Below are 57,671 nucleotides of genomic sequence, written 5' to 3'. Positions count from 1 at the left end.
TTTCCGTTGAGTTTTAATAAACCGAGGCCCAAGCTGAAGATGCCCAGCAAGAGGCTGACACGCATATGATATACAACTAACGCTTCGCTGGAGCCACTTCCATAGGCGAGAATAAGTCCCGTTGATATCGCTAACAGTGTGGCTATTATACTAAGAAAGAGCACAAGCGGTGTTGAATCTTTGAGTTTCGAAACCCCGGGAATCATCGATCCGAATTCCAGAACTCCCAATACAATAAAAAAGCCAATTGGCAGGTGAAGTACTACTGGGTGAAAGCGTCCAAAGAATTGTAATTGTTCTGATTCTCCTAGCCCGGTCAGTGGATTGCTTATAAAAAGCACCAGCATGACCAATGCCAGGAATGCGCTGAGAATGGTAATCAGTTTTTTTATCATTATCAAAGATTCATCGTAAGTTATCTGCGGAATTTCTGAAGACTAATTCCCTGATAGCTTGCTACTCCAAAAGGAAGATATGGGGTTTAACAGGACGATTATGTTTTAAGTTAAGATCTCTTTTACAACGCGAGCTTCCTCTACGCCGGTAAGGCTTAGATCGAGTCCTTGATGCCTGAAGTTTAACCGTTCGTGATTAATGCCGAATTGATTCAGGATAGTTGCGTTTAGATCGCGAATATGCACAGGGTTCTCCGTGATATTATAGCCAAACTCGTCAGTGTTTCCATAAACCGTGCCTCCCTTCACTCCTGCACCGGCAATCCATTTGGTGAAACAACGAGGGTGGTGGTCTCGCCCGTAAGTGGACTCACTGAGCGTTCCCTGGCAATAAATGGTGCGACCGAACTCTCCGCCCCAAATTACCATGGTGTCGTCAAACATGCCGCGCTGCTTTAAGTCTGTAATTAATGCATAAGTGGCTTGGTCGATATCCTTACATTGGTTGGGGAGATCTTTAGGAAGCGAGTTGTGTTGGTCCCAGCCACGATGGAAGATTTGAGAGAAACGGACGCCTTTTTCTGCGAGACGACGAGCCATCAGGCAGTTGTAGGCGAAGGTTCCAGGCACCTTCGCATCCGGACCATACAAATCAAAAATGTAATCCGGTTCGTCGGAGAGGTCGGTGAGTTCTGGCACCGAACTTTGCATGCGGAATGCCATCTCATATTGAGAGATGCGGGCGTGAGTTTCCGGGTCCCCGAATTCCTGATAGAGGTCTTCGTTTATTTCATTAACGCCGTCCAGCATATCTCTTCGAAGATCGCGGCTGACGCCATGAGGATCACTTAAGTAAAGGACGGGATCACCCTTGGAACGCAGGCTCACACCTTGGTGTTCGGAAGGTAGAGGACCGGCACCCCACAATCTGGAATAGAGTGCTTGCGCTTCCTGGCGTCCCGTCCAGGTGGAATTTAAAATTACAAAGGTGGGTAGGTTTTCATTCAAGCTTCCCAGACCATAACTCAACCAGGCACCCATGCTGGGGCGACCTGGAATTTGGTTCCCGGTTTGGATGTAGGTAATGGCGGGGTCGTGGTTTATGGCCTCCGTATACATCGACTTGATGATAGCGAGGTCGTCTACCACTTTCTTCGTGTATGGGAGGAGTTCGCTCATCCAGGCCCCTGCCTGACCAACTTGTTCGAATTCATACATGGACGGCACCACAGGGAAGCGGACCTGTCCCGATGTCATAGTGGTGAGCCGTTGTCCGCGTCGAATAGAGTCCGGCAGATCTTTGTCATACATCGCCTTCATTTCCGGCTTGTAGTCATACATGTCCAGTTGAGAGGGAGCACCCGACATAAACAGGTAGATGCCTCGCTTTGCCTTTGCTGGAAAATGGGGTGATCCCAGGAATCCCACACCCAAACCGGATGGAAGCGTGGATGCTCCCCGAAGCTGAGGTCCCAGGATTGAGGATAAGGCTGCAATCCCGAGTCCTTTGGCGGCCTTACCAAGAAATTGTCTTCGAGATTCTAAAGTGACGTATTGTTCGAGTGGGTTCATGATGGAAAATAGTTGTAGAGGGGCCTTATGCCCCGATTTCATTTAGATGTGTGAAGAATAAAAATTATTAGGAAGTCGTAGTTATTGTTCGATGCTGGGAGATGCACGAAAAGGCCTTCGAGGATGGATCACCTTCTGTAGGAGTTAGCTTGCTGACGAATTGTATTTCTCTCAAAGGCATCTGGCGTGGACCTGAATTTAATATTTATTAATAAACGAATCCAGGTTCATGATCTGGTTGGCCACCATGGTTAGGGACGCCAGTTCAACGGGATCGAGATCTTGATTCGGGAAAGAATCTCCCACCTCAATCAAGCTGCGCGCATCCTTTGGACTCTCTTTGAAGGCGTCATGAAACTTATCGTAAGAGCGCGTTAGAATGTCGTGGTGTTTTTCGATGGGGCCGCTACCAAATGCGTAGGTATACATTTGCCCGATCTTTTCCGAAGTCGAACCGCTGTGGCTTGCCAACGTTCGTTCGGCCAACTGTCGGGCAGCCTCTACAAATTGCGGGTCGTTCATGAGTGTGAGCGCTTGAAGAGGTGTGTTGGTTCTTTCGCGCCGCACGTTGCAGTTCTCACGCGAAGGAACATCGAAGACCACCATATTGGGGGGTGGCGCTGTTCGTTTCCAGAAAGTGTATAAACTTCTCCGATAGAGGGCTTCTCCCTGGTCTTGACTAAAGTGAGCGGTATTAGAATCGGAGTAGGCGACCGCGTTCCATATCCCTTCGGGTTGATAGGGTTTCACTGGAGGTCCTCCGACTTTTGGATTCAGACTACCACTCACGTAGAGGGCTTTGTCACGCAGGACTTCTCCGTCCAGACGATAACGGGGACCACGAGCGAGATAGAGATTTTCGCGATCAATAGAAAGTTCAGAAGGCTGAATGGTGGAGGTCTGACGGTAGGTAGCAGACATCACCAAGGTTTTTATGAAGGCCTTAACGTTCCAATCGGTTTCCTGGAAATGGATAGCAAGCCAATCGAGGAGTTCAGGGTGGCTCGGGTTTTCACCCATAAGGCCAAAGTCTTCTGATGTGGCAACCAAGCCAGCGCCGAAGATGTTTTGCCAGAAGCGATTTACGGTCACGCGTGCGGTTAGAGGATTGGAATCGTCTACCAACCAGTTGGCTAACCCAAGACGGTTTTTGGGCGCGTCGCTTGGTAGGCCTCCGAGAGATTCAGGAATATCTGCAAAGACTTCATCACCGGGTTTGTCGTATTCTCCGCGCTCCAGCATGAAAGCAGATGGAAGTGAGTCTTTTTCTTCCATAACGAGCGAGACTATCGCTTGATCGTAGATGTGATTGTAGAGTCTGTCATTAATCGCTTCGGCAAGCTTTAGCTCAGTGTATTCAGGGACATGCAGGCTATAGTAATAAGCCTCCAAGGAGCTGGCATCGCCTCCTCGTCTGCGTTCCTTGGGAATCGACAGGAGCTCAGCCAGTTTATTGGCGGTCATGTTTCCCAGCTCGAAAGGATAGATAGTGCGGTTATAGAACTTAATGTTTGTTATGTCCCCGGTCAGGGAATCTTCCGAGGCATCGACATCGTCATTCGCGTTGTAACGGGAGACTGCTTGTTCCTTGCTGATGATGCCTGTGCTCATCAATCCTGCCTGTAGTGGTGCATCGGTGGCGACGGTACCTGATAGGTTGTCTATGACCTTCTCGTAATCGAAGGGTTGTCTCGATCCTGCATTGATAGTGAGTCCGGCTACGGAACGTGATCCATCATAGGTAATTCGAATGTTTGTCGATCTGACCTCACGTGGATTGAAACGATCTGCTTGAGCAGTTGCTGAGATCAAGTCGTTGTTTTTTAAGGAATGAATCAGTTCGAAAGTAATCTGATAACGGTTAGGCAGGGCGGCACTGGTATTGGCTATGGATAATCGCCAACCCCGATCTCCATCAAATTGTTCAATGACTGGTATTCTTTCCAGCTTGTCCGATTTTTCACCCGGGAGTTTAACCTGGCAATCCAAGGTAAAGGGTTTGTCTGGATCGAAATCAAATCCTGCCTCCGATAGATTAACCAAATCTCCAAGAGAGGCTTGTTTCACTATATGGTCCGTGATCTTTTGTGCTGCCGGAGACTCTTTATCTTTCTTTCCCAGCTTTAATTCAAAGGCGAGTTGCAAGTCTTTTTCAACGGGTACAAAGGGTACTTCCTCCTGTTCCTGCCAAGCCTCATAGGCTGTTTTATTGGATTTTTCCAGCTTACTCAAAGCTTTGCTAATCTCTGTACCTTTGGCTTTTACCTGCTTCCACTCCTCTGTGTGATCCGCTTTGGGAATGGCGATGACCGGGCGTGTGTCATACGCGTTACCGTCCATAATTGGGCCATCGAAATTATTGAAGAACGCTGAGAATTTATAAAAATCCTTGGTGGTAAACGGGTCGAACTTGTGGTCGTGGCAGGATGCGCACCCCATGGTCAGTCCCATGAAAACGGTGGCGGTGGTTTCGACCCGGTCCTTGGCGTAAATAGCCCGGTACTCTTCATCGATGGCGCCTCCTTCACTGGTGGTGGGGTTGCATCGATTGAAGCCAGTCGCCAAGCGTTGTTCTATTGTTGGTTGAGGAAGTAAATCTCCGGCAATCTGTTCTATGGTAAACTGATCGAATGGTTTATTTTCGTTGAAGGACTTTACCACCCAGTCACGGTACGGCCATATCTCACGGTAGTTGTCGAGGTGAAGGCCGTGAGTGTCAGCGTAACGCGCGGCGTCGAGCCAGAAGCGGGCCTGATGCTCACCGTATGTCGACGAGGTGAGTAATTTATCCACGAGCGTTTCGTAGGCAGTGGCCGACTTATCAGCCACAAAATCGGACACCAATTCCGGTGTAGGTGGCAGGCCCGTCAGATCGAGCGCCAGTCGGCGAGCCAGGGTTGGACGGTCCGCTTCTTCGTTCGGACTAAGACCTTTTTCCTGCATGGCCGCATAGGTAAATTTATCAATTTCATTGTTGCCCCAGGAGACCTCAGGCGGGGTTGGCTTGGTTGGTCTGATAAACGCCCAGTGACCCTCCCATTTGGCCCCTTCCGCGATCCATTGGCCGATTAGTTGCTTTTGGCTAGGTGTCAGCACCTTGTGTGAATCCTGCGGAGGCATGATTTCGCTCTTCAGGGGATTGGTAATTCGTTGGTAGACAGGGCTATTGTCCGGATCTCCTCGAACGATGGCTGGCGGGCCTTTCTTCCTCTCCCGGAATGCCCATTCCTCTACGTCGAGTCTCAGATCGGCTTCTCGAGCTTCAGCATCTGGACCATGGCAGGCGTAACAGTTTTCCGAAAGGATGGGGCGGATATCGTTATTGAAGCTGACCGGTGTTTTACGCTGATCTGCCGATGCGTTTACGAAAGGTGTGGGTGGGCGCTGCAAAGAGCCTGATTCACTGAAAAGGGTCTGGTTGTATAATTCCTGTGGCGTGGTAGTTTTGGCGACGATCAGATTCTCCTCAGTCACTTGCGACTCTTGGGTGTCTTTCAACGACTGGTAAACGATAACGACTGTCAAAGTAATCGCGACCGAAGCTGCCACCATAGAAGCAAATGGAATCCAGCTTGATTTTCGGCCCGTGGCAGAGTCCGTCGCAAATGCAGGCAACTCCTCATCGATGGGTGGGGCAGCTGGCAAAGAATTACGCAGCACATCGTTTAGCAATAGTTCTGCATGCAATTGGCATTGCTGAGCGTAGTACGCCTGAAACTCAGGATTGTTCTTCAAAAGGGAAGAGAGTTTCGCATGGTCGCCGGAACTGAGTTTCCCGTCGAGCATCCGTTGAATTAGGATTTCCAGTTCTTTCATGATTAAATGGGATTAGAATTTGCTTCCGATTGGATGCATTCAAAAAGTGCTTTGCGTGCACGAAATAATATTTGGGCTACGTGGTTGGTTTTTAGATTTCTGTCTGCAGCGATTTCCTCAATGGATAAACTCTCGTAATAGTAATCAGAAACAATGGCTCGGGACTTGGGCTGAAGCCGCTCCAGGCAAGTGGATAGCAAAGGCAAATTCCTTTCAGCGACTTCATCGACCGGTTTCGCTTCTTCAGCTAATTCGTCCAATAGATCTGAATCAAAACTTAGTTTATTCCGCTCGTGCTTTTTCCGGAACGCAAGGCATTGGAAATAAGCGAACTTATGAGCCCAGGCACTGAAGCTGCCAGGGTGCTGAAATTCATCCAACTTTGAAAGTATGGCCTTGTTGGTTTCTTGAAGCACATCCTTAGCGTCGCTCGGGCTGGCCAGTAATCCTATGATATAGCCATAGAGCCTGGGCTGTAATTGCACCAGCAACTCTTCATGAAAAGGGATAGGTTGTGCGTTTTCGTTCAAAAGGTAGCAAATCTGTATAGGGTATATAGCAGAATTGTGGATATAATTACAGGATTAGCAAAAAAAAGAAAAATTTCTTTTGCCCATAGGGGTATCGTGTAGCCCAGGGTCCCGCCTGGGTGTGGTAAAAGCGAGCATCGTGGTCGTCCTCGTAACACAATTAAGTAGGAGGACGAGTAAGGGGAGGAAGACGATTTTTCTTCTGATACCTGAACGCTGACACCTTTTTCTACTCTATCTTATCCAATCTGGCCTGGTGTCGACCACCTTCGTAGCTCGCATTCAACCAGGTATCGACGATCGCTTTGGCCGTTTCAGGTGTCACCATGCGAGCCCCAATGGAAATCACATTGGCGTTATTGTGTTCTTTGGTCAGTCGGGCACTGGCCTCATTCCAGCAAAGGCCGCAGCGGATACCGGCCACCTTGTTGGCGACAATTGCTTCACCATTTCCACTTCCACCCAGAACGATACCCAAATCATTTTTCCCGGACGCCACGCTTTCAGCAGCCGGACGGATAAAATCCGGATAATCAACCGATGCGGGGCTATTGGTCCCAAAGTCATCAACCTCATAGCCATTTTCTTCCAGATGAGCTTTTAGTACTTCCTTTAGTTGGAATCCGGCATGATCCGTACCAATCGCAATTCTTTCCATACGATTACCAAAGAGGATCTCCATTCGGTTGACCAACTGAATCTTTAATTGCTTCCTCAATATTTTCTGTGTCAGTTTTCTTTTTCTACTCCTATGAAAAAGATACTTTCCTTGATTTTAATTTTGGGCGCCGTTGACAAAGTCACTGTGCCTGTTATTGCCGCGCCTCCGAATATTATAGTTATTTACACGGACGACCAGGGTTACGGCGATGCCAGTAATCTGAATCCGGACGCCAAATTTATAACACCCGCTCTGGATAGACTAGCTGCGGGGGGACTCACGTTTACCGATGGGCATTGCTCGGATACCGTGTGCACGCCCTCACGGTACGGATTGCTGACCGGACGGTATAGCTGGCGGACACATTTGAAGAAGGGCGTGTTTCAAGCTGAAGTTCCTTGTTTGATTGAAGACAGTCGTATGACCCTGGCATCCCTGCTACGGGACAATGGCTACGCCACTGCCATGGTGGGTAAATGGCACCTTGGTATGGACTTTCCTGGCACGCCTGAATCCCGCGACTGGAGTCAGCCGGTCAAAGATATGCCTTTGGATAAGGGTTTTGATTACTTTTATGGAATTCCCGCCTCATTGAATTATGGGATATTGGCCTGGTTTGAAGGTCGATTTGCAAGAGTGCCGCCCACGGTTTATACGGCCAAAAAACCTAACGAGCGGCACATGGATTATCGTATTATGCCGCCCTATGAGAACACACCGGATGAAACCAAAGCAGTGCTGGGAATTAAAGGCATGGAAGTGGCACCCGATTTCGTCGATAGCGAATGCCTGAGCCGGTTTACGGATAAAGCGATCAACTGGATTGGACAACATGTGCAGGAAAAAGGGCCTCAACCCTTTTTTGTCTACCTGCCTTTCACGTCGCCGCATTACCCGGTAGCTCCGCAACCGCGCTTCTGGGGCCAGGGTGAAGCGGGTGGTTATGGCGAATTCGTCATTGAAACCGATTTCCATGTAGGACGCATTTTGGACTTTCTCGACGACAAAGGGCTTGCGGAAAATACCCTGGTTGTTTTTTCCAGCGACAACGGTCCGGAAAGTTCCTGGAAGGAACGCATCGAGGAATTCGGCCACGATAGTTCAGGTATTTACAAAGAAGGGAAACGATCCATTTACGAAGGGGGCCACCGGGTTCCCTTTTTTATTCGCTGGCCAGCAAAAATCCCGGCAGGAAAAACCTATGACGGAGTAGCAAGCCAGACGGATCTACTCGCGACTTTTGCCGACATCCTCGATGTAGAATTGGCAGCCAATGCAGGTGAAGACAGTGTTAGTTTATTACCCGTATTGGAGAATCCATCTGCGAAATTGAATCGCTCAGCTATTATCAGTCATGGTTCGAATGGACGCTTTGCCATCAGCGATGGAGAGTGGAAACTGATCATGCCGCATGGAAAATTAAAGTATGAGCTTTATAATCTGAAAAAGGATCCTGGCGAAGAAACCGATCTTTACGGCAAGCATGAGAAAATCCAGGATCGCCTGGAAAAACGAATTACCGCCATGGTACAAAACGGCAGAACAAGCCCAGGGAAGCCTCAAAAAAATGACGTACCCTGGTGGTCAGATCTGGCCTGGATTCCAAATTAACTGACTTTCTAAAATTAATCTCTCAATTGTAGGAGGGGCTTTATGCCCCGATTTTCAAACAACTTTAGAGCGATCGGGGCATAAAGCCCCTCCTACAGTGTTCAATTTCCATATCTAAATGCTCACAAATAACACCCTTAACATTCTACTCGGCTTCCTTCTTTTTTTGTCTGTGTCTTTATCTGCGGATGACCGACCGAATATCGTCCTCGTCATGGCCGACGACCAGGGTTGGGGCCAAATGGGTTATTACAATCATCCTTACCTGAAGACGCCAAATCTCGATGCCATGGCCAGCCATGGTTTGCGCTTTGATCGTTTCTATGCGGGCGGTCCGGTTTGCTCTCCTACACGTGCCAGTGTTCTGACTGGACGGACTCATAATAGAACGGGTGTTTGGAATCATGGAGCCCCGTTGCGTTTACAGGAAAAAACGATCGCACAGGCCTTGGGGGATGTCGGTTATGCAACTGCTCATTTTGGTAAATGGCACTTGAATGGTATTCGTGGGCCAGGAGTCCCGGTACTTGGAGATGACATGACAAGCCCAGGTGAGGTTGGTTTTCAAACCTGGTTAACTGTCACCAACTTTTTCGATATCAATCCGGTGATGAGCCGGATGGGAAAATTTGAAGAATTTGAAGGAGATTCTTCCGAAATAATCGTTGGCGAAGCGCTCAAATACATGAAGAAGCAAAAGGACGATCCATTCTTAACCGTTATTTGGTATGGGTCACCTCACGATCCATTTGTTGCGAGCGAAGAAGATCGGGAACCTTTTAAACATCTTCCTGAGGACTTTCAGCATCATCATGGCGAATTGGTTGCACTGGACCGGAGTATGGGGACGTTGAGACAAGGTCTTCGCGATCTCGGGATAGCTGATAACACTCTGGTCTGGTACTGCAGCGACAACGGTGGTTTGCCTGCTTTCAGTCCTCTCGCAGTGGGCGGACTTCGAGGACATAAGACAACTATCTGGGAGGGCGGGTTGCGTGTTCCTGGAATCATTGAATGGCCCCGTGTCATCAAGGAAGGCCGTGTCATTAAACATCCCGCCGGTGTGGTCGATATGTTTCCTACGATTTTGGATATCCTCGGTGTGGATATCTCATCCATGCTTCGGCCCAATGATGGCATGAGCATTCTTCATCTCATCGAAGGAGATGCATCCGAAGTGCGGCCGAAACCGCTCGGCTTTCATTCGGAAGGAAGGTCGGCCATAGTCGACAACGACTATAAGCTGGTCATCGAGAATATCGATAATGGCGTCTTTCAATTATTCGACCTCGTTCTTGATCCCAAGGAATCGAAAAACATTTTCTATGAGAAGCCGGATGTAGCTTCGGATATGGTTCAGAAGTATGTAGTCTTTGATGCCTCCGTCCAGGCCAGTATCAGAGGTGAAGATTACCCTGAAGGAAAAGTGAATCCAAACCAGCCACCGCGGGTATTCTGGTGGGAAATGGAGAGCTACGAACCCTATTTTGAGGAATGGGCGAAAAGACCCGAATATGCTCCACGCCTTAAGTCTTATATAAATTCGAAGAAATAGTTTTGGTCTTCAATTCGGCATTGCGAGGACGCAATGGCCCAACCATCGTGAGGAATAAGGGCAAGAGCTTCCAGCTCTGCCGCCTCATTTAGTTTAAGTCTATGCAAGTTTCCAACGTTCAACTTTACTTCCTCCCTGTCACGTTACGTGTGCCGCTCAAGTTCGGTGCACAAGTTCTTGAAAATGTAACCTGCGCCAGGGCGAAGGTTACTCTCGAAGCTGCCGATGGTTCAAAATCAGAAGGGTGGGGCGAAACGCCGCTTTCAGTTCCCTGGGTGTGGCCTTCAGCAATTAGTTATTCCGAACGTGAGGAAGTTCTTAAGAACTTTTGTATTCAATTAGCCAAAACGCTTCCTGAGTCTAAGTTGTCCGGGCATCCGATGGAGCTGGGTTATGACTTCATAGAAGGTCCGCTAAACTTAATGCTCAATTCCGTCAATGCGGATAGGGAAGAGCTTGCTCACATGCCTCACCTGGCAGCGCTGGTTTGTTTTTCATTATTCGACATCGCAATACATGACGCTTACGCCAAAGCTAAGGGGGTTGGCGTCTACGATTTGTATACCTCCGAATATATGACGCGCGATCTGTCACAGTTTTTCGGAGACAATAAGTTTGCCGGACAATATCCAGCAGACTTCCTTGTGAAGCCGGAGACGAAACAACTTCCTGTTTGGCATCTGGTTGGAGGGCTCGATCCGATTTCAGAAGTCGAACTTACAGGCAAAGAGCCTGACGATGGGTATCCCGTTTTATTGCGCGACTGGATCCGTTCGGACGGCCTTAATTGCCTCAAGGTTAAACTGAGAGGAAACGATGCAGTTTGGGATTACGATCGTTTGGTAGCAATCGGAGAAATCTGCGAAGAGGAAAACGTCGATTGGTTAACCACGGACTTCAATTGCACGGTCACAAATGTAGATTACGTAAACTCTATATTGGACAATCTCCGTGACGAGCATCCGCGCACCTACCAACGCATATTATATGTTGAACAGCCCTTTCCCTACGATCTGGAAGCCAATCCGATCGATGTTCACGGTCTCAGTGCCCGCAAGCCACTCTTCATGGATGAAAGCGCCCACGATTGGCGTTTTGTCAAGATGGGCCGAGAACTTGGATGGACTGGTGTCGCTCTCAAAACCTGTAAAACTCAAACCGGCGCCATTCTAAGTCTTTGCTGGGCCAAGGCGCATGGAATGACACTCATGGTTCAGGACCTGACAAACCCCATGCTCGCACAAATTCCACATGTCCTGTTGGCTGCTCACGCCGGCACTATCATGGGGGTCGAAAGCAACGGCATGCAGTTTTACCCTGAGGCTTCCGCGCCTGAATCGGCGATTCATCCTGGCTTATTTAAGCGCACTGACGGGTTGCTTGATTGGTCTACTTTAGGTTCAACAGGCTATGGGTATGGTGAGGATAAGATTGTCAGGACATTGCCTCAGCCTGTGGTGGGCTAACTGTGATTCTGGCGTCTTTTTGAGAAATAAAAACTAAGCTTATTGGGCCGAAGATGGCGGGCCACAGTTGGAGGATTATAGTATTCACAAGCTTCGAGATATTTTAAAATGGACTTTCTTGGTTGTTTTTTCTGGGGGATTTAGCTCAATTGGAGGATTATGCATTTATTACGTTACCTTAGACTTGGAATGGTTGCTTGGTTGCTTTCGGACCTTGCGATATCTCTTCAAGCCGATGATTCATTGAATTTCGATGGTGAAACTTATGAGCTCGAAGCCTTCGTCATTTATGAAACTCCGATTGAAATCATTGATGGATTGACGGGTGAGAAATATATCGGGACGAATCCTGTTGTTTTAGATTTTGCAGACACGTTTAACGATCTGCTCCTGGGATTTCATAAAAAATTGCTCATCCATGAAATTGGTCACCTGAATTTTCGATTGGAAGACGGTTTGGCTTTTGAGGAGGAATTGGCTGAACTCTCAGATTCATTCGGAATTAAAGGTTTCGATATCGATCATTCCAAGTGGATGATCAAAGAGAAATCTATCCTCTACCGTTTGAACACTGAGCCCTTTTATAAAATAGAGGCTATGATATATTGGGATGTCGATGAGCTGAATCGAATGCTACCGAATAAGCCGCAGGGAAAATATACCAAAGACATTCATTTCAATAAGGCGAAGGGGATTTGGGAACGACGGGTTACCACTCATTGGAAGGTGTCATTCGTACGGCCACCCACCGGAAAGAACCGATTTGGGAATCCGTTTAATATCGAGAAATTTCAGGGACTCAATCTCGATACCAATGAAGGTTACCACTTTATTGATCATGGCCTGGCTAACGATGTTCCTCCGAGTGCTTTTAAAGATGTTAAGCTGACTTACCCGGTTCTAATCAACTCCACCGAGCCCAGAGAGGAGCAAGTCTTAAGGTTGCAGCAAACGTTCGTTAAAAATCTGGTTCATATTTATGATCCATTTAGTTGGGTCGCTCGACGCGATACACGATTCCGCGGTGGATTTTATCGTGAGATTTCAGAAGCGGTTTCTAAGCAGCGTTTCAATGTTAAGGATCGGGACTGGTTTAACCAAGTTTTTGCTCGATTCTTATCAGATGTGATCACCGTAAATCGTCATGGAGCCAAGGAGGTTTATTCGCTTTACGCACTGCAACGTTTCCACCTTTCGGAGAACATACTCGGTGAAGACCTGGACTTGTTGAATTGGAATCCCGGAGAAAATCGGAAGGGTGTTCATGGCAAGAAAGACGCAAAAGTCTGGATCAATTACAAAAGTCCTAACGGTGCCCGCTTCATTGCCCTCGACGCCTACATGCGTTATACCGATAAGTTTGTGGATGCCCTAAGGTCGAACCTGGCAAATTTGAAAGGAAAGGAATCGGGTCAGGATATCTTCAGACGTACTATCGAGGAAGTATCTGGTGTTCCTTTCAACAAGTATGAAAAGAATGCGATCAAAGCTCAAAAAGAGTTGATTGAGAAGTATCGTTAAGGAGGCCAATCTGGCCAATTACTCCGATTAGTTTGGTGTCAGGCCCACTGTAGATTTGACATGACTTGAGCAACGTGGACGCTATGATTTCTAAAATCTCAATTAACTGAATGTCGGAAAAACCCAACGTACTCCTCATTTCCACCGATCACTGGCCAGCTTCCTTTATGGGGTGTGCAGGGCATCGTGCAATTCAAACGCCAACCCTCGATCAACTGGCGGCAAACGGTACCAGGTTTACCAATACCTATGCGGAATGTCCCGTGTGTATTCCGGCTCGGCGAACGCTGATGACGGGCACTACTCCCAAAACACATGGCGACCGCGTTTTTCATGAAACCATGCCGATGCCCAATCTTCCTACTATGGCAGGGACATTCAGGGATGCCGGATATCAGGCTTACGCAGTTGGGAAATTGCATGTTTATCCTCAACGTAACCGAATTGGATTCGATGATGTGATTCTCGATGAAGAGGGTCGGCAGATTTATGGAGTGGTGGATGACTATGAGTTGTTTCTGGGAGATCAAGGTTATGCAGGTCGGTTCTTTGAGCATGGCATGAGTAACAATGAATACAGTTATCGACCCTGGTTTTTCCCCGAAGAGACACATGCAACCAATTGGGCAGCCAATCAGATGTGTCGTGTGATTAAGCGTAAGGACCCAAATCGGCCTGCATTCTGGTATTTATCGTTCCGTCATCCTCATCCGCCCTTGTTACCGGTACAAAGCTACTTGGACATGTACCGTGATATGGGAATTGAAATCGATTTACCCTATATCGGTGATTGGACTAGGATGAATGATCCTTGTTTCAGTTTGCAGGTGGATTTCGACCGAGGCAGAAAATTTTCTGAAGAACAGATTCGAGGAGCCCGGCTAGCCTTTTATGCGCTTTGTACTCAGATTGACCACCAATTACGTGTAGTGATTGGTACCCTCCGGGAAGAGGGATTGTTGGATAACACAATTATATGTTTCACATCGGATCATGGGGATATGTTGGGGAATCACAATATGTGGGCCAAGCGGACATTTTACGAAAACTCGGCAAATATCCCTATGCTGCTTATGGGCGTGAAAGGTGATAAACGAGTAGGGCACCATCGCGAAGATAACCGTTTGGTTGGTTGGCAGGACGTGATGCCTACCTTACTTGATCTTGCGGGTATCGATATTCCAGATACTGTTGACGGTGTCTCCATGGTAGGTGAGGTGAAACGTGACTATTTCTATGGTGAGTGCGATGAAGGACTTCGGGCAACCCGCATGATCCGCAATGATCGTTATAAACTGATTTATTATAGCGTTGGAAACTTCAGTCTTCTTTTTGATTTGGACGAGGATCCAAAAGAAATGAACAACCTTGCTGACTCTCTTGAACACGCCGATGTACTGAAAGATTTGAAAGAAAAGTTGATCACCGAGCTTTATGGTGAGGATGAATCCTGGGTGAAAGATGGCGAGCTGGTTGGGCTTCCCAACCGGAACTATACCCCTGGTCCCAACCGTGGATTGACTAGTCAACGCGGTGCTCATTGGCCGCCTCCGCCTGCCTCCAATATACCGCAAATGGAATGGTATCATGCCGACGAAAAATAGAATTCGTGTCAGAATAAAGGTATGACGCCCTCACTTTCAGCTTAATCAGAAACGATTTATGGGCCTAAGAATAACAAAGCTGAACGATTTATTTGCCGCCGAGGTTGAAGGCATTGATTTGGCACGGCCTATCGACGATGACGTTTTCGATCAGTTGGAAAGCGCCTTCTATGAACATTCTGTTCTCATTTTCCGCGATCAGAATCTCACGGAACAGCAACACATAGAATTTAGTAAAAAATTTGGTCCATTGGAGCCAACCATGGTAAACGACCCGAGTGGCGGCGGTGGTTGGATAAACAGAATTTCCAACGTCGATACCAAAGGAAACATCATTCCTCCATCAGACAAGTCCATGCTCTATCTCAAAGGAAATCTCCTTTGGCATTCCGATAGTTCATATAAGAAGGTGCCTTCCAGGGGTGCGCTTTTGTATGCCCTTGAGATTCCATCACAAGGCGGCGAAACGGAATACGCTTCGATGAAGGCTGGATATTCTGCCCTGCCGGAAGAGAAAAAGAAGCTATTTCAAGACTTGGTCGCAGAACACAGCTTACTCTATTCGCGTAATAAGATTTCTCCAGGATTAATGGACACAGATTTCCAAAATGAAGTGCCGCCCGTACCGCAGAAATTGATTCGGGATATTCCGGAGACAGGCGAGAAAACTCTCTTTCTAGGTGCTCATGCTTCTCATATTCTAGGATGGTCGATCGAAGAAGGCAGGGCTTTGTTAAACGAGCTACTTGAATGGACGACTCAATCACGATTTGTTTATCGGCATTCCTGGAAGCCTGGAGATTTAGTGATGTGGGATAATCGTTGCTCTTTACATCGTGGCCGGCCCTGGGATGCTGAAAATGCTCGACGGGTGTTGCGAAGAACAACACTCCTTGGTGATGGGCCAACCGTATAAGGCGGACATGCTTTGAATGAAATCCCCACCCATATATAAAATTTCTCAGGTCACTTTGTTGAGTGGTTTTCTTTTAGGATCTACTCTTGTTTCTGATGGCCAGCCGGTTGATTTTGCCGGTCAATTAGCTCCAATTCTTGAGGCCAAGTGCCTGAGTTGTCACAATCCCAACATACTCAAGGGCGATTTCTCCATGGCCACGAAAGTGGACATCCAGGCTGCTGGAGATGATTTCCTGATTCCTGGAAACGCTTCCGATAGTATGTTGCATTGGATTACCCTTCCGGAATATGAGGACGAACCACCTGAGATGCCCCAGGACGGAGATCCGCTTACTCAGGAGGAAGCAGCACTGCTCGCACGTTGGATTGATGAAGGTGCCGAATGGCCCGAGGACCTGATATTGAAGGAAGCTTCCAAATCGGATAAATCCTGGTGGGCCTATCAGCCTATTGCCATTGGAGGGCTGGATTCGATAGACGCTTTTATTGAGGAGGCGCTCTCTGAAAAAGGTCTGACAATGAATCCGGAGGCCGATCGACGTGCTTTGATTCGTCGTGTCACTTACGATTTGATTGGCTTGCCGCCGACGCAATTGGAGGTGGATGCTTTTGTGAATGACCCAGATCCGCTTGTTTACGAAAAGTTGATTGATCGCTTATTGGCTTCTCCTCATTACGGGGAACGTTGGGGGCGACATTGGTTGGATGTGGTTCGATTTGGTGAGAGTGTTGGGTTTGAGCAAAACTGGATCATTGACGATCTGTGGCCGTTTCGGGACTATGTCATTCGCTCCATTAACGAAGACAAACCTTTTGATCTTTTCATCCAGGAGCATCTGGCTGGGGACATTATCGGAGAGGGAAATCCGGACGTGGAAATTGGAAGCGCCTTTCTGGTGGCAGGACCCTACGATACGGTGAACAATCAGGATCCAGTACAAGCAGCACAAATCCGTGCCAATACGCTCGATGAAATAATCAATGCCACCGGCGAAGCCTTTCTTGGTATGACATTGAGTTGCGCGCGATGCCACGACCATAAGTTCGATCCCATTCTGCAGGCGGACTACTATCGTGTGTATACCACCTTTGCGGGTGTTCAGCACGGTTCTGTTCCTTGGGCAACCACGGAAGCGAAACAGGAGCGTACCGGCTTGTTGAAGCCGCTGACTCAGAGAAAGGCAAAACTTGAAAACGAACTTGAAGATTTGGACGAAAAAGTTCGCCAACGATCATTGGATCACCTGGAAGAGTTCGAAGTTCAGTGGACACGCCCATCCGTTCAACGAACCGGAACCGAGGAAACCTTTGCCTCAATTAATGCAAAATTCGTTCGGTTGGTGTGTGACGCGCAGGATTTAAACTTGTCCACGGATAATGGGTTTAAAATTGATGAATTCGAGGTTTGGTCTTCTGAAGAAAATTCACGTAATGTAGCCTTGGCGTCTAATGGAGGAATCGCCCACGGAGAGGCTCGAATAAACGAAGATTTCCCTGAGACCTACGGAACTCATCACGTGAATGATGGCGAGATCGGAGATCGATTCATCTCAACCTCTAATTACCTGACGATAGAATTGGCTGAACCTGCTAAAGTAAATCGCGTATATTTTTCCAGTGCTCAAGGTGAGCTGGCACCAGAGCTTTTTAAATTTGTATTCGTCGCCGATTATAGAATCGAGGTGTCTTTGGATGGAGCGAACTGGACCGAGGTTGCCAATGGATACGATCGCCAACCCGTCAGTCTACAACCACCCAATCCAGCACGACCTCCTTTGGTTCAAGCGCCCTCGCACCTGGATCATCGCTTGATTCAATTGGGAATGACTGAGGAGGAAAAGGCTCATAAACGCTATCTGGAAAAGGAAATCACCGGGCTTAATCGAGAAATCAAAAAGGTGCCATCTCTTCCGAGTGCGTGGTTGGGAAAACGAAGCGACGAGGATGCCGCAGGACCTTTTCGTATCTTTATCGGAGGTAGTCCTCAGAAACCAGGCGCAGAAGTTGTGGCTGCTAGTTTGTCGACTCTCAGTGAAGTTGCTCCGACATTCGAACTTCCTTCTGATTCATCAGAGGCTGATCGCCGTTTGGAATTGGCGAATTGGATCACTCATCCGGATAATCCTTTAACCGCCCGTGTGCTTGCGAATCGATTGTGGCACTACCACTTTGGTACGGGTATTGTTGATACGCCCAACGACCTGGGTTATATGGGAGGGCGACCAACGCATCCTGAGCTCCTTGATTTTCTGGCCAATGAATTAAAAAAGAATAGCTGGCAGCTCAAGGCGATGCATCGATTGATTATGACTTCGAAGGTATATCGCCAATCGTCCCAGTGGCGAACGGATGGTGGAGAGCTCGATTCCGATAGTCGCCTCCTGTGGCGCTTCCCTCCGCGGCGACTGTCCGCAGAGGAAATTCGCGATACCATGCTCAGTGTCTCTGGAAATCTGGATAAAAGCATGGGAGGTCCTGGCTACCGATTGTATCATTTTATGCGCGACAATGTTTCAACCTACGAACCGCTCGATCACCATAACTCAGAAACCTATCGACGAGCCGTTTATCATCAAAATGCGCGTGCGTCTGTTGTGGATCTCATGACGGACTTCGATCAAGCGGATTGTACGTTGTCTACGCCTCGCCGTGTTCAAACAACAACTCCCTTGCAGGCACTCACCATGATGAACCATCAATTTACCCTGGATATGGCAGAAAGCATGGCCCAGATGGTGCAAGCTGATGGTGAAAAGGCGGCAACTGCCCGGGTCATTAAAGTGTTTATGGCTGCCTACCAGCGGCTTCCCACTCAGGATGAAATCGATGTTAGCTTGGATCTTATGCAAAATCATGGACTCCGGGCTCTCTGTCGTGCCATTCTAAACTCCAGCGAATTTATTTATTTAGACTAATGGAAGGTTCCCTGAATGAATACTCCCGTCGACGTTTCCTTGGAAACGTCACCTCAGGTCTTATGGGAGTTGGCTTAAGTCATTTGTTAGGCGCTGACTCTTTGAAAGGACAATCACCTGCTGGCCGGGCTTGGAAGGCAGGTAACGGGATGACTCATTTGAAACCGAGAGCTAAACGGGTTCTACAGATATTTTGTCCTGGTGCAGCGTCTCACATGGACTTGTGGGAGCATAAGCCGATGCTCGATAAATACGATGGCCAGTCCCTTCCGGGGGAGGAAAACTTTGTTTCCTTTCAAGGTAAGAATGGACCGTTGATGCGGAGTCCATGGGATTTCAAACCAGCGGGAAAAAGTGGTAAGATGATAACCTCCATGCTGCCTCACATGGCAAAGCATGTGGATGATATCGCGTTCTTTCACGGTATGCAGTCGAAGACCAATACCCATGGGCCCGGTTGTGTATTTGTAAATACGGGACATCCCACAGAAGGTTTTCCGAGTGCCGGGGCGTGGGTCAGTTACGCTTTGGGAAGTATGGCAGACGATTTGCCTACCTACGTGGCCATTCCCGATATTCGTGGAGAACCTCCGAATGGGAAGGCTAATTGGAGTAATGGCTTTTTACCGGCCAAGCATCAGGCAATCACTATGGCCGCGCATCGGCCTATTCGAAACTTACGACAACCGGATTCCATCAGTATCGCTGAGGAAGAAAAAACACGGGAAGCCCTCCGGTTTTTCAATGAACAGCATTTCTCGCTACGTCCGGAGGAAAGTGAACTTCAAGCCCGCATGGGCTCCTATGAATTGGCGGCAAAAATGCAGCTCTCTGCCCCTGAAGTCAGCGATTTCAAAAGTGAACCTGAACATATCCACAAACTGTACGGCACCGACTCGGAAAATAAGCTAAAGTCCTCCTACGCCAGAAATTGTATTTTGGCTCGACGCTTATTGGAACGAGGAGTTCGTTATGTGAATCTCTATTGCGCCTCCCGTGCGAGCGGAGTGGATGGATTGTTAAATTGGGACGCTCACAAAACGCTTCAGGACGATTACAAGCGGCATTTGCCAGTGTTCGATCAACCAACTGCGGCCTTGCTGAGTGACTTGAAGCAACGAGGACTTATGGAGGATACCCTCGTTCTGTGGACCACGGAATTCGGGCGTATGCCTACCCGGCAAAACGGCACCCTTGGTCGCGACCACAATCCGGATGGATTCACGCTCTGGATGATGGGCGGCGGAGTTAAAGGTGGAACCAGTTATGGGGCGACCGACGACTTTGGCCGCCGGGCTGAAGTTAACCCGACAACGATTTGGGAATTCTACTCAACGGTTCTTCATATCCTGGGACTCGATTATAAGCAACTTTCCTGGTACCATAATGGTCTGGACCGGCGCTTAACCGATGTTCATGGCCACGTAATAAAGCAGGTGTTGGCCTGATTCGCTTATCCGACCGGCATGTCGGACGCCAGCAACAATGCTTCCTGCGTGTTCAGATCATGTGAGTATGACCAGGCAAGTTTCTTAACTCCCCGAATTACTTTACTGAGATCAGCAAACTCCTCATCGTAACGGCCGCCTGTAATAGGTAGTTTAACCTCCTGAACACCCTGTTTGTAAATACCTCTTGGTTCATCCAGGTAGAGTGTCAGATTTCCAGATTCAAGTTGTTGGATTTCGATACTTCCTTTGTCACCAGATATCTGAAAACGGCGGCGCGGACTTCCGAATGGATCGTTGTGATTAATGCGGACGGTTGCGGTGGCTTTCCCAAATTCGAGAACTGCCAATTGATTGTCAGCGACTCCATCTGATTTCGTTTTCCTCGTGTAGGGTGTTACGGAATCGGGTTTCCCCAGCATATGAATAATAGAATCGATTACATGTCCGCCCAGTTCAAACATTCCTCCTCCGGGAAATTGACCGATGTCTATACGCGTTTGGGTAGAAGCTAGTTTTCCCATCATGCAATCTACTTCCATTATTTCACCTAACCAACCGTCTTTTACTGCTCTGTACATGAATTGGAAAGCAGGATTATAGCGAAGCATGTAACCCATTTGCACAATACGATTTCCCCTTTCTGCTTGTTTAAGCAATTCCCGGAATTCTGGAAAAGAGTCTCCGCCCGGTTTGTCGTGATGAATGTGAAATCCGGCAGAAATTGCGCGAGCCGCAGTGGAGACAAGATCGGCTACTTCAGTTTCTATTGCGACGGCTTGCAGCCCCGGTGAATTCAATAGCTGCTCTTCGGACAGCCAGGTGACATCACGGTAGGCATTGTTTTTGGACATTTCTACTCTGCGCACTTCATCGGGTTCAACTACGCCGACCACATCGAAGTTTTCAGGTTGTGAAAGCACGGCCTGGATCTTTCCGGATGCATGGGCGTGTTTGGTGCCGATTTGACCGATCCGGATTTTTGATTTCTTCGAAACCGTTTGACTAACCAGAGGTGTGGCGAGGACCGCTCCGGCGGTTGAAATGATAAAGTCGCGGCGATTCATTGTTTCATACTATAATACAAAATGAGTAGGGAGGAAGGATGAATTTCGGAGAGATGAAAAGTATGGTCCGATTCTTTCTACGGGGTAAATCCCTGACGGCGGTTTTGGCAAAACCGCCCTACCCAAGTTAGACAAATCCAGGGTAGGGACCGATCGCCGAGCGGTTCGCTTCAGATGAGTCTGAACAAAAAGAGGCAAAAATACCTCGGATCTCCCGCACATTTAATTACACCCCCAAATGCTTCGGGTTTTAGATTCTGGCCTTATTTCCCTTGGTAGAAGGCTTGTGCTGCAGTGGATACTGTATTTTCCTAAAGAAACTATGATTCGTTTATCTTTTAAATTTCTTGTGACCTGTTTTTTTCTGATATTCTCAATTCAGTTATGGTCGGCTGATCAACCGAACATCATTTTCTTTTTAGCAGATGATTTGGGTTATGGTGATCTTGGTTGTTATAGTTCAGAATCTAAAATCCCGACTCCAAACCTGGACAAACTTGCGCAAGAAGGAATGCGATTTACCGATGCGCATACGCCTTCCGGAGTGTGCTCTCCGACACGCTATGCCGTTTTAACCGGACGCTATTGCTGGCGGACGGAATTGAAGAAAGGCGTTTTAAATGAAAGCTCTCCGCCGCTCATCGAGCAGTAGCGGCTCACCGTTGGTGAATTGCTTCAACAGAACGGCTACCACACTGCCCATATCGGCAAGTGGCATTTGGGGCATACCTGGAATCTGAAGGATCCTTCGGGAAAAGTGGAAGCAGCAAACATTGATTGGTCGCGACCTAAGAAGATAGGGGCGTTGCAGCAAGGTTTCGATTATTCCTACGGGTTGGCTAAGCCGGCATGGACCTTCTCGGAAAATGACAAAGCCTTGATCGAACCCACTGAGAAATTTGATCTCGGTGATGAGTCTGCTTATCTGATGGGTGGAAACAACAATCGGGGGTACCGGACACCTGGGTACGAACACAAGCATATGTTGCCACGCTTCGGGGAACAGGGAGTAGAGTTTATTAAACGTGCTGCCAAGGGAAATAAACCGTTCTTCCTCTATTGGGCTCCGATAGCCCCGCACAAACCTGTTGTTCCAAACGACGAATTTCTAGGAAAGAGTGGGGCGGGTCTGTATGGCGACTTCGTGGTCGAGTTGGATCATCACATCGGTCAGATGCTCGATGCACTCGATGAAGCCGGAGTCGCGGATAATACGCTTATCATATTTACCGCGGACAATGGCCCTGAGAATATTGCCTATGATCGCATTCAGGAAACCGGTCATTACAGTATGTCGGATTGGAGAGGAGTTAAGCGTGATCTTTGGGAAGGTGGTAACCGCGTGCCTTTTATCGTTCGCTGGCCTGGAAAGATTGAGGCTGGTTCTGTAAGCAATGAAACCATCTCCCTGGTTGACTTCATGGCAACTGCTGCAGCGATTGTTGATGCGGAACTACCCAATGAAGCTGCGGAAGACAGTTACAGTATTCTACCTGTTTTCCTCGGAGAGGCTCTCGAGAAACCGGTTCGCCAAGCTACGGTTTACCATGGTTCCAATGGTGTACTTGCATTGCGAAGAGGGAATTGGGTTTTGATTGATTCAAAAACCGGAATGGTAAGCCCTGAGCCGGAGTGGTTTCGAAAAGAACGCGGAGTTGAACCTCATGAGGAGACTCGTGAGTTATTCAATCTCAAGAAAGATTCTCAACAAAAAGTTAATGTGCTGTCCGACCATCCCAAACTGGTTGCGAGTATGAGCAAACAATTGACCCGGTATGTGGAGTCAGGACGGAGTGCTCCAAAGAGGTAGTTCGCCCCGAGAATTAGTTGTTAGTAGAATACTTTCGCTTCAATTCATTTATCACTGCGATACGAACATCTCCGTTCGTTTCAATAAGAGTGATTCCTGAATCAGGTTGGTTGATATTCAAATAATTGAGAGGAGATAGTCTGCCATTTGCGATGAAGTCGTTAGTGGCTGCTCGGTAGATTTTATTCGTTTCGATCGGATTCCCATTAATCGTCCACGTATTGTTTTCGAAATTCACATTCGCTGTGGTTTGAAGAAATGCACCGTTGCCAACACTTCCTCTAAGTTGATCCAACGCTTTCTCTACTATGTTTCCTTGAATGCCCACGGTTACAACTTTTCCAGGAAAAGGTAATACGCGAATGATATCGTACTGGGTAACAGGACCGGCCATTAGCTTATCATCAATACGAATCGATCCGCCGTTGAAGAACGCGAAATCAACTTCATTAGCTTCATGAAGCATCGCGTCGGCAATAAGACGGGTAAGGTTCGTCGGTTGGGATCGAACGCTTGATTCCCGGCCATCGAAATCAAAGTTAATCGTAGCCACCGTTTCACTTGGATTAAATCCTAACTTTCGAAATCCATTAAATCCTCTTTGCACCCATTCCTCGACGACTTCTTTTGTCGGAGGATCTTCTTCGATTGAGTCGTCTATTTGCACCAATGTTGAAGTAATCTCCAATGCATCCGTTTGAGGGTCGAAGGTGAGTTTATGCACAAAAGCTGTTTTAGCATTAAGATCCGCTTTCGTTATCGGTGTATAATTTTCACCACTCTTAAAATACATGTTTTCGTGATCGTGCCCGCCAATGATTAAGTCGATCTCAGGCACATTTTTCGCAATGAACATGTCATCTCTAAAATCCAGGTGTGTGATCGCCACAATGGCGTCCGTGGCTTTTTCTATTTTGTGAACCGCTGTTAGGACGCTTTTAAACGAATCTTCGAAAGTAACGTAATCAGGCTTATTTTCTTCAATAGTTACGCCAACAACACCTAGTCTGAAGTTGCTTCCGTTCGATCCGGGAATGGTTAATATCTCGTGTGATTTTACTCCCTCGAATGGTTTACCATCTTCTCCAAATACATTGTTGGAAATCCAGGTGAATCTGGACTCCGCCATGCGTTCAAAAAAGGCTTCTTCCTTTATATCAAACTCGTGGTTGCCGAAGGTCGCGTAATCCATGCCCATCGCGTTGAGCACGGCTACCATTTGTTGTCCGTCGAGTGCCTTGCCTTCAACCTGTGCTGTTCCCAGTGCTGAGGGACTCAAAAAATCTCCGGCAATAAATGTAAAGGTATTTGGATTTTCTTTAAGAAGCTCTTTGCGAAGGGTTGCTACTCGGGCCAATCCTCCAAACTTACCGCCAGAAACAGGTTCAATTTCGTAGACGTCATTGATTTGAAGCAGTGTAACTCGGATCTTTTCGTCCTTGGTGGATTCACTGCATCCTGCAAAGACTAGTACCGTTACTATACCTAATAAAACCCACTCTTTTTGTAAAAATTGCATTGAGATAACAAGAGTGGGGAATGGTTGAATGTTCAATCGATTTTCTTGCTCTTTGTTCGATAAACAGGTCACGATGTATTTAGTTTGCTCAATTCTAAACCTTCCTTTCACCCGTAACTTCTTAAGCTGATGTTGCAAACTTGACGACCTTGGTTATTAAAGATGATCATTCGTTTCCCCATGAAAATTCCCCAAACCCAATTTAACCGACGAGCCTTTTTAAGAGGGACAGGAGCATTGGTGGCTTTACCGTTTTTGGAGTCTCTTTCCAGGCCCTTATCTGCCGTATCAGTTACCGGGAAAGCGGTTGATTCAATGCGTATGGTTTGCATCGGTTTGCAATATGGCATGCACCCTCAGGGATTTTTTCCGGACAAAACCGGCCGAAATTATGAGCTGCCGTACCTTCTCGAACCCCTAAAAGGCTTACAAAACGATTTCACTGTTTTTTCTCATCTCGATCATCCTGGAATGAAAGGCGGCCATGAAGCGGTGCATACTTACTTGTCGGGCATTCGTGCCGACATGGCCAAGTCCATGCCTGAGGGTAATATTTCCATGGATCAAAAGGCGGCGGAATTCGTTGGCACAGCCACACGTTATCAATCCATGCAACTGAACGTCGGTGGTGGAGACAATGGGCTGTCCTGGACGCGCAATGGAGTCAGTATTCCCGCTGTATCGAATCTTCAACAAATGTTCGACGCATTGTTTCTGGAAACCGATCTGGCGCACAAGCGTCGTTTGGCACGCTCCTATAAACTGAACAGCAGCATTCTGGATGTTGTTCGCGATGACGCACAAGATCTTCAACAACGACTGGGTGCCAATGATCTGGAAAAGCTCGATGAGTACTTTACTTCGGTGCGCGAAGTGGAGAAGCGATTGCAAATGTCGGAGGCCTGGTTAAACAAGCCAAAGCCCAATGTTGATTTTCAGTTTCCACGACCTCTGCCTACGGATTTTTACGAAGAGGTTCCCTTGTATTACGATTTGATGAAGTTGGCTTTGATGACTGATTCCACGCGGGTGTTGACCTATTCAATAAATGGATGGAGTGGCGACTCGGGATTGCCGGGAGTTACTCAAGGATATCACGCGTTGACGCACCATGGTCAGGATCCTTCGCGTCTGAAAGAGCTTACGATTATTGAGACCTTCCATGCCAAACAGCTTGCTCGATTCATCGAGGAGCTCAAACGAACCGAAGTTGAAAACGAAACTTCGCTGCTGGACAAAACCATGGTGCTTTTCGGAAGTGGAATGGGAAATGCCAGCTCCCATTCGAATCGTGATCTTCCACTGATGCTTGCTGGTGGCGGATTTAAACATGGCGAACATAAAGACTATCCCAAGGTGGGTGATAAACAAACACCGGCCTGTAATCTTTATGTGTCGATGTTACAGAAATTCGGACTGGAGATAGACAACTTTGGAACGAGTAGTGGGACGTTGGTTGGCTTATCATGATACCATCTCATCAACCATTTGTAGGAGCTGCTTTAGCTGCGATCTGACAGATAATGAGTATCGCAGCTAAAGCAGCTCCTACCTGCCTATCAGTGAGGTTTTCTCTGGTAATGATAGTCTTGGGATTGTTTCCCGTTTGGGGATATTCCCAAGAAATCAGCCCCCACGCTTTCCTCAAAGAACATTGTATTAAATGCCATGGAGACGAGAAACAGAAGGGGGATCGTCGATTGGATGGTCTGACCCTGGATTTTCAGGATCGGGATACGGCTTGGGCCTGGGAGGAAGTACTCGATATGCTGAATCTTGGGGACATGCCTCCGGAGGATGAACCACGGCCCGATGCGGAGGCTGTTAAGGAAATGGTTTCCTGGATTACCGAGGAGCTCGAAGATTCGATTCTGGTGACCGAAGCGAAGGAGGTAACACGATTGAGGCGGATGAACCGCTATGAGTATCTCAACACCATTCGGGATTTATTACATCTCAAGGTCGATTCATTCGATCCTACAGAATTTTTTCCGGCAGACGAACGCGAGGAAGGTTTTGAAAATATCGGTGGCAAGCTGGTCTTGTCAGATTACTTACTTCAGCGGTATCTCGAAGCTGCAACTGCAACCGTGGAGAAAGCAGTCAATTTTGGAAAGCCGCCTCAAGTGACTTCCGTGTTTCTCGAGCCCAACGATTATACGGATCGCACTTTCCATTTTCGACCGCAGATCTGGTTTACCATCAATGTGAATGGCGAGTACATTGATTTTGGTCATGGCGATGCGAAATCTGATCGTTTGTATGCCTCGAAGTATAAGGGTGCCCCGGAGGATGGGTATTATACGATTCGGATAACGGCCGAAGGGGTGAATCGGATTAACAAATATGATCCTGCCATGTTGCGAATCGATCCTGAGGAACCGATCAAGATGCAGTTGCTTGCCACGGATCCCGCTATTGCATACCCGGGGCGTAAGTATAATAATTCTGATCGAGTGCTGGCCACCGTTCCACTGGAAGATAATGAAGTAAAGACCTACGAGTTTCGTGTTTGGATGGATAAAGGTTTTGTGCCGATTGTGCGCTATCCAAATGGGCCTCAACCTTTCAAACAAGTACTCTCGCGGCTAACGGAGAAATATCACCTGGATGTGGTTCCATCCAACTGGCGCGACGGAGTTGCGGCACAGCCGAGTGAGAATCAGACCGTTTATTTATCTGATGTGTATGAGGGCCCACGCATCCGCTTCTATGGAATGGAGATTCACGGCCCCGAGTCGCCAAGTTGGCCACCAGCCAGTCACCAGGCAATTTTCGGAAAAGAGCCAAATCCACCTGAGAAGATCGATCCTCTACAAGTGATTATGAACTTCGGATCCCGTGCCTTTAGGAGACCGTTATTGGCCAAAGAAAGGGAGCGGTATGTTTCATTTTATAACAGACAGATTGAAGCCGGTGAGTCCAGGATTAACGCCCTTAAAATCATGGTTACGGCGATACTTGCGTCCCCGAATTTTATCTATGTTGAGGCTCCGGTTGATAAGGATCTTGATTTACCTGATAAGGATCTGCCCTATAATCTGGATCAATTTTCGCTGGCTTCACGCTTATCCTATTTTCTCTGGAGCTCGATGCCGGATCAGGAGTTGTTTGCAGCAGCGGCCAAAGGAAAACTCGGCGATCAAGATGAGTTGAGAAGGCAGGTGTTGAGGATGTTGGGCGACTCAAATACTCGGGCTTTGGCCGATCATTTTACCGATGGTTGGCTTCATTTAAACAAACTGGGTGAAATGCCGCCGGACACCGGGAAGTTTGATGTTTACCATACCCGCTTTCTGGAACCGCTAATGAAGGAGGAGACAAGGCTCTACTTTCAAGACCTTCTGGCAAACAACAGGCCAATAGATGAGTTTATCGATTCCGATTATACCTTCGTCAACCGCTACCTGGGCGAGCTTTATGGATTCGAAGGAATCCAGGGCGATCATTTCCGAAAGGTTCAGTTTGCCGATCGTGAAGTTCGCGGTGGCGTACTCGGGCATGCCAGTGTGTTGACCGCTACTTCCAATGGTGTGGAAACCTCACCGGTTATTCGAGGCATCTGGATATTGGAGAATATTCTTGGAACACCACCTTCGCCACCGCCTCCTGACGTTGATCCTCTTGAACCTGATATCAGGGGAGCGACCACGATTCGCGAACAACTCCAGAAACATCGGAAAGTAGAAACTTGTGCCGAGTGTCACCGAAAAATCGATCCCCTTGGATTCGCCATGGAAATTTACAATCCTATCGGCGCCTATCGAAGTCAGTACCGCAATGACCAAGGCCGTCCAATTGGGAAGATCGAAACCGCCGGCGAGTTGCCTACAGGTGAGAGTTTTAACAATATGGCCGATCTTAAAACCATTCTCTTGGGCCGGAAAGACCAGTTTACACAATGCCTCACCGAAAAGATGCTGTCTTACGCCTTAGGTAGAAAACTTGTTTTTACGGATCGCGCGACGTTACAAACCCTCTGCGAAGAGCTGGAAGAGCGTGGCAATGGTCTACGGGATCTGGTGGAACTTGTTGTGATGAGTGAGGCGTTTCAGGAGATATGATTGGTATTATTAATAACTACGAAAGGCGCTGAATTACGCGAAATAAAAAATACATTCGGCATCGCGAGGACCAGTCTTCGCTATTAAGTTTAGTTAAGGCACAGTGCGATCGCCTATCAATTTTAGATTCCTGTGGTAGGGCTACTGCGTCCCCGCAGTGCCGTGTTTGAATTCAGTAACATTATGAAATATTATCTTCTCCTGGTATTGTCGATTTTAACGTTTTTAGTTTCTCAGTCTTTTGCCCTCGAACCCATCGATAGCCAGAAGGGATCATTACTTTTCGAAGACGATTTTAATTCGGGGTCAGTCAAGCCCGAATGGCAGGCGCTTCACGGAACACGTTGGTCGGTGGAGGAGGGCGCTTTTGTTGGGATTCCCTCTACGCCAGAGTTTCAGGCGAGTCGAGACAACCACACGGGTGCTACACCGAGCATGACAGTACAGGTCGCTGCCCGGGATTGCATTCTGGAAATGTCGTTCAAGGTTTCCGGTGGACTGAATGCTGCCCATATCGGATTTAACAACAGCACGACTGCGGGAGGTACAGGTCATATTGCTCGTCTGATTCCGTCTATAAATGCTGGAACAATATTACAGAAGGATCGGCATTCTCAAATTATAGGTGACAAAGATCTGCCCCTTGCCACCTCTGATTGGACCATTGAAAAGGACCGTTGGTACACCGTGCTCATTGAAGTGATTGGAGATCAGTGTATCGCGCAAATCGATGGAGGACCTACCTTAAAAGCAAAGCACTGGCGTTTTGATGTACTTAAAACCTCGCTCAACTTGAAGGCTCGTGGAAATAAAGGAACGCTTTCATACGACAACGTAAAGATATGGGAGGCGTTGCCGACGGATGGATCTCAAGTCGAATCGGGAGCTATTTGGAAAAAGCACACCATAGTATCGCAGGTAGAAAGCACGCAGACGGATTCGGCGGTTGCCAACGATTTTGACGGAGATGGCTTTATGGACGTAATTGGCACCTTCGATGGGAATGTTGTTCTTTTGAAAGGTCCCGATTGGAAACGGCAGACGATACATGCATTCAAAGAAGGTGACTCGTCGCGGAAACCGCGGCCGCAGTGTATTCACTCATGCCTACTTGATGTGGACGGTGATGGAGATCAGGATTTTGTTGGATCTAATAACACTACTTTTTGGTTGGAGTGTCCGAAAGATCCCTTTTCAGGGAAACCATGGAAGTATCACACCATCGATGATGAAATTCAGGGTACCCATTGTTTGATTACCGGAGATGTGAACCAGGACGGGAAATTGGATCTTATCGCCAATTCGTTTCAAAAAGAAAGCGCTACTACGATTTACGAATCAATATGCTGGTTCGAAACGCCCGCTGCATCCGGCGAGTGGGTACGTCACGTCTTTGCCGATAAGGATGCACCCGGAGGAAATCATTATATGGGCTTCGGAGATATCAATGGCGATGGTCGTCCGGATATTTCCTGTGGAGCCAAGGGTGGCGAAGGTTTTGAAGGTGGAGAGTGGTTTGCCTGGTGGGAGCAACCTCGTGATCCTACACAAGTTTGGAAAAAACACCTTCTATCAGCATCCGAACCTGGAGCGACCAATATCATTCCTGCTGATGTGAATCGCGATGGAGTGGTCGATCTGGTTGCTTCCCGTGGACATGGAAATGGGCTTCTGCTTTTCATGGGACCAGACTTTCATCAAGTAGAAGTGGACGCAGATATTTACGGACCACACAGTCTTGTCGTTGAGGATTTTGACCAAGACGGCGATGTCGACATCGCTAGCTGTGGCCGCCATGAGGAAAGTATTGCTGCCTGGTTCGAAAACGATGGCCGTGGATTCTTTACCAAGCACCTTATTGAGGAGAATCAGGGCTCCTACGACACACGTGCTGTTGATATGGATAGGGATGGCGATCTGGATCTGCTCATTGCCGGCCACTGGAGTCGAAATATTTTGTGGTACGAAAATCCGATGCGGGGTCTAAAATAATCGTCTCCATGTCTGTTCTGGTTTGTTGGATGGCAGTCTAATTTTCTTCTGCTTTTAGATCCAACTTATCCAGACCCGATAGCGTCCATGCTACCGCGGATTCCAAATCGTCAAAAATACCAAAATTAAAGGCCACGGTGTTGGCGGCTTGTTCTTCAAGTTCTGCTATTGTCCTTGAGGATTCTGAATAGACGATAATGGCGACTGATTTGAGTAACGGACTTTCCTTACCCACATAAAGATATACCGTTGGGTCGACCGAGTGATGGTTTATTCGATCACCTATATAGCCGTAGTTTTGAGTGAATTGTGATCCTATTATGCGGTGTACTTTCCTTGCTTCGGGTATACCCAAATTCGAATATTTATTGGGTATCCCAAGAATGTAACGATCAAATTTTTTGAAAGTTCCGAAATCCAGTTCGTATGTTTCGAAGCTATCCATGACCGTAGAGGTTTAAGACATCACTTTTGGATAACTAAAGTGAGAACTATGGAATATTTCAGAGGCGGCTTTGAGTCAATCTAATCCAAGTCGATCTAAAATAATTTTCGATTTATAAATTTTTCGATTAGGGAAAGCTGAACTTTTTTAGGGCAAGAAAGTTGGAAAAATTAACTGCAGAAATTAACCCTCATTTGTAGGTGTATTTTTCTGTTCCTTTACTCCGTTGTGGATTCAAGAAGCATTGTTAGCTTCTGTTGTAACGCAGTGAACCTTTTTGGATTGAATATCTGCACCCATTGTTTTCCACAGCGGAGCAAGCTCTCTACTTCGTCGACTGCCGAAGCGGGAACGAGGCATCACGGCAAACAATCGCTTCGCGCTTTGGGGCTTGATGTATCGCAAAAGTCAGCGACGAAGCAAGCTTCGAGGAATGAACCCGGTTGCGATTCAATGAATCGTTTTCCAAAGACCAAAACGGGAATTATTATCCATTCAATGTCGAATGGAAAAAGAATCTTTACCAGGGAGCTTTGTCGATTCCGAGCTGCTTTAGCACTTCCGGAGGTGGGCCGTCGAATGCGGCCAATGCAACATTTCCTACGTAACCGACGTCTTTCATGCCTACGTTGGTTGTGTAATATCCTCCAAGGGTCAGGTTGCGAAACTTTGTAAAGAAACGAGCCCCAACTTGATATTCTGGTAAGGCTTCTTCTTGAAAACATATATCATCACAGATGCTGGTTTGCTGAGTTTCATTTAATTGATAGAAGTCCTGGGAAAAGCGTCGTTGCGATTCACGGTCGAGCCAGGCGAGTCCTTCAATTATTATCTTAGCATCCTCTTGTTGCTCGTCGTAGGGTGCGCTGATCCATTCATCAATAAAATCGGGTACATGAACTTCGGTCGCACTTGGAGACTCTTCGCTTGTATGCGGGAGGATGATGTCAGATAAGGTCGAAGTCGTCCGTAATTGATCTGCGGTCATTGTTCGGTCCCAAGGAACTTCGCCTTTTAGCAAATCCGGATCAGTGCCAAATCCTTTGAGTAAAGGATCTGTTTCCTGGCCAAAGGATTTAGTGTTCAGGAAGTGGACAGTTGCAGATGCGGCCAACATCCATTTTAAGGCGGACCTTCTGTCCATACGATTGTGGGAAAAGTTGGCTTTCATTAAATGTTTCCTTTCTTCATTTCGTTCATCATGTAATCGGCTGATCTCCAGGCCAGCGCCATGATTGTGAGGGTCGGATTTTTATCAGCATTGGAGCAGAAGGGTCCACCATCCGTAATGAACAGATTCTTCACATCCCATGTTTGCATATATTGGTTGGTCACTGAGGTCTTTTTATCTTCACCCATGATGGTTCCGCCAACTTCGTGGATAATTTCTCCACCTCGGTATATGCCCTTTTTTCCTGTTGGATCGAGGGTGCTGGTGACAGTTCCTCCTTGTTCAATAATAATTTCGGCAAAAATTTTATGCATGTGGGCTGCTTGCCGGATTTCGTGATCGGCCCATTGCCAGTGAAACTTGAGAACTGGAATACCCCATTTGTCTTTTACCTCCCGGTCAATTTCAGCATATGAATTTTCGTTTGGAATCATTTCACCCCGACCGGAGTATCCCACGAATGAACCATAGTACCTGCGGGCCTCGTCTTTGAGACGTTTCCCGTAAGCGCCTTTAGTCAAATGCTCCAGTCCGTTAAAAGATCCGACACTTGGTTCTCCTCGGGTGCCACCTGTTTCGATATGATAACCTCTTGGGAAGTCCAGTTTCCCAGCTGCTTGTTCCTGATAGAGCCACCAAGGCGCATAGACGTGTGCTCCACCTGCGCCGTCCTCATTGTGTGGAGGCAAGCCTTCAAGTGCCGGAACGTGACCTGATACCCGTGCCCCAACCGTATCCATAATGTACTTCCCAACTAAACCACTTGAATTGCCCACACCATCGGGATGATGGAAACTCTGAGAATTGAGCATGATACGTACGGACTCAAGTGAGCTGGCCGCCAGAACAACTATACGGCCTTTGACGCTAAAATCTTTCTTGGTGTTTCTTTCGATAAAATTTACACCAGTCGCTTTACCTGAACTATCGGTTTCAACGACCCGTACCATGGCATTGGTAATAATGTCCAAGTTTCCCGTTGCCAGGGCAGGGGGCAAATGAACCGTGGTCGATTGGTAATTGGCTTTTGTTGAGCACCCACGACCACAACTGGTAGCCCAGAAGCAGGCGAGACGTTGGTCCATTTCCTGAGCCAGGATTTGCTGGGCTCTTGGATTGTTCGGGTGAAGGCTCTTAGGGATTTTTTTCGAATTCAGCGTGGTGCTTAAAACAGCGCGGTGAATGGGCACAATTGGAACTCCAATCTTTTTTGCGTGTTTGCGGGCATATAATTCTGCTGCTCTGGCTTTAGGTGGCGGCAGTAGTACGCCGTCCGGAGAATTCGGTGTGTTCTCCATCCCTTCGTTTGAACCGTATACCCCAATAAGCGATTCGACCCGGTCATAGTACGGAGCAACATCTTCATAGGATAGGGGCCAATCAAATCCCAATCCGTCCCGTGAGTAGGGCTTGAAATCATAGGGCCCATTGCGCAACGAGATACGTCCCCAATGGTTTGTTCGACCTCCCAGCATGCGGGCCCGCCACCACATGAATTCCTCTTCTGGTTTAGTCGTGGCATTGGTGTAGGGTTCACCAGGAACCTTCCAACCTCCATCAACTGTGGCGTCATAATAACCAAATGGTTTTCCCGGGGTACTTTGGCCACGTAACGGTGCCATCTCAGGCGTATTAAACATGGGTGTCTCAGTCACCGGGTCGTAGTTACGTCCTGCTTCGAGCATGAGAACTTTAACGCCCTCCATGGCTAAAGTGTAAGCAGTCTGGCCTCCAGCTGCGCCGGAGCCAACAATGATGACATCGTATTCGGGTTTCGTTTTACCTGCGTTTATATGCGGCATGAGTCTAAATAGGTTAAATTGGGTTCAAGGGTTCACGGTTCATCGGTTCCGGGTTCATGGGGTCAAGGGCTGTATTCTTGGGCTTCTTTCTGAATGGTTTTGTTTGATTGGCTTTGCCCATGTTTTGTGAGGTAGTTGATAAAGCCTCTGATGGCTGCCCGTGTGCGTCGAGCTTGTTCATAAAGCGAATCAAATTCATGTTGAGCAATGTATTTTTTGTCCAGAGCAACATACAACTGGCTTTGAACCTCACTGCATGAGCACTTTGAATATCTCAAAAACCGAATGAATTCAGGATTAGATTCGGAATCAAATCCTTCTGCAATATTGTGCATGATCGAACCGGATGCTCGCTGGATCTGGTCCTTCAATCCAAAATCCTTTGAGAACGGTTCCTTGTTCGTTTGTTTGTAAACTTGTTGAGTAAGTTGACGTGCCAATTGCCAGCCTTCAATGTCTTCGAATCGTTTAATACTCATAGGTATTCAAACCGCTGAACCGCTGACCTGCTGAACCGTTGAACCGCTGAACCACCAACTATTATTTCCGGATGTGTTCAGCGTATCTGTCCTTACGAATCTTGCTCAGGTCTTCGTCGTAGTCCTGGTTTTGTTTCAATTGCTCAGTCGTAGGTGTGGCGGAGGATACTCCACCCGCTGGTACTTTTTTATGAGTTATCCAGGCAACTGCGTTGAGGACCACCTTCCTGAAATCATCGTCCTGCCAGTTGTCGTGGAAATGGCCGCCCGTAAAACCAAAGCCGCGGCTGCCATTGGCATTCTCAGAAACCCACATCATGTGTTGAGGATCGCGCCGTTTAACCGCAGCTCGAGCATCAGCGGTAGAATTGTGGTGGTGGTCCTTTTCAGGAATTACGTCGAGTGGCGGAATGGCGGTAAGAATGGGAGTAACGCCTTCCATATTATCGCGGAATCGCATGTTGAAATACCACTCATCCTGAATGTGGAAAGGCTTAACACCGTTGGCTACGGGATGATCGGGGAAATTCTCAAAGTGAGCTACCCAGTGTGGGTTGACCGATTTGCCAAGTTGAAAGTACCCACCCATCCAGCGGAGAAATCCATCACCTGGTTCACCGTCTATGGTTTCAACCCCGTAATGGAGACAACCTACGCCAACACCCGTGTTATTGAGTGCTCCAATTGCTCCGACATGGTCGTTTGCCAGATGTTTTACGCCACCATCGCAATAGATCACCACGGCGTCGATTCCCTCGAGCAGCGTTTCATCCATCGTCCAACCCGGATTGTCTTTGTTGTAATATACCGAGGCTTCTATTCCGAGATCACTTTCATTCAATGCCTTGGCCAGGAGTAGCGATCCAGCATTATGCTCATGGGAATTATACCCGTGACTCATTTTGCCGGCCACAAAAAGAACCTTCTTCGTTTCTTCTGCTTTTGAGCATGCGGATACGAAAGGAAGCAGGATACAGAAAACGCCGAGTAATAGTTTCGAAGGCTTGGTAAGGAGAAACATTTGTTTAGATGGATTGATGTGAAAAAAACAACCCTAGGAAGGACGATGAGGATCGTCTAGTTCTTTATTGGTTTTGTTGAGGGCGCTGAACTCCTGCAGCTTTTCTTAAATTGAGGATATTAAATCAGAGATTAGCTTACAGGTAGTAGCACTATTTTACATAAACTTTATGAATTAAGGAAACATTAATGCTATCAAAGTAGCTTTGGATTAAATCCAGAACTGCCTTGATTCATTACTTTACAAGACGCCTGTCCCTAAAATTCCTTTCCTTTGGAACTTTAACAGGTGTTTTGTTTTCAACCCTGCTAGTTCAATTCGCGGTTGCAACTAATGAGCGCCAGGGAAGTAAGATTTCAGACGATTCGTTGAGGGTTCGGGGTGTATTCGATAGCATTCTCCCTGGAACTGAAGAAAAAAACAGTTTCAAACTTATCCTTCATCCGCATGTGGGAGATTTTGAAAAACGACATCATATTCGAAATGATTTGGGATTCTCCTATGGGATTACAAGAAATTGGGATATTTCGGCCATGACTCGCTTATACTTTGGACATGGTCTGAAGGATGTGGCGCCGTTTGATGAGTTGGGATTGGCTGATTACGAAATTGAAACCAAATACAACCTCACCAATTCCTTGTTTCGCGGGTGGGATTCAGCCATCGATCTCTCTTACTCTGCGCCCATAGGAAATCCGGCTTCAGGGGTTACCGATGGGCTGATTCACCGCGAAGGTACCTTATCGTTCGCCAAGCCTTTGGAGTCTCGCCCGGAGCTCCGTTTATTTTGGGGACTGACCACGGATATTATTTCTCAAACAGATATCATTGGACGGATTGAAAAGAATCAACTGCGAGATAGCTGGCAGCGACTTTCAGGTGGTGTAGTAATCGATCAAGGTACTTTTCATTATACCTTCGAGTCGGCTTATGCAACAACTCGGGTATGGGGCTCAAGTGACGAAGATCTTTATTCGGTTCGCCCAGGAATTCTTTGGCATGTTCCAAGGAAATTTACCTTCAATTCAGAGAGTCAATGGATTGTCGGTGCAGCTATTCCTGTTTCATTTGGTCCCGATGGAACCAAAGTTGGTATTAATGTGAAGTTGCGGTTGAATTTTAAATTTAACCGGTCCGGGGAAGACAATGGGAAATACTTAAGCTCAGAGGTAGAGTCGGCAGCTGAAAGAAGATAACTTGTTTAGAGTATACCTATGATCGCTCTATCGATGGGGTGCTAATAATCTTTCACCGATATAAGGTTTATCCATTGTTTTTCGTGCAAACATTGTTTTAGCTGCTCCCACAATGGCTGCCTGTTTATCCCCTGAACAATGAATAATTCCATGAGGATCTTTGGATGCTGTTTATTTATTGCAGTAATTTTTGCGAGCAAGGCTCTTATCGCACAAACTCAACCTGGTCATGAAACGCGCGCGAAGGAAGCGGGTGATTCTGGGCTCCCTCCGGAAAAATCACATGACTTTCTAACTCCGGCCGAAGGTCTGGCGATTGACCTCATCGCGTCGGAACCGGACATCAAGCAACCTTCTTTTTTGCGCTTCGATGAACGTGGGCGGATGTGGATGATTCAATACCGCCAGTACCCGCATCCGGCAGGATTGAAAGCTATTTCGACCGATCAGTTTTGGCGAAATGTATACAGCACCTTTCCGGCTCCTCCCGGGCATCCGGATTTTGTTCCTGGTGCTGATAGAATAACGATTCATGAGGATACGAATGGGAATGGCAGTTACGATAAGGTGTCTATCTTTCTCGATGGATTAAACATGGCTACCGGATTGGCATGGGCTGGGGATGGTGTTTGGGTTCTTCAGCCGCCATATCTATTATTCTACAAAGACGCTAATCAGGACGATGTGGTGGATGGCCCACCGGATGTCCATATCACGGGGTTTGGACTCGAGGATTCTCACTCCTACGCAAACAGTTTAAACTGGGGACCGGATGGTTGGCTTTATGGTGCACAGGGATCGACGGTGACGGCTTCAATTACTCTGGAAGGTAGTGACGCTCCTCCGATCAAAAGTGTTGGGCAATTAATGTGGCGTTATCATCCCGGGAATCGAGTTTATGAGATAGTCGCCGAAGGAGGAGGAAATATCTGGAGCTGCCAGTTTGATTCCAAGGGCCGTTTGTTTGCCGGTGCTAATGAAGGTGGAAAACTCGGTTACCACTACATGCAAGGTTCCTATAATAAAAAGAACTTTGCCAAGCACGGCGAGTTATCCAATCCGCATGCGTACGGCTATTTTTTCGGAGTGGAAGAAAAAGGATCACAGCGTGTGACGACCAATCTGATGACTTACTCCGAAGGAGCACTACCAGGTCGTTATGATGATACTATTATTACGGCAAATCCGTTGATCGGGCGTGTTCTGGCATCCCGGCCGGTTGCGATTGGCCCGACCTTTCACTCAGAATTAATCGATGTGATGGTGGACTCCGAGGACCGGTGGTTTCGTCCGGTGTATGCCGAAACGGGACCGGATGGTTCTGTATTTGTGTCGGATTGGTACGACCAGCAGATAAATCATATGGAAAACTTCGTTGGGCGTATGAGTGCGGCTGACGGCCGGGTTTACCGGATTCGTGCCAAAGAAGGTTACGAACCGATGAGAATCAATCTGGCTGCTCTTTCGACGAGGGAGCTGGCTGACCTTCTAAAAGATGCGCGAAAATGGTACCGCGATACTGCCAGAAGATTGATCAATGAACGCCAGGATACATCCATCCTTCCAGTATTGAAAACCTGGTTACGGGAAGAAACCGGTCAGACAGCGCTGGAAGCTTTGTGGGCCATAAATTTGCTAGGCCAATATGATAACGCGGTTCGAAAAACTGCTTTATCGCACGATGATCCCTATGTGCGGAAATGGGCCGTTCGCTTGATTGGTGATGCCTGGACTGCCGAGAATTGGGAATTGAGTACCATGAGGGATATGGCTGCCAGCGATCCGCATGTGGAGGTTCGACAGCAATTGTCCTCCACCGCCAAACGGCTACAAAAACTACATGGCAGTTTGTCTATTGTCCGCGAGTTGCTAAAGCGCAACGAGGATGCCGAGGATCCATACATGCCGCTTCTTGTGTGGTGGGCTTTGGAAGAGTTTGTTTCCAACGATCCAAATCAAGTCGTCAGTATGTTTGAAGGAAGGCGTTTGTTTGACGAGGCTATGGTTCAAAAACCGATTCTGGAATTTCTTATGCGACGATTAGCTGCAGAAGGATCGAGGGACTATTTACGGATCAGTGCGCGGTTACTTAATTTGGCCCCGGATGCAAAAAGCAAAAGTTCTTTGTTGGAAGGATTTGAGAAAGCCTATCGTGGCAGGTCAATGGTTGGGTTGCCAGAGGAACTCTTGGATGCCGTGGCCAAAGCGGGAGGAGGTTCATTAGCGATGCAAATTCGTCAGGGCATTCCGACAGTCGCACGGGAAGCTGCAGTGCTTCTGGCTAATGCTTCGGCCAACGAGGAGAGTCTTCGACGTGTAATCGAAGCCATCGGAGAGGTGCCGGTTCCTGAGTTGCTGCCGACTCTGCTCAATCAGTTGAATCGTGAAAGTGATCCTCTTCGCGTAGTAACCTTGTCTGCACTCAGGGCATACAACGATCCATCTGTCGGACAATTTGTAAGTAATGGTTATCCGAATTTTAGCGGCGAAGTTCAATCCGCTGCTCAGACTTTGTTGATGAGTCGGGTCGAGTGGGCGAGCACCTGGGTGAACGCAGTAAAGGATGGAAATATTGCAACCGATTTAATCTCCATTGATGCAGTGAATGGATTAAAGCGATTGGATGATTCATCATTGAACTCTTTAATTAGCGAAATTTGGTCTGACTCCGTAGAGACTTCTTCTGACACCTCGGAAGAAATGAATCAGCTTCGGGAGTTATTAAAGAATGGAGAAAATCCTGATCGTCACAAAGGAAGAGAACTTTTCCTCGCTCGTTGTGGCGCGTGTCATATCTTGCACAATGAAGGCGGTGTGGTTGGTCCTGAATTGACGGGCTATCAACGGAGTGACCTTCATAGTTTACTGCTCGCGATTACGAATCCGAACGCAGAGATACGTGAAGGATTTGAAACTAATATTATTCGTACCGATGACGGTCAAACTCTTGCAGGGTTTATCGTCGATAGGGATGAACATGTAGTGGTTATTCGCCCAATCGGAGGTCAACCCATCGTTCTGGAAGAAGCGCGAATAGAGAGCATGGAAGATGCCGGTGTATCACTCATGCCGCCTGGCCTGCTCATGGGAATGGATGATCAATCCATCGTTGACCTGTTTGCCTATATTCAGGCACCTCAGCCATTGAATTTGAGGCGGTAAGTATTCTTTGATTCTGATATACCTTCTGTTTCGTTTCCTTTTGAATAAAGTACTGCTTCGTGGAATGATCCGATTTTTATAAACTTACACGCAGCCAACCTTCTAACACTATTATGAAAAGCATATTTCAGGAATTCAAAAACTTCGCCGTCAAAGGCAACATGGTAGATCTGGCTGTCGGTATTGTCATCGGCACAGCATTCAGCAATATTCTAACAACAATCGTCAAAAAAATAGTGACACCGCCACTGTCTCTGATGACTGAAAGCGTCAACCTGGCGAATTTAAAATATGTGTTACGTGAAGGTCGGGAAGGAGTCGAAGAGGTAGCTGTGGGCTATGGAGAGCTGTTGGAAGTATCCATCGATTTCTTACTTATCGCGCTCACCATTTTTGTAGTTATAAAAGCGATGAACAAGTTGAAAGCTCAGGCGGAGGATCCCCAGAACCAAAAAGTGGTTACTCCCAAGGATATTCAACTGCTCTCAAATATTGAGAAACTGATTAGCGAGCAAAATGCGCTGCTTAAATCGAAGTAGCTTTGATTTATTGTAATACGGTTCCGCTGGTTCAAATTTCACTGGACGCAATGAATTTGAACCGTTTTATGAAAAGCGTTGAATGGGTCTGGTTTGGCTCCTTCTTTTATTCTCTTCGTCTCCAAAAGCCTAATTTATGTCTCACTCAAAATCTTCCAATTCCCGCCTGTTTGTTTGGGCATTAACTTCTGCGCTGGCTGGGTTCATATTCGGATTTGATACGGTTGTAATATCGGGTGCCGAGCAAAGCATTCAAAAACTTTGGGGGTTGGGTGATGAGCTACATGGTCTTGTTATCAGTGCTGCACTATGGGGTACCGTGCTTGGTGCCTTGCTTGGTGGTATTCCAACAGACCTATTTGGTCGCAAAAAGACCCTGATCTGGGTGGGCGCGCTTTATTTCGTGTCAGCGATCGGATCAGCAATAGCACCAGAGGCATACACGCTTATGATTGCCCGTTTTATTGGTGGAGTTGGTGTCGGTATTTCCACAGTCGCCGCTCCTTTATATATTTCTGAGATCTCACCCGCTGATAAGCGGGGCCGTTTGGCAGGTATGTTTCAGTTCAATATCGTCTTCGGCATCTTGGTAGCATTTCTTTCAAATTTTCTGCTTGGAGGTTTGGGCGAAAATGCATGGCGCTGGATGCTTGGTATTGAGGCTATTCCTGCCCTGATTTATTCTGTGATGTGTTTTGGGATTCCCGAAAGCCCACGTTGGTTAATCGGAAAGCTTGGGAAGCGAGCTGAGGGTATTGAAATCTTGAAGGCTATCCACCCGGAATACACTGAAAACCAATTGGAGTCTAAAGCGGATGAAATTCAATCAGCCTCTGTTGTGACGAAAACTTCTGCTAGATTTTGGACCTCTCGCTTAAAGATTCCAATTCTTTTGGCTTTTTTCATCGCTTTCTTTAATCAGCTTTCCGGCATCAATGCGGTTTTGTATTTTGCTCCCAGGATTTTCGAAATGACAGGTCTGGGTGAAAAAGCTGCGCTGCTTCAATCCATTGGAATAGGAGTAACGAATCTTTTGTTTACCTTTTTAGGGCTTTATTTGATCGATCGACTTGGCCGGCGAACACTGCTATACATTGGTTCGATAGGTTACATAACCTCACTCGGACTTTGTTCTTGGGCATTTTTTTCCGAAAACTACGTAATTGTTCCGGTTTGCATTTTTGCATTCATCGCGTCGCATGCCGTAGGCCAGGGAGCTGTAATCTGGGTATTTATCGGCGAAATCTTTCCGAACCAAAACCGAGCTCATGGGCAAGCTTTGGGCTGTTCTACTCACTGGGTCTTTGCTGCCCTCTTAACCTTGGTTTTCCCAAAAATGGTAACGATGTTTTCTGGTGGTGTCGTATTTCTCTTTTTCGCCTTCATGATGGTCTTGCAGCTCGTTTGGGTAAAAATTGCCGTGCCTGAGACTAAGGGAGTACCTTTAGAGGAAATCGAAGGACGATTAGGTATGAGCTGAGGAAAAATGGGCAAAAATACCTAATTTCACCAAGGCTATTGCATTAGTCAGGAAAAAACTCCAAGATTTGTCCTCGTTTTTTTGATGAACCGCGTTTGTGTTTGGGAAGACAATGAACTATTTATTTGTTGATTCTTAAGGGTTGAAAGTGTTGGTACCATAGGTATTACCCTAAAACTCTACTGGTGGTTCTATCGAGAGAATGGCCAAATAGAACTACTTTTACTGGAAAAAATTTATGATAGACCACGAAAATGAATACAAAGGCCTCTATCGGCCAGAATTTGAGCATGATAGTTGCGGGATTGGTTTTGTCGCTAATCTGAAGGGTGTGAAGTCGCATGAAATCGTTGAGAATGCGCTTAGCATGCTTTGCAATATGGAACATCGAGGTGGCACGGGTTATGATGTAGCCAGCGGCGATGGTGCAGGAATTCTTATTCAAATCCCACATGAATTTTTTGCTGAAGACTGTCGTATTAGAGGTTTCGAGTTACCCTTAGAAGGTGAGTATGGTGTAGGCATGGTATTTTTCCCTAAGGAAAAGCAATGCAGAGATGCCTGTCGCGCCCTGCTTTCAGAGCATATCCATGATTTAGGCTTTTCTTTGATCGGATACCGTCATGTATCCAAGGACAACAGCATGATCGGTCAAGCCGCTCTTGATACCGAACCGCAAATTGAGCAGGTTTTTATCGGTAAGCCGGATGACCAGTCCAGTGAAGAATTTGAGCGGAAGCTGTATGTGCTTAGGAACTATACCATCCATACCGCTCACAGGGAAATTACCAATGCGCGGAAGAGTTTTTACATCGCATCGTTGTCCTCGCGAACAATCGCCTATAAAGGCCAGTTTACAACAGACCAGGTGAGGCAGTATTTTCTTGAACTTCAGGATGAGAGAACTGTGTCGGCTCTGGCCATGTTTCATTCAAGGTTCTCGACCAACACGTTTCCTTCCTGGAGACTGGCTCAACCTTTCAGGTATCTTTCTCACAACGGTGAAATTAACACCGTAATGGGTAATATCAATTGGATGCGGGCCCGGGAGGCCATATTGGAAAGCGTCAATTTCACTCCGGAAGAGCTGAAGATGCTTCACCCGATCTGCGACAAAATGATGTCCGATTCCGCGAACCTCGATATGGTGATCGAGCTGCTTGTCCTGAGCGGCCGTCCGCTGGCTCAGGTCATGATGATGGTGGTGCCTGAAGCGTGGCAGACCCAGACGGATATGGATCCCGTAAAACGAGCTTTTTACGAATATTACTCCTGCATAATGGAACCGTGGGACGGTCCCGCCTCCATTTCTTTCACGGACGGAAAAATTATCGGAGCCACCCTGGATCGCAATGGGTTGCGCCCATCGCGGTACCTGGTGACGGACGACGACATGGTTGTAATGGGTTCCGAGACCGGTTCCTTGACGATAGATCCCGCGCGAGTGGTGATGAAGGGACGTCTACAGCCAGGTAAGATCTTCATTGTAGACCTCGAGCAGGGCCGGATTATTTCCGATGACGAAGTGAAAGCGGAAATTTGTTCCCGCCAGCCTTATGGTGAGTGGCTGGAAAAAAACAAGATTATGCTTAGCGACCTTCCAGTGCCCGATAAGGAGCATAGACGGTCCAAGGAACGCTCGTTGAAAAGGCGGCAGAAAGCCTTCGGGTACACACAGGAAGATTTGAATACCATCCTTAAGCAGATGGTGGATACTGGTACGGAACCACTTGGCTCGATGGGTGCGGACAATCCGATTGCGATTCTTTCGGATCGTCCTCAACAGTTGTCCAACTACTTCAAGCAACTCTTTGCCCAGGTAACCAATCCTCCCATTGATCCTATTCGGGAAGAGATGGTCATGTCGCTGCAAAGCTATATGGGGGCTTCCCTCAACCTCCTGGATGAGACGCCGAGGCATTGCCACAAAGTGGAGATGACTCAACCTGTACTTTCAAATGAGGAGATGCAGAAGATCCGCTACATCGACCACGATCATTTCCAATCCAAAACAATCGAATGTATTTTTCTGGCGAATGGAAAGCCGGGTGCACTGAAATATGCCTTGGACCGTATCTGCCGTTATGCCAGAGACGCCGTTAATGATGGATTTTCCATTATTATTCTAACGGACAGGGGAATGGATAGTGACCACGCACCAATTCCGTCGCTTCTAGCCACGGGAGCGGTTCACCATTATCTGATTCGTCAAGGTTTACGCGCCAAAGCCGATATCATTGTGGAGGCTGGCGATATAAAGGAAACACACCATTTTGCCACGGTTTTGGGTTATGGAGCTTCGGCCATCAATCCTTACCTTGCCATCAGAACGTTGGAAGATCTCAAGGAGCAGGGTATTATCGATCCGCTTCAGACTGACGATGAAGTGTTTTATAGATACAAGAAGGCCATTAACAGTGGACTGTTGAAAATCTTCTCTAAAATGGGAATTTCAACGCTGCAATCCTATCAGGGTGCACAGATTTTTGAAGCACTAGGAATTAGTAGTGCAGTGGTAAAGAAGTACTTCACCGGAACGATCAGTCGTATTGAAGGGCTTGGATTGGACGAAATTGCCAAGGAAGCTTTGATGAACCATCGGCAGGGATTTCCAATTGATGACAATATTATAGAAAACGATGTGCTTGATTCCGGAGGGGAATACGCCTGGCGTATGGATGGAGAACGGCACTTGTTCAACCCGACCACTATCCGTCTGTTACAGCATTCGACTGCGGCAAATGATCGTAAGATGTTCGATCAATATACCAAAGTGGTAAACAATCAGTCACGCGATGCATTTACTTTGCGCGGATTAATGGAGTTCAATTTTGATCGTCCATCCATTCCAATCGAGGAAGTGGAGCCAGCAGAAAACATTTTTAAACGTTTCGCTACTGGTGCTATGTCCTTTGGATCTATTTCTTGGGAAGCACACACGACTTTGGCTATAGCCATGAATCGCTTGGGCGGAAAAAGTAATAGCGGTGAAGGAGGAGAAGATCCAATACGGTTCAATCCTGATCAAAATGGAGACCTGAAAACATCGCGGATCAAGCAGGTGGCTTCCGGACGTTTTGGTGTTACTTCGCATTACCTGACGAACGCCGATGAGCTTCAAATCAAGATGGCCCAAGGTGCCAAGCCGGGCGAAGGTGGGCAGTTGCCTGGTCACAAGGTGGACGCATGGATTGGTCGAGTTAGGGGATCCACTCCAGGCGTGGGCCTTATTTCCCCACCGCCTCACCATGATATTTATTCCATTGAAGATTTGGCACAGTTAATTTTTGACCTCAAGAATGCCAACCGGAAAGCACGTGTAAATGTGAAGCTGGTTTCTGAGGCAGGGGTCGGCACTATTGCTGCCGGGGTCTGTAAGGGCTATGCCGATGTGGTTCTGATCGCCGGACACGATGGCGGGACGGGAGCATCTCCATGGAGCTCGATCAAACATGCTGGATTGCCGTGGGAGTTGGGTCTGTCTGAGACCCACCAAACCTTGGTTCGAAACCGGTTAAGAAGTCGTATCGTTGTTCAAACAGATGGCCAATTGAAAACACCTCGGGATTTGGCAATAGCCACGTTGCTAGGTGCGGAAGAGTGGGGCGTTGCCACCGCAGCATTGGTCGTTGAAGGCTGTATCATGATGCGGAAGTGTCACCTCAATACCTGTCCAGTGGGAATCGCCACCCAGGACAAAAATCTGAGGAAACTTTACAATGGCAAGGTGGAGCATGTTATCAATTTCTTCACTTTCATGGTGGAAGGGTTGCGTGAGATTATGGCAGAGCTTGGCTTCCGCACCATCAATGAAATGGTGGGACAGAGTCAGTGTCTTAAATTCAGGGACAACATCGATCACTGGAAGTATAAGAACCTGGACCTGTCGCCGATACTTTATCGTGAAAAACCCCGTAAGGGTGACGCGCTTCACCAGGCTATTCCGCAAGAGCATTTGATAGCCAACGTGCTGGACCGGCGTTTGATCGTGGATGCGGCTTCTTCGCTGGACGATGGAACGCCCGTAAAGCTGGAATACAAAATTGTGAATACGGACCGCACGGTGGGCGCGATGCTTTCCAATGAAATTTCCAAACGCTATCATGGTGAGGGTTTGAAGGATGAAACCATTGACGTGAAGTTCCGGGGTTCAGCTGGTCAGAGTTTCGGTTGTTTTACAGCTAATGGTGTTCGATTTGAACTCGAGGGAGATTCGAATGACTATTTTGGAAAAGGATTATCCGGCGGATCGCTGATCGTATATCCGGATAGAAATGCTCCATTCAAGGCACGGGACAATATCATCATCGGCAATGTCGCCTTCTTCGGTGCGACCGGTGGAAAGGCTTTTATCCGTGGTATCGCCGGCGAGCGTTTTTGTGTGCGTAACTCAGGGGTGACCGCCGTTGTCGAAGGTGTCGGAGATCACGGTTGTGAATACATGACTGGAGGAAAGGCGGTGATTCTAGGTGAAACAGGTCGGAACTTTGCCGCTGGTATGTCTGGTGGTGTTGCTTATGTCTATGATCTGAGCGGCAAGTTTTCTTCTCGCTGCAACATGGAGATGGTTAAGCTGGGACCTGTAGAGCACCCGGATGATATTGCAGATCTTAAGTCCTTGATTGAAGAACATCTGGCCTCAACGAAATCCGAGGTGGCTGAAGAGATCCTGGATGACTGGTACAACAATCTTGGCAATTTTGTCAGAGTAATGCCGGTCGATTATGAACGGATGCTCGGCTACATGGAGGAGGCCCGTGCCACCGGAAAGTTCGAAGAGGAAAATGATATCGCAGAAGAAGCATTCGGAATGCACTTGCGTCACCTGGCCGCTAAATAACAACGCTAATAACAAATATACTTTTGATATATGGGAAATCCTAAAGGATTTATAAACATCAATAGAAACCTTCCTCAGGATCGTGATCCTGTCCTGCGTGTAGGTGACTGGGAAGAAGTGCATACTGAAATGGCGGTAAGCGACATACAATCCCAGGCCTCTCGATGTATGGATTGCGGTGTGCCGTTTTGTATGGCTGCTGAATCTTCGCAGGGACCTGGAATTGCCGGATGTCCGGTAAACAACCTTATTCCTGAATGGAATGACCTGGTTTATCGTGGCCTTTGGAAGGACGCGTTGGCCCGATTACTTAAGACGAACAATTTCCCTGAGTTTACCGGCCGTGTGTGTCCGGCTCCTTGCGAAAGCTCCTGTGTCTTGGGCATCAATGCACCACCGGTCACGATCAAACACCACGAAGTGGCCATCATTGATCGTGGGTTTGAAATGGGTTGGGTTGAACCGCATCCTCCCAAGTCCCGCACCGGAAAGACAGTAGCGGTGGTAGGATCTGGTCCAGCAGGACTCGCTTGTGCCGCCCAACTGAATCAGGCGGGTCATTTGGTTACGGTATATGAACGCGCTGATCGTCCGGGTGGGTTGCTCATGTATGGTATTCCCAATATGAAACTTGAGAAGCATGTTGTTGAGCGACGTATCCGCCTGCTCGAAGACGAAGGTATTACCTTTGTCTGCAACACCACTATCGGAAATGACATCCCGGCGGATAAGCTGAAAGAGGATTTCGATACGGTGGTAATTTGCACCGGAGCAACTGTTCCACGTGACCTTCCTATTGAAGGTCGCGAACTCAAAGGTGTCCATTTTGCAATGGAGTTTCTTGGAAAGAATACCAAGAGCCTCATGGATAGTAAGCTTCAGGATGGAAATTACATTTCGGCGCATGATAAACATGTCGTTGTAATCGGTGGTGGTGATACAGGTACCGATTGTGTGGGTACATCGCTTCGGCACGGCTGCAAACACGTACAGCAGTTGGAAATTTTGCCAAAGCCTCCCGATGAGCGCGCGCCCAACAATCCTTGGCCTCAATACGCCAGAACTTTAAAAGTGGATTACGGTCAGGATGAAGCCATTGCCATTCAAGGCGAGGACCCACGCTCTTATTTGGTCACCACCAAGAAATTTGTCGGCGATGATGAAGGCAATGTGAAGGAGCTGCATACCTGTTTAATTGAATGGCAACGTCAGGACGATGGTCGCATGATTCCGGTCGATGTTCCAGGAAGTGAAAAGGTCATCAAGGCCGAGTTGGTACTACTAGCCATGGGCTTTCTTGGACCTGAAGGTGGTGTGCTCGATCAATTGGGAGTGAGCAAAGATGCTCGATCCAACGCTCAAGCCGAATACGGGAAATACCAGACAAACGTCGAAGGTGTCTTTGCCGCCGGTGATGCACGTCGCGGTCAGAGTCTTATCGTCTGGGCCATCAACGAGGGTCGGGGAGCTGCGCAGGCTGTTGATACTTATTTGATGGGTAAGAGTTACTTGCCGCTTTAGGATCACGACACATTTGTGCTTTTTGTTTATTCGGCACGGGTCTAATACCCCGCCGCTTGCGGCGTTCTAAAATTTTCAATTTCAAATCTCAAATACCCCGCAGCTGCGAAGTGGTTGGCGACCGCAAGGGGGAGGGCTTGCCCCGGGGATTATTTATGAGGTCCCTTTAGGTGATCGATGACCTTGATCTGTAGTCACTAGCTTTTCGGATGCCTTATCCGGTGGAATTAAGGTTTACTCTGACTGAACAGCCATTGCCAAATATCCTCCGAACGATCACAACGATCATTGCTGTAACGTGTAAGGTAGCCCTTTTCTTCGTCGTCTCCTTGATAGTTGAAAGCCTGGATCCATGAGTTGTGTTTCACGTCTCGCAGCTCTGTGTATTTCATCACTGCACCATGTTCTGAAAGCATGGCGAAGGCAGCTCGGGAATATTTCACATCTATCAGCGGATCAGCATCCCCATGAAAGCACCAGATCGGAATGTCCGTTAGGGATTTGATTTGCTCAGGCTGGAATTCGAAACGACCACATACAGGGATGGCCGCGGCGAACAGATTTGGCCGGGCCAGAACAATGTTCCAGGTTCCGATACCTCCGCCCGAAGATCCCAATGCATAAATCCGCGATTCATCGATGGGAAACTCCTTTTTGATTTCATCAATCAACTCGAAGACTTTTAATAAATCATTCCTCACGTAATAATTTTTTACTCGGTCATCGTCTGGTTTGGGTCCCCAAATCCCGCCGGGTTTCCGCTGGGGAACAATAACCACACAGGGGTATTTCTCCCTCCATGATTCTTGGGCCATGATCCCGTTCCAATCGCGTAAATTACTTCGATTGTCGTTTCCGATGCCACCCGACCCGTGTAAGCTGATAATGAGCGGGTAACGTTGATCTGCTTGAGTTTCGAGCGGCTTCAACAAGCGATAGGGCATCGATTTGTAGCTGCGTGCCTCGTAGGTATCGATGAGTGATTTATCGCCAATTCCAGTCCCGAGATTCGGTCGCTTTTTTTGAAACGTTTTCATGAAGTAGTTACCCGCTTCATCTTCGGTTAGCGTTCTATCCTGATTCGCGTCCGATAGAGGATGATGAGTTAGCATTTGGGCAAGCTCTTCGATGCTGTCGGCGTGAACCGTTAGGTTCATGGAAAAAATAGTGAGTGAAATGAGAAAGAGTTTCATGGCCTGTCACTATGCAAGCTGCGCTGGATTACTGCCAGTTTAATCAATGCATTCCTGCAGTTCTAAGATTATTTATAGGACCCGCCTAACAATTGCTGAATGTTGTCTCCAAGGACCTTTCGCTCGTGGTCGGGATCGAGTTTGAGCATTCGGATCTTTTGAAGCTCGATGCGCGAGTCGACCAAGGGGCCGTCGGTGCCGAAAATCAGCTTGTGGTGAGGTAATTCCCTGGCTGCCCGTTCCAGGTATAGGAAGAACACGACGGACGAAGTTTCGAGAAAGAGATTCGGGTGACGTTTGGTAGCTTCGATGGCGCGAAGGTGCTCTGTCCATTTTCGAGATCCAAAGCTTCCCAGGTGAGCGAGGATGAAGTTGGCTTTGGGATGCGACTCAATCGCCTCATGGCAGATGTCTACTTCGGGTGGATGAAACAAAATCGGGATGCTCAATTCTTCAGCCGCATCCATCATTTCCTGGGATGGCACTCCGTGGAGTTTTAGACCTTTCAAACCGAGTTCATTGACTTCGTGCTTAAGCAGATTTCTGATTTTACCTGCCTCTGTTTTAGCATCGTGCTTGGCAAACCCGATTAACTTGTTCGGCCATTTTTTGACAAAGCCAGCGATCTCCTCATTGGCCGCTTTGTAGGTGCGATTGTTGATGGGGAAAATGATGGTCTGGTCGATTCCGACTTCCTCCATCTTTCGGAGTGTTTCTTCAGGATCATTAAACTTAGTCCAGGGAGCGTGTCCGTCACCAGCTATTCCGTAGTTCAATCCTTTGCCTGCATGGCAATGCGCATCGATGATTTTGGATGATGTGTTGTGAGTAGCGGAATAACTTCGTTTGGCGAAGGCGACCGCCAAAATGGCGAGAAGGGTTTTGTGGAGAAACTTGCGGCGGTTGAAAGGAAACTTATGCATGTGAGGATAGGTATGGGCGCCTGGGGAGGGTCGCGATTAAAATGTTATTTTGTGCTTCGCTTATAGATGTGTCACTCTGTTCGGTAGCTCCTACATTATTTGAAGCGGGAAGCTAGGGCGTGCCGCGCCGAGACCGCCGGAAAGTAAGAATGGTAATAGGATGTGATTGGGTTGGATTTATTGAACCCTAAGTTTCTGAAACTCCTGATAACCTTCCCAGGCGATGCTTTGAAGATCGGCCTGATCTTTCTTTGAGAAAATCTTTGTTATGGGGAGGCCGTCGCGGTCTTTGGTTTTGTCGGTTTCGAGAAAGCGAATGTCCGTAACCTGGTCTATCGGGAGGCCTTGCGGGCTCTCGTCGAAGATGGCGGCGTAAAGGGTGCAAGCGCTAAGGTAGGACAGCGTCTGGTTGAGATGGGCGTCGTTAATGAAGCGAAGCGGTAAGTCTGGACGTTGGGTCTGGCAGCGGTGGGCAATCAATGCCATGGGGGCGGCTTTGGCTCCTAGGTTGTTCGCCAGCCTCGCGATAGACTTGGTTTTCTTGAGAATGGGAGCTTTGTCCGGAGTGGAGATGAGGGGTTCTGCGTTTTGTTTGGTAGGAGTTGTAACGTAGAGAACAATCCGGGCGCCCTGCTCTTTAGCTAGCGCTGCATACTTGGGAGCGTATTGCATTTAGAAGGAGTCATCGCCATCGAGGTCGTCCCGATAGGATTGCAGAATGATGAGGTCCCATTTTTCGCGATTGGATTCATAGGTTTTGAGTAGAGCTGATTGTCTCTTGAGGCCCGCAGGTGCGTATTTGTCTTTGGGGTCTTTGACGGCTTCTTCCAGTGCTTCAACCGTTGCTTTGATTTCGGCACCAGTCACGGCATGCTGATTGACTATGTGTTGGGTCCCTAAACGCCAATGATCTTTCAATGTGCGACCACCGTAGATGACCGAAGTTGTCTTAAACGTGAGTCCTGGATTACCCGCTTCTGCCATTTCCTTTACGACATTGGCCAGGTTGTGACGTGCGGTGTAGCTGTTCCCAATAAAGAGAACGTTGACGGAGGATTTCTTGGCCGCAAATGCAGTGTGTGTCGCGGCAGAAAATAAAAGAAGCGTGCAGAGGATGCGGAAGGCTGAATGATTCATGCTAATATTTAGAAAAGATGAGACCGAAAAGACGAGATATATAACATCGCCGCGTTGCGGCTAGATGCGTTCCGCAACAGGATGGAGCTTTGCTCCAACTGGAAATAGTTGATTGGTTATTAAGATTGTTGTCCCTCTCAATAATTGAGATTCTTGCTCGCGAAGCGATCCTGTTCGACGGAGTCGATCCAGTGAACGCAGTGAGCGATGTTAGAATAGATTTTGTAGACCTCGCCGCGCTGCGGCTGGATGCCTTCCGCCGTCGCATAGTAACGGCGTATCAAAACTCAGGGTGCCTTGTGGCAGGGTTCAAGGTAAGCTCAGCAACTATGCATCTTTGAAACTCAGTATCTCAAACAAACCAAAGCCTGTGAGCCGTTTCACCAAGGATCGCTTTTTTCGAGGAATCATCCAGGCCTAGCTCGTGGGTAAATAGTTTCAAATGTTGGGCGTAGCTGACCTTGGGTTGGAAGAGGGCAGTGGGAAAATGACTTCCCCAGACACAACGTTGAGGCGTAAATACATCAATGAGCATTTTGCAGCTGTCGTGCATATCTCGGCAAGGATAGGGCTCTTTCGTGCCGAGCGGGATAAGCGTAAGTTTAGTGTGTAGGTTCGGTAGCTTCGCCAAATCAAGTACTGCTTTTAAAGTAACATTGTAAGTGTCGCCCAGCTTAAGACCCAAGCAATGGTCGAGGACGATTGACAACCCGGGATGACGCTTCGCCATCGCCTTAATTTCTTCATGCTTATCGTATTTGCTGAGCACGTTTATGACGATGCCCAGCCGCTCGGCAGTGGTCCACAATTTCTCTACACCGGGATCATCCAAGTTTCCGCTCTTGGCCGGGACACTGCGCATACCGCGAACATTGAATTCGGAAACGTAGTATTCCATCATCTCCGGACTGTAGGGATTGTCGGGATCGAGGGTGACGACTCCGACCATAAAATCAGAATTGGCTCGGGAACTGTCCGCGGTAAATCGATTGTCCCAAAGATAATACGAGCTGGGTTGAACGGCGGTAACATGACGAACCCCAGCCGCCTTCATTTCCTGCTTCAGGTGCTCAAGAAATCCAGTGCCAGCAGGAGGACGGTTTGGATTTTCTCTAGTCGGATATTTGTTATCGTCCCCGCTATAGAGATGGGCGTGGCAGTCGATGATGAGCTCTGGTTTTCCATCGGCAGCCAGCATGCTTTTCGAGGACGTTGCCAGAGCAGCGGTAGCGATGCCTGCGGTTTGAATAAACCTTCTGCGAGTAACAGTCGGATCTTTCATGCTTTTCTAATGGATTCTGAATAGGGCATATCCTCCCTCAATCAGGTATTTTATTTTTCTTTTTTCGAGTAACTCGATGAATTCGCGGAAATGTCGGGTCAGCATATTTTTCTCCCAAACGGTTAATCGTTTCCACTGCTGCTATACGCTTTCATGAGTTCTGATCTTCCAGTACGAACTATCCTGCCTTTCGTCTCTTAATCGCCGTATTCGAACATTTTCCATAGTAGAAACGCTAGTAAATGGACCAGGGAGAGCAACAGGAAAGATGTCCTTCTTTCATCCATTTGGGGCTCGCCACTCCGCTGATTGACGTCGTTACTCATTCCCCTAATCTTCTACTCAGGTACTCTTTTGTGTTCTCTGTGCTTCTTGTGGTTTCCTAGATTCAATCCTTCAACAGTTTATCAAATCGCGACTTGAGTATAGAGTCAGAAGGTTACTGAACTTAATTGAACAAGCAAACAGAGATAACGGAGGCTCTTAGTATTTATAGAGGTCCACCTTCTGTTGCCTCAGCTAGCACCGGTTAAAAAATATTATTCCTTACTGTTGTGGTTTTTCTGCCGCGTTGAAATTTGCGGTTCGGCGTTCCCAGGGAAATTACAGCTGAAGCAGTTCCTGCATAACATAACTCTGGGCGGTAGCGGGCCATGGTCGGCCTCAGGATTAAAATACTTCGTTTAATTCAACTGTTGCCTGTAAGGGATTGATTAGTATTTCTGTCTACACTAATTCATTTTATCAATCTCATGAAACTACCTCTTTTAATCTCCTTCCTTCTATTTTTAGGCCACTCAGCCTTTTCGGCCGTCGAACCCATTCCGCCCTTCATGGGTGACTGGCAAGGTGGTTGGGTCAATGCGCCAGCTAAGGACGGCAACGCCAAAAACAATCCGGCACTGGTAGCACGAGTGATCGGTCTTGGTGGTGACCTTTACGAAATCCAAATCATGGAGGAATTCGACAAGAGGGCGGATTACAAGGTAAAGACCGAATCTACCTGGAAGAATGGAAAACTCTCCTTTGATCAAAAAGAATATAAAGGTGAGATCACGGCTTCCACTTTCACAGGGACCAAAACCAGCGGCGATTTGGTCACTCCTTTCGAACTAAAACGACTTCACCGCACTTCTCCTACGGCTGGCTTGGAGCCACCACTCGGAGCGATCGTTTTATTCGATGGAAAAAACATGGATGCCTGGCAGCATGGGGATGGCGAGAAAGTAACCTGGACAGTAAAAAACGGAGTGGTCGAAATTCTTCCGAAAAAAGAAAACAACGACAAAGGTGGATCGATAACGACGCGTCAGTCCTTTGGAGATGTGAAAGTACATCTGGAGTTCAATCTACCCTACGAACCGGAAGGTAGAGAGCAGCATCGTGGAAACAGCGGTTTCTTTGTCCCAGGAGGTTACGAAATTCAAATCCTCGACAGCTATGGCCTTGGAGGCATGTGGAACGAGTGCGGTGCGCTTTATAAGCAATCTCCTCCGCAAGTGAATATGTGTTGGGCACCCGGTGTTTGGCAGACCTACGACATTGAATTTAAGCGTATGCGCATGGATGCAGAGGGCAACAAAGTGGATGATGCGGTTATCTCTGTTTGGCACAATGGTAAGCTGGTTCACAATCAACTCGCGTTGAAGGGAACGACTTCCAATAATCAGGCTGGTCGCATGCTACCGGAGTCAGGGAAAAGTGGTTCTCTCTCGCTACAAGATCACAGCCACAAACTTCAGTTCAGAAATATCTGGGTCGTTGAGTTGTAGTTCGTATTTTTCTACTCCGATGGGAAGAACTCGATAGTCGGGTGCAACAAGGGTTCCGGGTACTGCCCCAGTTCTTCACGAAAGATGGCTTCAGCTTCCCTCAAGCTTTTCGATTTCTGCATCGCAAGTATCCCGCGTGAGTTTGCTTCGGCAATTGTCTTGGGGTCGAAAAACGTGTCCGAGCCAATGTCTACACCTACAACCAGGTCTATGCTCTAGCGCACAAGGAGAGTAGGCGGAGCCTGCTCGGTACCGAGTTTACGACAACTGAAAGTATTTAGTTATCCGGTTTGTTGGCTATTACAGTGTTTCAAGTTTTAGGGGATAGTGCTTGGCGATGAATTCAAAATCCCGGTCTTTGTGCAGGACATTAGCTCCGGTCTCGATGGCGGACGCAGCAATCAGACAATCGATAATGCTTCTTATTCTGATTCCTTTTCGCTGCAGGTCTTGGTAAATATCAGCTGCAAGCAAGATGGTTGAACGCTTCTGCGGTGCAAGGACCAGGTCTCTGAATTTTATTTCGATTTTCTTTCTATCTTTCTTTTCTCTCAGTCCTTGGATGATCTCCAGGAGAATCATGTGGGTGTAGACGATAGATTCACGATCCTCGATTAACCACTTCAGCCTTTCTTTGGTCCAGTGATCACCACCTTCAAGAAAGTCGATCCAGACGCTGGTATCGACGAGAGTCATTTCTCGAATCGGCCTTTGCGAATTTCATCGAGGTCACCTTCCCAGGTAAAGGCACCCTCGAGCGCAAGAATGCTTTTTTGGTTTTCTTTTCGGACTAATTCGCGAAGTGCAAGGTCCACGAGTTCTCTCTTGGTTTTTAAGCCCGTGGCTTTCAAACCCTTGCTCACAAGGGTGTCATCAAGGTTTATGTTTGTCCTGCTCATACACCACTAATCGTTAATGTGGTGTATGATGTCAATTCACTTTTCAGCCAACAAGGTAATTACAGCAATGTTAAAGTTTATGCTCTTGGCTTTTAATTGCTTACAAAAGCCGTGGCAATTGAGAGAGCGGACAAGAGAACTTAATAAAATTCTCAAAATTGCCAGAAATCCCAAAGTTCAGGATCACCCTAAACGAATCGATTGGCCTCTGCTCCTCCCCGGGCGATCTGTTCATTCCCGAAAAAGTGACAGCTGAAGACGGGGCCGAGTTTTCGATACGGTTCAAGAAAGATGCACGTTGGTTTTTAAAAATACAATGGATCTACTCGATGTCCCGGCGTATCGAGTGAGAAACTCGGCATTTCTCTATCGAGCGATGTTGATGGCATGGGAGTTTAGTTAGCCTCGAATTCTCTGAGCAGGGTATCGATTTCTATATAGGCACTTCGCTTTTTCGATTCTTCCATCGAGGCGGTTTCAAAACTGTTGCGTGCGAAATTTGCCAACTGTGAAGCGCTTGCACCAAGACCTTGGCTTACCGCCAGGTAATCGTCCCTCAATTCGTTTCCGAAGATGAATGGATCGTCGGTGTTGATGGTGCAACGCACTCCCATTTTTTCCAATTTAAGGATGGGGTGTTCCCCCAATGATGGTACGGCCCGTAACTTCACATTGCTGATGGGGCATACGTCGAAACTCGCTCCTTCGGCTGCGGCCAAATAAACGACGGACTCATCTTCAATGGTTTGAACTCCATGTTGAATCTTGGTCACTCCCAATTCCTCAATAACTTCCCGAACACCGTTAGGACCGGTGAGTTCCCCGGCATGAGCCTTGGTTAATTTCCCTGCCAATTTCGCTGCCAGCCAAAATTCTTTAATCCATGCTTGTAAAGGAAACTGTTCAGGCCCGTGCAGATCGATGCCGTCTATATGCGGACACTCTAAAATCTGGCCCAGGTATTTTTCATGATCACTTTCAAATTTTCTGTGGTGCAATCCAACGAACAAGCGAACGACAATTCCGGCTGGAATCGCCGACTTTACGGCCTCGGCAATTTCTTTAATACCCACGCCCGAGCGTTCAACGGCAAGTGCTGCAAAACTGATTTCAGCATAGCGTACATTTTCTTTGATCCGTTGAAGAAGAATTTCTTTAGCGGTGGTTGCAAATCGTTCCGGACTATTGAGCCACGGAACTGCGTAGTTTCGAATGAAGCCCTCGAACTCTTCAAAATCTGTAAAACGAAAATCATCCTTCCAGGAGGGAGGAGGCTCGCTGTATTTTTCAGGATCCTCCGCCTGCATAATATGCCAGGGAGCGCTGCCATCCAGGTGAAGGTGGTGTTCTGCTTTGGGTAAAGCATCGATAAACGGTAACAGTTTTGAGTCGGTGGTCATTTTATCGAGAGTAACTTTTGTTCTTACTTTAACCTGTCATGAGGTTGGTCGAATGATTGAGATCTACCGGGCGCAATGCAAACCGGAATTAATCTCCTGAGGGTTTCTTCTTTTTAACTTGTAATTCCCCGTGGTCTCTGGCGCGGGGTCGGTGACTGATAGGAAGTTTGAGTATTCGAAATCGGCAGCGAGCTACCTCCTACAGGTGTATTTGCGATACGAAATGTAGGAGGTAGCTTGCTGCCGAGCATACCATCAACGATGTCTGCTCAGTCTTTTGGAGAAAGTGAAAATGATAAGTAGAAAGCGAACATCTGGTGGGATGTTTTAAGCCTTTCATACCCGGTGGTCTCTGCCACAGGGTTTTGATTTTTTTAACCACCCGCTTCGTGCGTCGCTCAAAGATCTGTGAGGGACGGATCGCGAGAGGACACCCGCCGTCGCTTCCAGCAATGGCTCGGCACAGTAAAGGACATAGAGCAGCAAAGCCACAACTAGAGTTTTACTCAACCACAGATTACTCAGATGGGCACGGATATGGTAATGATTTCTTAACCACGATGGTCACCAACTGACACGAATCAGAAGGTAGGGACCGATCGTCGAGCGGTCCGATATTCTGAAAGATTGGTTCGTGCATTTTTATTATTCGAACCCTTCGACATTGCTCAGGCCAAGAAAGGGCAAGCTAACGGAGAGAACGGAGGGAAAAATTAATACAACTCTGTTTCCTTGTTCAAAGCATTTTTCTAAACGGAAAAAAGATACAAATTTCAACCATCAGCCGTGCCTTGGCGGAGACTGCGGTTAAACTTTGGTTGCGGCTTCAAGTCCATTCGTGGGTAAGTTTTTCTCCAACTAGTACCATGTAACACATAAAGTTTCGTATAGACAGGCTTCTGAGATTGCGCCATGTTTGAGTCATGGCACCAAGATATAAAATCA

At 47.6% G+C, this 57,671-nt stretch carries 41 protein-coding genes and 1 pseudogene (1 of these 42 running past the window's edge); 22 read left to right on the top strand and 20 right to left on the bottom strand.

What is annotated here, in order from left to right:
- The 5 genes from O3C43_04950 to rpiB form a co-directional block, all read right to left on the bottom strand.
- Nucleotides 1-395 carry the start of a hypothetical protein gene (locus tag O3C43_04950; GenBank protein ID MDA1065831.1) on the bottom strand. The gene continues 1,069 nt to the left of window position 1, outside the view, so 395 of the gene's 1,464 nt are visible here — the first part of the coding sequence; its start codon is at nt 393-395; its stop codon lies beyond the left edge, outside the window.
- A gap of 105 nt (nt 396-500) precedes the next feature.
- Nucleotides 501-1,967, bottom strand: coding sequence for a DUF1501 domain-containing protein (locus O3C43_04945; GenBank protein MDA1065830.1), 1,467 nt, complete (start codon nt 1,965-1,967; stop codon nt 501-503).
- Between the two features lie 198 nt (nt 1,968-2,165).
- Nucleotides 2,166-5,783 (bottom strand): PSD1 and planctomycete cytochrome C domain-containing protein, encoded by a 3,618-nt coding sequence (locus tag O3C43_04940; protein ID MDA1065829.1) that lies wholly within the window; start codon nt 5,781-5,783, stop codon nt 2,166-2,168.
- 2 nt (nt 5,784-5,785) lie between these two features.
- Nucleotides 5,786-6,313, bottom strand: coding sequence for a sigma-70 family RNA polymerase sigma factor (locus O3C43_04935; protein ID MDA1065828.1), 528 nt, complete (start codon nt 6,311-6,313; stop codon nt 5,786-5,788).
- Nucleotides 6,314-6,542: 229 nt separating this feature from the next.
- Nucleotides 6,543-6,995, bottom strand: a complete 453-nt coding sequence (gene rpiB / locus O3C43_04930) for a ribose 5-phosphate isomerase B (protein ID MDA1065827.1) — start codon at nt 6,993-6,995, stop codon at nt 6,543-6,545.
- 69 nt (nt 6,996-7,064) lie between these two features.
- On the opposite strand from rpiB, the gene O3C43_04925 reads away from it, so the two are divergent.
- From O3C43_04925 to O3C43_04890, 8 genes are all read left to right on the top strand, one after another.
- The gene (locus O3C43_04925; GenBank protein ID MDA1065826.1) at nt 7,065-8,585 is read left to right on the top strand and encodes an arylsulfatase; all 1,521 of its coding nucleotides are present in this window, start codon (nt 7,065-7,067) and stop codon (nt 8,583-8,585) included.
- A 118-nt stretch (nt 8,586-8,703) separates the two neighbouring features.
- Nucleotides 8,704-10,140: a sulfatase-like hydrolase/transferase gene (locus O3C43_04920; protein ID MDA1065825.1), complete on the top strand. Its 1,437-nt coding sequence runs from the start codon at nt 8,704-8,706 to the stop codon at nt 10,138-10,140.
- 101 nt (nt 10,141-10,241) lie between these two features.
- Nucleotides 10,242-11,606, top strand: a complete 1,365-nt coding sequence (locus O3C43_04915) for a hypothetical protein (GenBank protein MDA1065824.1) — start codon at nt 10,242-10,244, stop codon at nt 11,604-11,606.
- A gap of 159 nt (nt 11,607-11,765) precedes the next feature.
- A complete protein-coding gene (locus O3C43_04910; protein ID MDA1065823.1) occupies nt 11,766-13,127 on the top strand; it encodes a hypothetical protein in 1,362 nt (453 codons plus the stop codon).
- 110 nt (nt 13,128-13,237) lie between these two features.
- Entirely contained in the window at nt 13,238-14,731 is a 1,494-nt protein-coding gene (locus O3C43_04905) for a sulfatase-like hydrolase/transferase (protein MDA1065822.1), read from the top strand.
- Nucleotides 14,732-14,789: 58 nt separating this feature from the next.
- A complete protein-coding gene (locus tag O3C43_04900) occupies nt 14,790-15,647 on the top strand; it encodes a TauD/TfdA family dioxygenase (protein ID MDA1065821.1) in 858 nt (285 codons plus the stop codon).
- Between the two features lie 16 nt (nt 15,648-15,663).
- Nucleotides 15,664-18,564 carry a DUF1553 domain-containing protein gene (locus tag O3C43_04895; protein ID MDA1065820.1) on the top strand — a complete coding sequence of 967 codons (2,901 nt, stop codon included), beginning with the start codon at nt 15,664-15,666 and terminating at the stop codon, nt 18,562-18,564.
- On the top strand, nt 18,564-20,012 hold the full coding sequence (locus tag O3C43_04890) for a DUF1501 domain-containing protein (GenBank protein ID MDA1065819.1): 1,449 nt from the start codon (nt 18,564-18,566) through the stop codon (nt 20,010-20,012). The genes O3C43_04895 and O3C43_04890 overlap by 1 nt, the downstream gene beginning before the upstream one ends.
- Nucleotides 20,013-20,017: 5 nt before the next feature.
- On the opposite strand, the gene O3C43_04885 is transcribed toward O3C43_04890, so the two are convergent.
- On the bottom strand, nt 20,018-21,079 hold the full coding sequence (locus O3C43_04885; protein MDA1065818.1) for a Gfo/Idh/MocA family oxidoreductase: 1,062 nt from the start codon (nt 21,077-21,079) through the stop codon (nt 20,018-20,020).
- A 322-nt stretch (nt 21,080-21,401) separates the two neighbouring features.
- Between O3C43_04885 and O3C43_04880 the strand changes: the two are divergent.
- Together O3C43_04880 and O3C43_04875 are read left to right on the top strand one after the other, a co-directional pair.
- Nucleotides 21,402-22,514 (top strand): annotated as a pseudogene (locus O3C43_04880) (arylsulfatase).
- The gene (locus tag O3C43_04875; GenBank protein ID MDA1065817.1) at nt 22,500-22,889 is read left to right on the top strand and encodes a hypothetical protein; all 390 of its coding nucleotides are present in this window, start codon (nt 22,500-22,502) and stop codon (nt 22,887-22,889) included. The pseudogene O3C43_04880 and the gene O3C43_04875 overlap by 15 nt, the downstream one beginning before the upstream one ends.
- 13 nt (nt 22,890-22,902) lie before the next feature.
- Here O3C43_04875 and O3C43_04870 read toward each other — a convergent pair whose 3' ends face one another.
- Nucleotides 22,903-24,408: a bifunctional metallophosphatase/5'-nucleotidase gene (locus O3C43_04870; GenBank protein ID MDA1065816.1), complete on the bottom strand. Its 1,506-nt coding sequence runs from the start codon at nt 24,406-24,408 to the stop codon at nt 22,903-22,905.
- 180 nt (nt 24,409-24,588) lie between these two features.
- Between O3C43_04870 and O3C43_04865 the strand changes: the two genes are divergently transcribed.
- The 3 genes from O3C43_04865 to O3C43_04855 all read left to right on the top strand — a co-directional run bounded on the left by O3C43_04865 (nt 24,589) and on the right by O3C43_04855 (nt 30,464).
- Nucleotides 24,589-25,878, top strand: coding sequence for a DUF1552 domain-containing protein (locus O3C43_04865; protein MDA1065815.1), 1,290 nt, complete (start codon nt 24,589-24,591; stop codon nt 25,876-25,878).
- 53 nt (nt 25,879-25,931) lie between these two features.
- Nucleotides 25,932-28,472, top strand: coding sequence for a DUF1592 domain-containing protein (locus tag O3C43_04860; protein MDA1065814.1), 2,541 nt, complete (start codon nt 25,932-25,934; stop codon nt 28,470-28,472).
- Nucleotides 28,473-28,655: 183 nt separating this feature from the next.
- On the top strand, nt 28,656-30,464 hold the full coding sequence (locus O3C43_04855; GenBank protein ID MDA1065813.1) for a VCBS repeat-containing protein: 1,809 nt from the start codon (nt 28,656-28,658) through the stop codon (nt 30,462-30,464).
- A 37-nt stretch (nt 30,465-30,501) separates the two neighbouring features.
- On the opposite strand, the gene O3C43_04850 is transcribed toward O3C43_04855, so the two are convergent.
- The 5 genes from O3C43_04850 to O3C43_04830 all read right to left on the bottom strand — a co-directional run bounded on the left by O3C43_04850 (nt 30,502) and on the right by O3C43_04830 (nt 35,382).
- Nucleotides 30,502-30,909, bottom strand: a complete 408-nt coding sequence (locus O3C43_04850; GenBank protein MDA1065812.1) for a hypothetical protein — start codon at nt 30,907-30,909, stop codon at nt 30,502-30,504.
- Nucleotides 30,910-31,429: 520 nt separating this feature from the next.
- A complete protein-coding gene (locus O3C43_04845) occupies nt 31,430-32,080 on the bottom strand; it encodes a gluconate 2-dehydrogenase subunit 3 family protein (protein ID MDA1065811.1) in 651 nt (216 codons plus the stop codon).
- Nucleotides 32,080-33,882 (bottom strand): GMC family oxidoreductase, encoded by a 1,803-nt coding sequence (locus O3C43_04840; GenBank protein ID MDA1065810.1) that lies wholly within the window; start codon nt 33,880-33,882, stop codon nt 32,080-32,082. The genes O3C43_04845 and O3C43_04840 overlap by 1 nt, the downstream gene beginning before the upstream one ends.
- Nucleotides 33,883-33,944: 62 nt before the next feature.
- Entirely contained in the window at nt 33,945-34,361 is a 417-nt protein-coding gene (locus O3C43_04835) for a four helix bundle protein (protein MDA1065809.1), read from the bottom strand.
- A 61-nt stretch (nt 34,362-34,422) separates the two neighbouring features.
- Nucleotides 34,423-35,382, bottom strand: a complete 960-nt coding sequence (locus O3C43_04830) for a ThuA domain-containing protein (protein MDA1065808.1) — start codon at nt 35,380-35,382, stop codon at nt 34,423-34,425.
- A 227-nt stretch (nt 35,383-35,609) separates the two neighbouring features.
- On the opposite strand from O3C43_04830, the gene O3C43_04825 reads away from it, so the two are divergent.
- The 6 genes from O3C43_04825 (at nt 35,610) to O3C43_04800 (ending at nt 48,120) form a co-directional block, all read left to right on the top strand.
- A complete protein-coding gene (locus O3C43_04825; protein ID MDA1065807.1) occupies nt 35,610-36,578 on the top strand; it encodes a hypothetical protein in 969 nt (322 codons plus the stop codon).
- Nucleotides 36,579-36,716: 138 nt separating this feature from the next.
- Nucleotides 36,717-39,740 (top strand): dehydrogenase, encoded by a 3,024-nt coding sequence (locus O3C43_04820; GenBank protein ID MDA1065806.1) that lies wholly within the window; start codon nt 36,717-36,719, stop codon nt 39,738-39,740.
- 113 nt (nt 39,741-39,853) lie between these two features.
- Nucleotides 39,854-40,279, top strand: a complete 426-nt coding sequence (mscL, locus tag O3C43_04815) for a large conductance mechanosensitive channel protein MscL (protein ID MDA1065805.1) — start codon at nt 39,854-39,856, stop codon at nt 40,277-40,279.
- Nucleotides 40,280-40,415: 136 nt separating this feature from the next.
- Entirely contained in the window at nt 40,416-41,759 is a 1,344-nt protein-coding gene (locus O3C43_04810; protein MDA1065804.1) for a sugar porter family MFS transporter, read from the top strand.
- A 238-nt stretch (nt 41,760-41,997) separates the two neighbouring features.
- Nucleotides 41,998-46,599 carry a glutamate synthase large subunit gene (gene gltB / locus O3C43_04805; GenBank protein ID MDA1065803.1) on the top strand — a complete coding sequence of 1,534 codons (4,602 nt, stop codon included), beginning with the start codon at nt 41,998-42,000 and terminating at the stop codon, nt 46,597-46,599.
- Between the two features lie 30 nt (nt 46,600-46,629).
- A complete protein-coding gene (locus tag O3C43_04800; GenBank protein ID MDA1065802.1) occupies nt 46,630-48,120 on the top strand; it encodes a glutamate synthase subunit beta in 1,491 nt (496 codons plus the stop codon).
- Between the two features lie 227 nt (nt 48,121-48,347).
- On the opposite strand, the gene O3C43_04795 is transcribed toward O3C43_04800, so the two are convergent.
- The 4 genes from O3C43_04795 to O3C43_04780 form a co-directional block, all read right to left on the bottom strand.
- Nucleotides 48,348-49,313, bottom strand: a complete 966-nt coding sequence (locus O3C43_04795; protein MDA1065801.1) for a prolyl oligopeptidase family serine peptidase — start codon at nt 49,311-49,313, stop codon at nt 48,348-48,350.
- 68 nt (nt 49,314-49,381) lie between these two features.
- Nucleotides 49,382-50,236: an amidohydrolase family protein gene (locus O3C43_04790; protein ID MDA1065800.1), complete on the bottom strand. Its 855-nt coding sequence runs from the start codon at nt 50,234-50,236 to the stop codon at nt 49,382-49,384.
- 177 nt (nt 50,237-50,413) lie between these two features.
- Nucleotides 50,414-50,908: a hypothetical protein gene (locus tag O3C43_04785; protein ID MDA1065799.1), complete on the bottom strand. Its 495-nt coding sequence runs from the start codon at nt 50,906-50,908 to the stop codon at nt 50,414-50,416.
- Entirely contained in the window at nt 50,909-51,373 is a 465-nt protein-coding gene (locus O3C43_04780; GenBank protein MDA1065798.1) for a hypothetical protein, read from the bottom strand.
- A gap of 89 nt (nt 51,374-51,462) precedes the next feature.
- On the opposite strand from O3C43_04780, the gene O3C43_04775 reads away from it, so the two are divergent.
- Nucleotides 51,463-51,714 carry a hypothetical protein gene (locus O3C43_04775; GenBank protein MDA1065797.1) on the top strand — a complete coding sequence of 84 codons (252 nt, stop codon included), beginning with the start codon at nt 51,463-51,465 and terminating at the stop codon, nt 51,712-51,714.
- A gap of 11 nt (nt 51,715-51,725) precedes the next feature.
- Here the strand turns inward: O3C43_04775 and O3C43_04770 are convergent, their stop codons facing one another.
- On the bottom strand, nt 51,726-52,655 hold the full coding sequence (locus O3C43_04770; protein ID MDA1065796.1) for an amidohydrolase family protein: 930 nt from the start codon (nt 52,653-52,655) through the stop codon (nt 51,726-51,728).
- A gap of 752 nt (nt 52,656-53,407) precedes the next feature.
- Between O3C43_04770 and O3C43_04765 the strand changes: the two genes are divergently transcribed.
- On the top strand, nt 53,408-54,427 hold the full coding sequence (locus O3C43_04765) for a DUF1080 domain-containing protein (GenBank protein MDA1065795.1): 1,020 nt from the start codon (nt 53,408-53,410) through the stop codon (nt 54,425-54,427).
- A gap of 300 nt (nt 54,428-54,727) precedes the next feature.
- Here O3C43_04765 and O3C43_04760 read toward each other — a convergent pair whose 3' ends face one another.
- Both O3C43_04760 and O3C43_04755 read right to left on the bottom strand, forming a co-directional pair.
- Complete coding sequence (locus tag O3C43_04760) at nt 54,728-55,123, bottom strand: PIN domain nuclease (protein MDA1065794.1); 396 nt, start codon at nt 55,121-55,123, stop codon at nt 54,728-54,730.
- Nucleotides 55,120-55,326: a type II toxin-antitoxin system VapB family antitoxin gene (locus O3C43_04755; GenBank protein ID MDA1065793.1), complete on the bottom strand. Its 207-nt coding sequence runs from the start codon at nt 55,324-55,326 to the stop codon at nt 55,120-55,122. Before O3C43_04755 ends, O3C43_04760 begins: the two co-directional genes overlap by 4 nt.
- Before the next feature lie 158 nt (nt 55,327-55,484).
- Here O3C43_04755 and O3C43_04750 point away from each other — a divergent pair, with 158 nt between their 5' ends.
- Entirely contained in the window at nt 55,485-55,676 is a 192-nt protein-coding gene (locus O3C43_04750) for a hypothetical protein (GenBank protein ID MDA1065792.1), read from the top strand.
- Nucleotides 55,677-55,721: 45 nt separating this feature from the next.
- Here the strand turns inward: O3C43_04750 and O3C43_04745 are convergent, their stop codons facing one another.
- A complete protein-coding gene (locus tag O3C43_04745) occupies nt 55,722-56,726 on the bottom strand; it encodes an adenosine deaminase (protein ID MDA1065791.1) in 1,005 nt (334 codons plus the stop codon).
- Nucleotides 56,727-57,671: the final 945 nt, after the last annotated feature.

This window comes from Verrucomicrobiota bacterium, from assembly GCA_027622555.1.
In the GTDB taxonomy this organism is placed as follows: domain Bacteria; phylum Verrucomicrobiota; class Verrucomicrobiia; order Opitutales; family UBA2995; genus UBA2995.
This window is presented reverse-complemented; position numbering and strand designations above follow the sequence as displayed.

What these genes read in the sequence shown, in the direction of transcription:
- O3C43_04905 (MDA1065822.1), top strand. Translation starts at nt 13,238, where the DNA reads ATGTCGGAAAAACCCAACGTACTCCTCATTTCCACCGATCACTGGCCA.
- O3C43_04790 (MDA1065800.1), bottom strand. Translation starts at nt 50,236, where the DNA reads ATGCATAAGTTTCCTTTCAACCGCCGCAAGTTTCTCCACAAAACCCTT.
- O3C43_04945 (MDA1065830.1), bottom strand. Translation starts at nt 1,967, where the DNA reads ATGAACCCACTCGAACAATACGTCACTTTAGAATCTCGAAGACAATTT.
- O3C43_04795 (MDA1065801.1), bottom strand. Translation starts at nt 49,313, where the DNA reads ATGAAACTCTTTCTCATTTCACTCACTATTTTTTCCATGAACCTAACG.
- O3C43_04910 (MDA1065823.1), top strand. Translation starts at nt 11,766, where the DNA reads ATGCATTTATTACGTTACCTTAGACTTGGAATGGTTGCTTGGTTGCTT.
- mscL (MDA1065805.1), top strand. Translation starts at nt 39,854, where the DNA reads ATGAAAAGCATATTTCAGGAATTCAAAAACTTCGCCGTCAAAGGCAAC.
- O3C43_04855 (MDA1065813.1), top strand. Translation starts at nt 28,656, where the DNA reads ATGAAATATTATCTTCTCCTGGTATTGTCGATTTTAACGTTTTTAGTT.
- O3C43_04780 (MDA1065798.1), bottom strand. Translation starts at nt 51,373, where the DNA reads ATGAATCATTCAGCCTTCCGCATCCTCTGCACGCTTCTTTTATTTTCT.
- O3C43_04810 (MDA1065804.1), top strand. Translation starts at nt 40,416, where the DNA reads ATGTCTCACTCAAAATCTTCCAATTCCCGCCTGTTTGTTTGGGCATTA.
- O3C43_04940 (MDA1065829.1), bottom strand. Translation starts at nt 5,783, where the DNA reads ATGAAAGAACTGGAAATCCTAATTCAACGGATGCTCGACGGGAAACTC.
- O3C43_04835 (MDA1065809.1), bottom strand. Translation starts at nt 34,361, where the DNA reads ATGAGTATTAAACGATTCGAAGACATTGAAGGCTGGCAATTGGCACGT.
- O3C43_04865 (MDA1065815.1), top strand. Translation starts at nt 24,589, where the DNA reads ATGAAAATTCCCCAAACCCAATTTAACCGACGAGCCTTTTTAAGAGGG.
- O3C43_04925 (MDA1065826.1), top strand. Translation starts at nt 7,065, where the DNA reads ATGAAAAAGATACTTTCCTTGATTTTAATTTTGGGCGCCGTTGACAAA.
- O3C43_04875 (MDA1065817.1), top strand. Translation starts at nt 22,500, where the DNA reads ATGGCAACTGCTGCAGCGATTGTTGATGCGGAACTACCCAATGAAGCT.
- O3C43_04915 (MDA1065824.1), top strand. Translation starts at nt 10,242, where the DNA reads ATGCAAGTTTCCAACGTTCAACTTTACTTCCTCCCTGTCACGTTACGT.
- O3C43_04890 (MDA1065819.1), top strand. Translation starts at nt 18,564, where the DNA reads ATGGAAGGTTCCCTGAATGAATACTCCCGTCGACGTTTCCTTGGAAAC.
- rpiB (MDA1065827.1), bottom strand. Translation starts at nt 6,995, where the DNA reads ATGGAGATCCTCTTTGGTAATCGTATGGAAAGAATTGCGATTGGTACG.
- O3C43_04870 (MDA1065816.1), bottom strand. Translation starts at nt 24,408, where the DNA reads ATGCAATTTTTACAAAAAGAGTGGGTTTTATTAGGTATAGTAACGGTA.
- O3C43_04900 (MDA1065821.1), top strand. Translation starts at nt 14,790, where the DNA reads ATGGGCCTAAGAATAACAAAGCTGAACGATTTATTTGCCGCCGAGGTT.
- O3C43_04755 (MDA1065793.1), bottom strand. Translation starts at nt 55,326, where the DNA reads ATGAGCAGGACAAACATAAACCTTGATGACACCCTTGTGAGCAAGGGT.
- O3C43_04770 (MDA1065796.1), bottom strand. Translation starts at nt 52,655, where the DNA reads ATGAAAGATCCGACTGTTACTCGCAGAAGGTTTATTCAAACCGCAGGC.
- O3C43_04765 (MDA1065795.1), top strand. Translation starts at nt 53,408, where the DNA reads ATGAAACTACCTCTTTTAATCTCCTTCCTTCTATTTTTAGGCCACTCA.
- O3C43_04895 (MDA1065820.1), top strand. Translation starts at nt 15,664, where the DNA reads ATGAAATCCCCACCCATATATAAAATTTCTCAGGTCACTTTGTTGAGT.
- O3C43_04785 (MDA1065799.1), bottom strand. Translation starts at nt 50,908, where the DNA reads ATGCAATACGCTCCCAAGTATGCAGCGCTAGCTAAAGAGCAGGGCGCC.
- O3C43_04850 (MDA1065812.1), bottom strand. Translation starts at nt 30,909, where the DNA reads ATGGATAGCTTCGAAACATACGAACTGGATTTCGGAACTTTCAAAAAA.
- O3C43_04840 (MDA1065810.1), bottom strand. Translation starts at nt 33,882, where the DNA reads ATGCCGCATATAAACGCAGGTAAAACGAAACCCGAATACGATGTCATC.
- O3C43_04845 (MDA1065811.1), bottom strand. Translation starts at nt 32,080, where the DNA reads ATGAAAGCCAACTTTTCCCACAATCGTATGGACAGAAGGTCCGCCTTA.
- gltB (MDA1065803.1), top strand. Translation starts at nt 41,998, where the DNA reads ATGATAGACCACGAAAATGAATACAAAGGCCTCTATCGGCCAGAATTT.
- O3C43_04860 (MDA1065814.1), top strand. Translation starts at nt 25,932, where the DNA reads ATGAGTATCGCAGCTAAAGCAGCTCCTACCTGCCTATCAGTGAGGTTT.
- O3C43_04885 (MDA1065818.1), bottom strand. Translation starts at nt 21,079, where the DNA reads ATGAATCGCCGCGACTTTATCATTTCAACCGCCGGAGCGGTCCTCGCC.
- O3C43_04800 (MDA1065802.1), top strand. Translation starts at nt 46,630, where the DNA reads ATGGGAAATCCTAAAGGATTTATAAACATCAATAGAAACCTTCCTCAG.
- O3C43_04745 (MDA1065791.1), bottom strand. Translation starts at nt 56,726, where the DNA reads ATGACCACCGACTCAAAACTGTTACCGTTTATCGATGCTTTACCCAAA.
- O3C43_04820 (MDA1065806.1), top strand. Translation starts at nt 36,717, where the DNA reads ATGAATAATTCCATGAGGATCTTTGGATGCTGTTTATTTATTGCAGTA.
- O3C43_04830 (MDA1065808.1), bottom strand. Translation starts at nt 35,382, where the DNA reads ATGTTTCTCCTTACCAAGCCTTCGAAACTATTACTCGGCGTTTTCTGT.
- O3C43_04920 (MDA1065825.1), top strand. Translation starts at nt 8,704, where the DNA reads ATGCTCACAAATAACACCCTTAACATTCTACTCGGCTTCCTTCTTTTT.
- O3C43_04760 (MDA1065794.1), bottom strand. Translation starts at nt 55,123, where the DNA reads ATGACTCTCGTCGATACCAGCGTCTGGATCGACTTTCTTGAAGGTGGT.